Below are 56,869 nucleotides of genomic sequence, written 5' to 3'. Positions count from 1 at the left end.
AAACCCTCTAATCCCGGCAACGGGACTGAAACCCGCTATGGAGACATTGAGCATTCGCGTCATCGCTCTCCGGTCAATTGCTTTGTCAATATTCTTGGCGGATTGATTGCTTATTGCCATCAACCCAAGAAGCCGTCCATTGCCATCGACCACAATCTCCTGCTTCCGGCTTAACCCGAACTGACGTTAATTGAGTTGAACCAACTTTCAGGAAAGCAGTCTTGACCTGTTGAAGCTTTATTCGCTCTCTTCACGGTGTATTGCGATGAGCAAGAACACTCCTCCCGACCCAAACTTCGATTTCTCAGCATTCAACACCCAGCCTTACTTATCCAGTAAGCGCACGATCTCAATCCCATCTTCAGCCGGACAGCCTCCTCTAGAGCAACTGCCTTCAGGATTTGATCCAATGGGTGAAGTCAGGCTAGAAGGACGAGCCTATCGGGGACTCAGCCGGGGTAAAACGCCCTGGTGGATTCTTGTGACCAGTTGGGTCGCGATCGCTCTCCCAGTTCTGCTCCTGAGCGGATATATTATCTACGCATCCCTCCAGCCGCTCTTAACTGGAGCAACCCCGCTCAATTTCTTGAATCTTTGTTCAGCCCTCTTGGTCTTGGGGCTACACCTCATGGTTCCAAGTCTGATCCTCGTCATCATTGGTAGAGGCACGATCCGCGAAGTTTCGCCACGCCCGTCGTTAGAACAGTACTCATCACTCCAGTCAGTAGATGTACCCCTGTTAATTCACTCATCATGCTCATCGTCGAGCGTTGGGTCTGGTGCTAATCCAAACGAGGGCACATTCACGGGTCGGATCGTCCCCAAATAGTGCCGCTCAATCACCGCAACCGATGTGCCGCACCACTCTGCAACCTGCTGAGGCGAAATGCCATCTTCCAAGCAAAGCGTGATGAACGTATGACGACAGTTATACTGTGGCAGATACCGCTTCACCTTGCCTGCTTCAACCAACTTCTGAACGATCGGAACCCAAATTCGAGTCAGAAAATTAGCGGCATCCAACTCTTTGCCATTGCGCCCTGAAAAAACGAGACGCTCTGAAGGACAATCTTCCGGTCGAATTGCAGCCAAAATTTTGCCCAGTTCCTCGTTGATCGGAAAATAGCGATCGACATGCGTTTTTGTCCCTTTGCGTGTCCGCACATCCGTGGCGAAGGCTTCACAAAAATGAATGCGATCTCGCTCAACGTGTTTCCACTTCAGCGCAATTGCTTCCTCCGGTCTACACCCCGTATGCAGCAGAAACTTCACGTAGGGCGCGTAGTAGAAATGGGACAGAGGCGAAAATTTAGAGCAGTACGTGTCGTTCTCAAACGCCGAAATAATTGCAGCAACACAGTTCCGAGTGAACGGTTTGCGAGACACCTTGCTTCTCTTCTGGGTTTTGATTTCTTGAGCCAGTTCCTTAAACGGATTCTCTGTTGCCAACCGTTTGCGAATTGCCCAATTCAAGCAAGCGCTGAGTTGTTTCAGTGTCCGTTTTGAAATTTCTGCTGAGTAATTTTTCAGAAGCCATGATTGGATATCGATCGCATCTTCCAAGAACAGTTTCGGGAATTTTTGAATCCGCTTCTCGATTTTGCCGTAATCCCGAATGATTGTCGTTTGCTCCAAATGCGCCTGCTGGAATTCCGTATATTTCTCCCAGAGTTCAATCAACGAAGTTTTGGGCAACTCCGCTTTGGGAGCAATTTTGGGGGTAACGGCTTCTAGCGAGGGTTGTGGCTTGTACTTCTCTAACGTTGGATCGAATCGCTCCTTGAAAATGTCGTCTTCGATAAGTGAGGCTTTGCGTTCTGCCAGTTGCCGATTCAGGGGCGTGTCTGCCAATCCGGTAGAGAGATAATACCGTTTGCCTGCTACTCGAAACACAAGTTGGAGCCGTTCATGAGAAATCTTGAGCTTGACACGAACCTTTAAACGCCTTGCGGGGCAGAGATTTGTCATACATCAGTCTCACCTCCAATGTGAAAACATTTGTACGATAGTTTTACCCCCAATTTACCCCCAAAACCAGCCCAACCCTGACCAATATGACCCAACAACAAGAAGCAGTGAACCTCTCGATCCACTGCTAAAAGCCTTTCTGGGCTTGCTTTTCCTTATGGCTCAGGCGAGATTTGAACTTGCGACCTTGGGCTTATGAGTCCCCTGCTCTAACCACTGAGCTACTGAGCCTTACAACATTCCAACAATATCACAACTGTGAGTACAAATAAAGCCCTATTTTGGAAGAAGCCTTCAAGGGAAGGTTGACCCTCCCCTTGAAGATCAATCTAACTTCGAGACTGAGGCAACAACGCGATCGGGTTTACAGCCCCCCGACCGGGTACATGAACTTCAAAATGTGAGTGAGGACCCGTACTGAAACCTGTACTTCCCATCTCAGCAATTTGCTGCCCTTGTCGGACTTGTTGACCCACACGAACCAGAATCCGGTTGTTGTGAGCATAGAGCGTCACACTACCATCTGCATGCTCAACTTCCACAAGCTTCCCGTAACCGCCATCATTCCAGCCAGCCGTCACAACTTTACCGGAAGCGGCTGCAACAATCGGAGTCCCAACCGGAGCTGCGATATCGATCCCTTTGTGCATCCGTCCCCAACGCCAGCCATAAGGAGAAGACAATACCCCTTTCGCAGGCCACATATAGCCCTTGAAGCGATCTCCTGGCATATAAGCATCGGAGCGCCCCAGAGGCGGCAAGTTCGGCGAAACCGTCTTGCCAACCGGAGAACGCAGAATAGGCGCGTAAGACTCAGATCCAGCTGGCGCAGTCGCAACCACTTGACGCTGTGGCTTCGGTGCGTCTGCTAACATTCGCTCTAAACGCGTTTGACCGGAGTTGTTTACATCAGAACTATTGGCACTACGGCTCGTCGTGCGAAGGGAAGAGACCGTACGATTCGGGTTGAACTGAGGATTACGACGAGAAGAAACTGCTTCGGCTGCCTTCGGCGCTTCACGATTTACAGAGCGAGATTGATAGCGTTCTCTCAGTCGCGAGATTTCGCCCAGCAAGGTATTCACGTACTGATCGTCAGATCGGCGCACATCCACCTGTTGAACTTCAGGCGCGCGATTACGAGCAGGGCGGAATGCAAACTGGCGTGCATCACCGCCAATCGCTAATGGCACACTCGGATTTTGAGTCGATGCCAAACTGGGGACGGTCGGAACCTGGATATCAGCAGGAGCCTGTACTGATGCAACAGGAGCTTGCGGGGCTGGCTCAGGGAGAGCTTGAGCAACCAGAGATTGACCTGATTTTTGAGGAACTTGAATGAATTGGTTTGCCTGCACCAAATTGGGGTTATTCAGGCGATTCAGTGCTGCTAGGTCGCGAGCTGTCATGCCATGCGCTTGTGCGATCGAGGAAAGCGTTTCACCTGGATTCACTCGATATGTGACAAGCTGCTGTGATTCTGCCTGAGGCATGATCGCAACGGTTTGAGATTGTGCTGGCTCCTCAGACTTCAACTCCGCCAAACTTTGCTTCAAGCGATCACGGTTTTGCTTCAATTCAGCGAGTGCCGTTTGCTTAGGTTTTGCGACAACCGATGCTACACGTTCCGATGTGGACTGGACTTGCGGTTGCGCGGGAATCACCGGAATAGATTTGAGATTCGGTAACGACTTGATGGGAGCGCCACTGATAGTAGCTGCCATACGATCGCCCATCGGTACCTGTAAAACTTGTCCTACCGAGAGGACTGCATTGGCTTGCAAGCTATTTAGATTCGCTAGCTTTGCAGCGTCGATGCCGTAGAGTTCGGCAATCTTCCAGAGTGTTTGACCCTCTTGAACAGTATGGGTCGTCGTGGAAGCAGCAACTGCAGTCGGTGCAGTGGCGGTGGGCGCATCTACCGAAGCAGGCGTGCCAGGTGTCAGGTCAGACGCTGTCGAATCAGTGGGGACAGCCGCTTGTGCCTGTTGGGGCGCAGCGAGTCCGTAAGCACCGACTGAGAAAGCGAGTCCAAACATGGCAGCAGAGGTCCGAACGGTTCGGGATGTCTCTTGGGGCAACTGCCGGGGCTGTTCTTCAGCGCTTTCGGGTTCGATCGCGCTAAACAGAACTGAGTTTGCGTCTTGCGGAACTGCTCGTTTCAAAAAAACGACCTCCTAAAGTGTGCAGCATTTAACTGTCATCGAGTGCGAAACCTTTTGCCAGTCACTCGATTTGGTTTTTCAAATCGTTCGGAGCCAATCCGGAGCCATTACTCAAACCAGGGAACCCGCTTCTCCCAAATTGGGAAAATCCGGAATGCTCGATGCATCTTTTCGTGTCCGAAAGAATCGATAGCAGATATTCCAACTGGCTGTCAACTCGTCTGAGTTGAATAAACTGGCTGAATCCCAGATGCTGTAAGGCTGCAAAGAATTTAGAAAAATCCTTTGGCAACGAGGCAAAAATTAGGGGAGCCAGTGTGTTCATCAGGGTCAAGTGAGACAGAAAGTTTAGCTGATTTGGTGAACTCGGAGTGAATCATCCCGACTGAGATGTTTTAGAACAAATTCGAGATTTTAGTCAAGCCATTTGTCGTCCGTATTTGATGACAAGAAGTTAATGTAAAGAATATCATCGCTCAACCGTGAAATCATGCAGGCGACAGAGCGCGTCTATTTGGTTTCTCTATGGTTTAGATTTCTGAAATCCAGTGTGGCTGGAGGTTTGAATATGATATTTACTCACAATTCAGTTGAATGAAGCTGATAGAAAATCCGCGAGATTACGGACGCGAAGAATGAATTTTCAGATATGGATTTCTTATCTAAAAAGCGGCATTCGGTGATCTAAATAACTAATTAACAGTGAGAACGTTGCAGGTTGTGGGAGGAGCGATCGCGCTTGGGAAGAAATTGCGCGATCGCTCCTGCTCCTATCTATCTCATATCTATATATATATGTGGGAAAACAACTAACTCAGGTACCCGAGTTGACGACGCGCTTCAAACAGCCCAAGTGCAGCGCTGACCGAGAGGTTAAAGCCACGCACTGCAGGTTGAGTAATGGGAATATAGGCAAGAATTGGGCAAGTTTGCATCACGTCGTCAGGTAGTCCTGCCGTTTCGCAACCGAACAGGAGCCAGTCATCGTCTCGATACTGAATTTGGGTGAAGTTCTGGGCCGCTTTGGCACTGAAGCCAATCCAGCGCCCACCTTGGTTTTGAGAGTAGGTTTGAAAGTCATCGATCGAATCGTGAACCGTGAGGTTGACGTATCCCCAGTAGTCGAGACCCGCACGCTTGAGATAGCGATCGCTAATTTCAAAACCTAGCGGGGCAACGAGGTGAAGTTCAGTTTGAGTTGCGGCACAAGTGCGGGCGATATTACCTGTATTGGGCGGAATTTGGGGATGAACAAGAACAACTTTAGGCATGAGTTAATCGATACTTTGGATGAGAATGAACGAGATCCTGCTTAAAAAGTAGAAAATCATGCTCATATACGATTTTTTAATGATTGAGCACAAAGAAGAATTGATTAAATATTCTAATTACATCGGCATATCCACCGAAAGTGAGATAAACCTCCTTGATTTGTTATCAATTTCCAACTTTTTAGTAGAAAAACTTGTGGTTTCTCTCAGATAAGCTCAGGCAGATCGCTTAGAAGATCCAGACATATCGCTGAGCAAGAAAATTAGCTAGAATTCCGATAGGATAAGGGTTTTCGTAATCTAGATTACAATTTATCGACAAACAAAAAAGCCAGGTTGGAAAATTTTTTCTCCAATTTCTGGCTTTTTTAGGAATGAGATAGACGCTCTAATTGCTTTGAGCAGGATTTGTGGGAGCTGCTCCTGGATTTGGCGTAGCGGGAGCAGAATTGGTTGGGCTAGTAGTTGGGCTAGTGGTTCCCGACTCTGAAGCTGAAGGTTGAGTTGTACTTAACCGAGTGATTTGATCTTTAAATTGAGCAGGTGCGAGAGAGGTCGCTTTATCAAAGAGCGGTTTTGCCTCATCGTTTTTACCCTGTTCCTTCAGCACTAGGGCTTTGTAGAGAACTGGCTGAAAATCGTTGGCATTGGTTTTAGACGCGTCATCAAACGTGGTTAAAGCTTCGTCATAGCGTTTTTGAGACGCAAAAACTTTGCCGAGTAAGACTTGAACTGCAGTGGTATCTACACTATTCGGCTGAGTTTTATTGGCGGTTGGAGCTTGTTTGAGGGTGTCTTGTAACAGCCCGATCGCGGCTTCAGGACGTTTTTGCTTGATTAATAAGTCTGAAATTCCAGCGAGCGCATTCAGATCACCGGGTTTGGATTGCAAAATATTGCGGTAAGCTTGTGCGGCTCCTTCTGGATCGTTCAACTGCTGTTTTGCCTGAGCGAGCAGAACGGCATATTCAGTCTGATTCGGATTGAGTTTGACGAGTTTTTCGAGCGGGTCAATCACCCCTTTAACATCGTTGAGCTTGAGCCGCGCTTCTAAAAGTCCGCGCAGAGCGGTCGAGTTTTCGGGTTCACGCTTGAGGACTTCTTCGTAGCCTCTCGCTTGTGCTTCGATATCCGCTTTTTGATCTTGAGGATTGGCGGCTTGAGAAGGGCTAGGGTTTGGCTTATTGGCTTGTGAGTTACTGCTAATCGCAGAGGTAACCAGGGGTAACATCGTCACACCCAATAAGCCGACCGTTGCCACGATTAAGACAAGGTTCAGGAGCCAACGATTTTTGCGCGTTTCGGTCACGGGATTACCTCACAGTTCTTTGCAGAAGTCAACAGGCTAAATGGGATTAGCAGATTCAACGATAGCGCAAAGTTGTGAAATGGAGGCGGAAATGTGGGGAGTGGGGAGATAGGGGGTGAGGAAAGCAGTAGAGATCTCACATCATTTGCTTTTACCCTACTCCCTACTCTCTACTTAAACTAGGCTTGAGCAGGTCGCTGAGTTGCCACTGGCGTAGACGACGATCGCGGTTCTGCTGCGGGGTCAACTTCTTTCAGTTCGATGTGATTTAACAGCGTCGTGACGAATGCAAACAGGAGAAAGGGGAGCGATAAAACGAGAATTAAACCGACCGTTGCAAGTGCGTAGATAGGGCGACTTGCGCCCATCATTGCCATTGCAGATGCCAAACTGAGAAAAATGACGATCAACCAAACAATAATCTGACCGTAGATGTCGCCAAACGAGAGCGTACAGACCATTCGGTAACGGTGCATGTTATTCATAATGCTCCAAACATCAGCAAGATTTGAGAGATTATCTAAACGTAACGCTGATCAACAGATGGAGTCGATTTCTCAAGAATATTGAAAGGATCTGTAATTTTCCCTCAAGGCAATGATCCGCAGTGGGGTAGAAAAGTTAATCAAATTGCGGCAGGCGGATCAGTTTGACGTGGCTGAGCGAGACAGTAAATAATCGATCGCACTTAACATCTCAGCAGGTGGACAGGGTTTGATCATGTACGCATCTGCACCTTGTTTCATACCCCAGTAGCGATCGAAATCTTCACCTTTAATCGAACAGATCATGACTGGAATGTTCTGGCTGCGTGGATCACTTTTGATCCAACGGCAAAGCTCATAGCCATTCATGCGCGGCATCACGACATCTGTAATGACCAGATCGGGTGGATGTTTTTGAATGACGGATATGGCATCAACACCATCATTCGCAACGGCAACATCAAATCCTTGATGCCGCAATTCGGTAGAAATGAGTTCTCGCACAACCGCGCTATCGTCCACGACTAAAACCCAACTCATAGCGATTCCTTCCACTCAATCTGGTATCTAGCCTTATATTTGAATTATTCATCCAACTGTAGACCGCTTCCGAGAAAAATCTGTGAAGAGAGTGTGAAGGGGTTAAATAACCTGAGTCTCCAACGAAGGCGTAGCAGCAGGAAACGGATTGTGAAACCGACGATGGAATTTCTAATCCCTCAATACCGCAAGAAGAACGTTGAGAGATTGACGCGTTTGTCGGCTAAAAATCTTTGCAGCAGAATCAACTATCCCAAGGAGAGAGGTGCAGAAACACTCTAATCTTATTTGATAGACGCTGTAATCTTAATTTACTATCTGGCGTTTTACCTGTTAAGTTTTTGATAGAGCATATGAATGTTTTTACCTTCATGAACCTTCATGAAAACCTCTGAATCTCATCTGGCTGCTGTAAGTGCTTTAGTTTTGGATCTCTACGGACTCACTCAAAAGTAATACTCTGCAAACTAGGCGTAACGGTGGCTTTGTTCAATCGGCAGGAGAATGATTGAACAAAGCCAACATCACTGGAAATTCGGCAACTACGAATCTTGCTGATTGAGATTAGTCAGTTTGAAATTGTGGCAGATCAAGAGATGGCTGACCGTCTACTTACCCAGTACTTTCCAGGTAACCCTCAATGGCTTCTAACGTTCCCTCTTCTGATGATGATTCAACCTCGTCAACTTCAGCTTCTAGCGCGGCTCCAGTTGAATCTTTTGCGATCGCTGGCATTGCCGCCTCTGCTGGAGGGCTAGAAGCATTTACCAGCCTGCTCGAACATTTACCCACTGATACGGGCATGGCGTTTGTACTCATTCAACATTTATCTCCTGACTACGAAAGTTTGCTCTCTGAGATTCTGGGTCGAGTCACGGAAATGCCTGTAAGTCAGGCGCAAGACGGAATGAGCATTGAGCCAAACCGAGTCTACGTCATTCCGCCCAACACCCAGATGACCGTTGTAAATGGGCTGTTGCGGCTGGCTCCCCGTCAAAAGATCGCTGGAAAATATATGCCAGCAGATGTCTTTTTCGAGTCTTTAGCCGCCGATCGTGGAGATCGATCGATCGGCATTGTTTTGTCGGGCACGGATGGAGATGGCGCGTTAGGGCTGAAAGCCATTAAAGTGGCGGGTGGGATCACCTTCGCTCAATGCGAATCAACCGCAAAGTTTGACAGTATGCCGAGTACCGCCATCGCCACCGGCAACGTCGATCTTGTTCTGCCGCCGGAAGAGATTGCTGAAGAACTTGTCAGGCTTAGTTGTAGCCCCTTTTTGGTTCATCCAGAGCCGCTTCAGATAGTGAAAGCAGTACTCAAGCCGGGGGATGCGCTCAGCATCATTTTTGCCCTCCTGCGAACCGCGACCGACGTTGACTTTACCCTTTATAAGCCAACGACCCTCGATCGCCGGATTCGCCGCCGGATGCTGTTGCATAAGCTAGAAACGCTGGAAGACTACGCTCAGTATCTGCAAGCGCATCCGAGTGAAGTGCAGGCGCTCTATGAAGAAATTTTGATTCACGTCACTGAGTTTTTTCGTGATCCCGAAGCCTTTGAACAATTAAAAACTCAGGTTTTCCCGACCATCAGTGAACACAAGTCAGACAGCACCCCGATTCGGATTTGGGTAGCGGGCTGTTCTACGGGCGAAGAAGTGTATTCGATCGCGATGTGTTTGTTGGAGTATTTTAGCGATCGCGCCACCGTGCCGCCGATTCAAATCTTTGCCACCGATATTAGCAACGCGGCAATTAACAAAGCCCGATCGGGCTTTTATGAAGAAGCTCAGATGGAAGCCGTGTCCCCAGAGCGCCGCAGCCGATTTTTTGTCCCCTTAGCGAGTGGGGGCTATCAAATTAGCAGCGCCATCCGCGAACTGTGTGTCTTTGCTCGACATAATTTAGGCGGCGACCCGCCGTTTTCCAACCTCGATCTGATTAGCTGTCGCAACGTGCTGATTTATCTATCCGATCCGTTGCAGGAACACATCATGGCTCTGTTCCACTACAGCCTCAATCTAACTGGTTTCTTGATGCTGGGGACTTCAGAGAGCGTCAAAACTGCTTCAGACCTGTTTCGCCCAGTCCATGAACCTACCAAAATTTATGCCAAAAAGTTTAGCCTGGCCCGTCCTTTATTTTCATTTACCTCGAATGCTCGTTCTGTCATGAGTACCGAGCAGCCGTCACTGGTTGAATCGATCACCAGTAACTTTGACCTTGCTAGAGATGTTGACCAACTGATCGCCAATCGCTATGCGCCCGTGTCAGTTGTGGTGGATGAACAGATGCACATCCTGCACGTGCGAGGAGACACTGACCCTTACCTGAGGCTACCGCCCGGTACAACAGATTTAAATCTGTTGCTAATGGCGAGAGAAGGATTGGCAATTCCGCTCCGCTCCGCAATGTATCAAGCGCAAACGCAAAGACTTTCTGTTCGACAAGAGCAAGTTCAGATTGATGAAGGCGATCGCTCTGACCTGCTCAATCTGGAAGTGATTCCGTTTCAGCCTGCGATCGCCACAAGTCCAGTTTATTTTCTGCTGATTTTTGAAGCGGTTTTGCCTGTACCGGATCAATTGAGTTGCGCGATCGCTCCCAACTCAGAAACCGGAATCGAAAATCTAGAGCGGGAAGTCATACAGCTCCGGCAGGCGCTTGCTGCCGCCACGCAACGCGAACTTTCGGCGCAAGCTCATCTGCAAGCGGCGATTCAGGAACACAACTATCTCAACCAAAACCTACGGGTAGCAAACGAAGAGATTGTGTCGAGCAACGAAGAACTCCGCAGCACCAATGAGGAACTCCAAACGGCAAAAGAGGAGATCCAAGCGACCAACGAAGAACTCTCTACCACAAACGATGAACTTCGCAGCCGCAACTTGCGGCAAAACCGGGACAATAGTGACCTGAACAATTTTGTGGAAAGCATCAGTGTGCCGGTCGTCATGCTGACCAATGAATTGAGGATTCGCCGCTTCACCCCCGCTGCCCAGAGACTTTTTAATGTCATTCCCACAGATATTGGACGACCATTTAGTGACCTCCGCACCGACTTTGACGCAGCGAATCTAGAGTCGATGACGCTGGAGGTGTTAGAAACGCTCAACACACAAGAACAAGAGCTTCAAACGCGATCGGGCTACTGGTATACCGTCCGAATTCGTCCTTATCGCACCACGGAGAACCAAATCGATGGTGTCACGATAGTGTTCATGGATATTGACTCGCTCAAACGTCATGCCACCACCCTGGAACTGGCTCGCAATTATGCCGAATCGATCGTTGAAACTGTGCAAATTCCATTAATAGTGCTGGATGCTGATCTACGGGTAAATACGGCGAATCGGTCTTTCTACGAACTGTTTCAGACTTCTGCGGCTGAAACCGTGCAACATTCTCTGCTTGAGCTAGGCCACGGGCAATGGAATCTCCCTCAACTGAGATCGCTGCTCGAAGATGTGCTGGTCAATGACATCCAGATTCAGAACTTTGAGCTTGAGCAGCAGTTTGAGCCAGTTGGACAGAAAACATTATTGCTCAATGCTTGCCGACTGCTCAATGAAGCCGATACGCTCATGATTTTGCTAGCGATCGAAGACATTACCGAGCGGCAGCAGTTTGAAATTGAACGCACTCGGCTGCTCGCTCAAGAACGAGCGGCTCGTGAGGACGCAGAAGCCGCCAACCGCGCCAAAGATGAGTTTCTTTCCAACCTCTCGCACGAACTGCGTAACCCTCTCACTGCCCTACTGGGCTGGGCACAAATGCTGCTGACCCGCAGCCTCGATCAAGCAACCGTAACCCGCGCCTTAGAAGTGATTGAGCGCAGTGCCAAAGCGCAATCTCAACTTGTTGAAGATATTTTAGATACTTCTCGAATCGTTAGCGGGAAGCTCAAGCTCAACACTAAATCGATCGATCTGCGCTTCATCGTACAAGCTGCGATCGAAACGGTTCAGCTATCAGCCGAGGCAAAAACGATTCAAATTGTTGCAGACTTAAGTTCTGTGAGAATTATCGGTGATGGCGATCGCTTACGGCAAGTTGTCTGGAATCTGCTCTCAAATGCGATCAAATTCACCCCTGAGTCGGGACGCGTCGAAGTCACACTCACTTCGGTCGGCAATCATGCTCAAATTCAGGTGAAAGATACCGGACAAGGAATTTCGGCAGACCTCTTACCGCACATTTTCGAGCGATTTCGTCAAGCAGATTCCAGCATGACAAAAGCCAGTTCTGGTCTGGGGCTAGGGTTAGCTATCGTCAAACATTTGGTAGAACTGCATGGTGGAACAGTTGAAGCAGAGAGTTCAGGTGAAGGGCAAGGAACCACGATCACGATTGTGCTACCGATGCAAAACGTTCCCCAGGAGTCTACACCGTCGAGCAGTTTAGAGCCGACTGTCTTAGAAGTTAGCGCACATCATTTGAGTGAACCTGTCTGCTCGTTAGAGGGGTTAAAGATTTTAGCGGTTGATGATCAAGCTGATACGCTTGAAATCCTTAAATTTATGCTAGAACCTTATGGAGCCGAAATGCAGACGGTAGACTCTGCTAGAGCGGCTTTAGCGGCTCTCAGCGAAAATCCCAGCCGATATGGTGTGCTGATTTGTGATATTGGAATGCCGGAGGAAGATGGTTACTGGTTGATTCAACACGTGCGATCGTTTAGCCCAGAAGCCGGAGGACAAATTCCAGCGATCGCGCTGACTGCCTATGCTGGCGAAGAAGAACGCCAACGGGCGATCAATGCTGGGTTTCAAATGCACATTGCAAAACCGATCGAACCCGCTCAATTAGCAGGGCTGATTGCAGAGTTGGTAAGACGAATTTAGGATTTTGGCAGCAAAGTTGTGATTTCTTCTACTTCAGGTTAAATCGGTTTTTTGCCGTTCAGGGCTGGAGTCCGGTTGATGGCGAGGGGTCGATCGAGATGTTTCGCCTGATATTGTCCTACGACATATTGATCGACGTGTTGGAAAATGACGATCGGGGCAGTGACGCGACACGTAAAAAACTCGATCGCAGCTCGACCTTCTGAAACTCGGACTTTGGGTGAAAAATCTTTCGGGGGTTCAGTTCGCCACTGCCAATTTGCAGAATCTGGGAGCGCATCGATCAAACGATGATGAACCCAATCTGCAACCTTTCCCATTTTCCCCAGTTCTCGCAGTTCGCGGCGTAAGAGTGAGGCAATGACAAACGATCGTGGGGAATGATCGCCGTCGATCGCTTCCATGAGATCTGTCAATGCGCCTTCAGGTTGAGGGGGATTGTCACGTCCGCTAGCTGTGAGTAATGCTTTTTCCAGATGAGAAGTGGTACTACAGGACTCAGGTAGTGCCCAAGTTACGCCTGTCCCGTCTTCCCCTAGACGAAAGAGATAAGTCACTAAACGAAAATCGGGCTTGAGTTTGATGCTTGGAAGTGTCACGAGGACGGCACCAGGGTTTGTGGCGCTAATAAACCATCGCCCTTGATTATTCGGCATTTGCAGCGTTTCATCGAGTGAACTGCCGAAGTGAAATAAGCTGCCTAACTCCTCTAAGGAATCGGGTTTTGGAGGTTCATCCATGTTGTTGTAGAGATTGGGATGATTCTCAGATTCGGGTACAACCAAAGCAGATCTCAAATGTTGTCGAATTTTTTGGAGGACTTCGAGTGGAACTCTTTGGGTAGACATGGGTGAAAAGGGGCAGGAGAAGACTTCTATCGTTTCTATAAAGTGCCCCGAAGTCAGCTAGAAGTTTGTACGAGGAAATCGAGGAATCAGGGTGAGGAGATCGAGAAATCAGTAGTCAAGAAATCAGCGATCGTTCACGCATTGCGGTACGAGGGAGTACAGTCTCATTTCTCCCCCGTTCTTCATAACCCTTCATAATAGAAGGAGCTTTTTCACGATGTCGAAACTATGCCGAGAGACTTGCGAGGATTTATCAAACAGATCGAAGAGCGCGGACAATTGCGTCGAATTAAGACGCTGGTTGATCCGAATCTAGAAATCGCTGAGATTGCAAATCGGATGTTGCAACACGGCGGACCGGGATTGCTGTTTGAGAATGTGAAAGGGTCAAACTATCCGGTTGCTGTCAATTTGATGGGAACTGTCGAGCGGGTTTGCTGGGCGATGAATATGGAGTCGCCGCTTGAATTGGAAACGTTGGGGAAAAAGTTAGCGCTGTTGTATCAGCCGCGCCCACCGAAGAAATTTTCTCAGGCGATCGAGCTTGGGAAAGTTCTATATGATGTTGTTCAAGCCAAACCTGCACGCGACTTTTTCCCTCCTTGTCAGCAGATTGTGCTGAAAGAAGGTGAGTTTGATTTTAATCAAATGCCGTTTTTGCGCGTGTATCCAGGTGATGCAGGCAAAGTTGTCACGCTGGGGTTGATGATTACGAAAGATCCTGAAACGAAAATTCCGAATGTTGGAGTTTATCGCTTACAGGTGCAATCGCAGAATACGATGACGGTGCAATGGCTTTCGGTGCGTGGCGCGACTCGACATTTAAGAAAAGCAGCAGAGCGCGGTGAGAAATTAGAAGTTGCGATCGCGCTCGGGGTTGATCCTCTAATTATTCTGGCGGCGGCAACTCCTTTACCTATCGATCTTTCCGAATGGCTGTTTGCCGGAATTTATGGGGGAACGGGCGTACATTTAGCAAAATGCAAAACCGTTGATCTAGAAGTGCCAGCAGATTCAGAATTTGTGTTTGAAGGAACGATTACACCCGGAGAGACCGGTGTAGACGGGCCTGCGGGTGATCACATGGGGTATTACGGCGGGGTGAATGAGAAAGCGCCCTTGCTCAGATTCAACTGCGTGACGCATCGGAAAGATCCAATTTATTTGACAACCTTTAGTGGTCGTCCACCGAAGGAAGATGCCATGATGGCGCTCGCGTTGAACCGTATCTATACTCCGATTCTGCGTCAGCAAGTCCCAGAGATCATTGATTTCTTCTTGCCGATGGAAGCGTTGAGCTATAAAGCGGCGGTTTTATCGATCGATAAAGCTTATCCAGGTCAAGCGAGACGTGCAGCCTTGGCATTTTGGAGTGCGTTGCCGCAGTTTACTTATACTAAGTTTGTGATTGTGGTCGATAAGGACATCAACATTCGCGATCCGAGAGCCGTAGTCTGGGCGATTACGTCTAAAGTCGATCCGGCGCGGGATGTGTTTATCTTGCCTGAGAATCCATTTGATTCATTGGACTTTGCGACGGAGAAACCAGGTTTGGGCAGTCGGATGGGAATTGATGCGACGACGAAGATTTTCCCAGAAACAGATCGACCCTGGGCAGACCCGCTGAAGTCTGATCCGGATGTCGCTGCAATGGTCGATCGACGTTGGGCGGAATATGGGCTTGCCGATTTGGAATTGGGTGAGGTTGATCCGAATCTGTTTGGCTACCAAATCGAGCAGTAAGCAGAACAGCAGATCAGATTCGATTTCAGTTCGTTCATGACATTGAACCTTCTATGCCAAATGGCAGGGAGGAGTATCAGAACTGCGATCGCGCTCTTGATTACGAAATTAGAGAGATGTGTGGATTAAGGCATAGCCTAAACAGAGCATTCTGCCGTAATTATGCACTCAGGCAGAGGTAATTGATCTCTAGCTAAAGAGATAGGTGATTGCACCAGTTGCTGCCTAGACTGAGAAACTAAGCGAGCGAATGACTTGCTAAATTTGTTGAGATATGGAGGTTTAGCGATGACTTTGACATTCAAGCGGGCGATTACTCCTGGAGTTCTTGCTGCGAGTTTAGTCAGTGCAACTCTGCTGCCGATCAAACCTGCTGCCGCCGATCAAAACATCTGGCGGGACATTGGAATTGGGGCAGGAGTTGGAGCGGCATCTAGCGCAATCACGCGACATAAGGTCGTTCCGAATATTATCAACGGAGCTGCAGCCGGAGCAGCGGTCAATCAATCGCGAGATTTAACCACGAAGAAAGGTCAGCGTCCTGACTTTCTCAGAGATGCTGCTGTGGGTGCAGGAACGGGTGCAGCAGTTGGCTCCGTGACAAATCGCCGTCATGCAGTGCGGAATACTGCGAATGGAGCTGCAGTAGGAGCGGTGATTAATATTCTGACTCCGAAGCCCCGCCGTTAGGAATGGGAGGGGGGATATAGCACTCTTTAGAGAAATGCTATATCCCCCATTCCCCTATTAATTCAGAGAACATTTTCGGTGCGATCGACAACCTGAGTTTTACTCTGCCTTAACCTCAATCTGGTAGATTCCTCCTGATGCGAGTCATGATTGGAGTTCTACCTGATGAAACGCCGGAATTTGTTGCTTTTTCTGAGTGCAGCGGCGGGAACTGCTGCGATCGCGAGTCTTGCAAAGAATCATCAGAAGTTTTCAATCCCTTTTCAGTCTTCTGGCTCGGCAACTATCAGCTTCAAATCGGTTCAAGGTCCAATGCCGCTTTTGACAGATGCAATTGCCTCAGATCAGAGCATTTCGGCATTGGCTCAGTACGAAATTCAAGACGATCTGGTCTTACCTGAAGGCTTTACCTATGATGTGATTGGAGCCTGGGGCGATAAGATTGGAGACTCACGGTTTGGGTATAACAATGACTATCTTTCATTTGTTGAAACGGCTGCAAATGAAGGCTATCTCACCATTAATTTTGAATATATTAGTGCAATTCCTTGGTTGCAGAGCTACTCGAAAGTCCTGGGTAAAAAGCTGCCTGTCGAAGCGGCTCAGACAGAATTGAAAAAGAACGGCGATCGCGGATTGAATGCGTTTGCCTTGGTTGAGAAGAATCCGCTCAAGACTCAGATCGCAACCATCTGCAAAGAAGCCTTGATTGATCAAGGAATGGGTGTGATTTCGATTCGCAAAAATGCAGAAGGCAAGTGGGAACGGACTTTTTCGCCCAACGATCGACGAATTACCGGAATTTCTGGTCTAGAAGATGGACGCTATCTCAAATGCACAGGAGCCGCAAAAGCCGTCTTTGAGAAGAAATCGGGTAAAGGGTATTTGGACAAATTAGGCGATCGTATAATTGGAACGTTTGCAAACTGTGCAGGAGGGACAACGCCTTGGGGAACTGTCCTCAGCGCAGAAGAGAATATTCAAACCCAAGTTCCTGATCCAGTATATGCAGATGGCACTTCTTTTCCGCCCGATCGCGTGACGTTCAGAATCGACGATGAAGAAGTGTCTGGGCAGGGAAACGTCTTTGGGCTAGCAGGTAATAAGTACGGCTGGATTGTTGAAGTAGATCCTGCGAATCCCAAAGATTTCGGCACAAAGCACACTTGGTTAGGGCGTTATCGACATGAAGCAGTTGGAGTCAGAGCGGAAGCTGGTAAGCCGCTAGCATTTTATTCAGGCTGCGATCGACGAGGTGGACATATTTATAAATTTGTCAGCCGTGAGCAGGTTACTGATCCGAAAGATAAAGCAAATTCTCGGTTACTAGCTGACGGAATGCTTTATGCTGCAAAGTTCAATGAGAATGGCACAGGAGAATGGATTGCGCTCAAAGCAGATACCCCTGTGAATCCTGACGATCCAAGTACGATCGTGGGTGGAATGATCAATCTCCCCAATCGTCCGGCAGGCGGCTTCGCGCCATTTCGCAAGCAAGCAGAGATTGTGAAATACAAACAAAAATTCAAAACCTTGGGCGATCTCTATGAAGGCAATCCCACCGAAAAACAAGGTGCGATTTTGATTGATGCTCACTATGCTGCGAATGCTTGTGGTGCAACCTGTACAGCCCGCCCTGAAGATACAGAAATTGCACCCGATGGTTCACTCTACATTGCGTTTACTTCTGGCTCACCCGATAGTCGCGATGGTGGTCCTGATCAGCGCATTTTCAAAGGGTCGAATGGCGAAGTGCCTTATGAGCATGGATTTGTGATGCACTTAACTGAGGAAGGTAATGATCCGGCTGCAATGACATTTCAGTGGAAAATGCTAGCCCTCGGAGGTGAACCAACCGCAGGTGGTGCGGGCTTCTCGAATCCGGATAATTTAATGATTGACCCTGATGGGCATGTTTGGATTGTGACGGATATGTCGTCTGACAAGCTCAATAAAGCAGTGCCAAAACGGGTTGGTAAAAACGGAGTTCCAATCAGCCAGTCGAATTTGCGCGGATTGTTTGGCAATAATAGTCTGTGGTTTGTTCCAACTTCGGGCGAGAATGCTGGCGAGGCGTATTTGTTTGCGATGGCTCCGATGGAGGCAGAACTTACAGGACCATTTATGAGTCGCGATCGCCAATCTCTCTTTTTGGCAGTTCAGCATCCTGGCGAATTTAAAGGGATTCGCCAGGGGATGAAATCTGAGGCTCGGCAATTTGCGATGAAAACACCGGATGGGAAAGATTTTACCCAAATCCGTCAAGTGCCGCTTGGATCTAATTTTCCGAGTAAAAAAGCGGATGCGCCACCTCGTCCTTGTGTCGTGGTGGTGTCGAGAGATGCAGGAAAAGCGATCGCAGGTTACGCTACAGATACAACGATCGTCTAAGACACGCGATACGGTTCGACTTCGCTTCACTTATGGCAACAGAGCCAAAGCAGAGTGAGCAAAGTCGAACCTTGAGTTTTAGAATCGCAGACCGACTCCACCTTGCAGGGTTGCGGCTGCGCCCCCATTCTTATAGCCATCAAACGCGATCACCGCATTGCCAAATACGACAACGTTGCTATTCGGCAGTGCATAATCAATCCCTGGCTGAATCGCAAAACTGGTGCGATTTCCCAACACCGTCTCTCCGCCGAGCGGAATCGAAGCCCCTGCTCCGATATAAATATCAGTCTGCCAATTCAGTGGGTAATCGTAAGAAACGGTGGGTACGATCGCGGTTCCACTGCCAATAAACGCTTGGGTTCGCAATGATACGGGTGCTCTCAGAAACTTGTAGCGTCCAGCTATCACTGCCGAAACGCGGCTCCCATCTCCATCTCCGCTCGACAATCCGACCGCTGGTCCAACACCGATATAGCTGCCGTATGCGGCTTGAGCGGAAGCAGGCGCTTGAATCGCACAAATTCCGATGAGCGCTGCTCCGCAAACAGTGAGCTTTTTATCGAATCGTCCAAACAAACCTGTTAAAAATTCCATTGCTCGACTCCTCATGACCAGGAACAGCGACGCACCAAAATGCGATCGAATTATTTTTCATCATACCGAAGAATGCCCGATTCTCAAGCCCTACGCACTTAGTTTTGATCGGAACTTTGATCAGAAATAAAAGACTTTGGCGGAAACTTTTAGAATAGGGAAAGCTCCATTTATTCTGATTCGTTATGTCTGATTCTGCACTGGGCGATCGCTATTCTAATTTGATTGAACAAATTATTCAGCAAACGCTGAAGGGGAATATTCGATCCAAAGAACAGGTTTATCAAATGCTGGTGCAAGAGATTGAACCGGATAGCGGTGAAGTGTTTGATGCCAAATTTCGCGATCGCATGGTGCAGACTCAAACCACAGCGAATGATAAAAGTGATGAGTTAACACAGGCGAAAGCGATGCGAGCGATGCGGGCATTGCAGACGATTGAAGGAGAATGGAAACGCTGGCAATCGGATAATCAAAATAGAAGTGCGATCGCAACTTCTGTGCGGCAACTTAATCAGGCAGATAAACGCGATCGCATTCTGATTTTTCTGACGTTAAGCGATCCAAATCATCCTGAAAGCCTCAATTCTGATCAACTCAAGCAAGTTGCGCTGACTCTCAAGCAGCAACCGATTTCTGATGCAGAAACTCAGCAAGAACTCTCGCAACTTAGTGATGGAATTCTGCGAGGATTCAAATCTTGGGAGGTTTTGCAGCCTCATTTAATTAGCTGGATTTATAACCCGGAGCAATTAGGATTTGGAGGAACATCGAGAGGAGTCAGACCCTGGGAATTGTGGGCAGGGCAAGCGATCGGGAATTTGCCAAAGTCGTTTTTTGCGGCTCTTGATCAAGAACAATCCGCAGGAGAATGGGCAGAATCGCAGACTGAAGTTGCATTATCAGATTGGATTGAATTTCTGATCGTTGTGCAAACGTTACAACGAGGATTAGTCAGTTGGGCGGAAAATCAAAGCTATAGTTCCAAAGCAGGAACGTCAATGTCGGTTTCGATTTTTCTCACATTTGCGTTGATTTGGTCGGAGCTAGCAGGAGGATTTTCTCGATCGACGGGTTTGAATTCGATCAATCGCGAACGTTTTTCAGAAGCCTCGTTTCGAGTCACGTTGCAGATTCTCCGAGTTTTTGCCCAACGGAAATACTTCCCCTTATATGGAACGATTTATACGTCTTTTACTGGAACTTACTTCCGCGAGGCAATGAACTATCTGAGTGAGCCTTTGAAGCGAGTGAAAGGAACCCAGGAAAAGGCGCGAATTCTGACGCTGATTGGATCGACACAGCGCATCATTGGCGCATTAGAGGTTGCAAAAGAGCTACATACACAGGCAAAGGAGATTGCTCAAGACGCGGGTGACAGGCGTTGTGAGATTGCGAATTTCAATCATTTAAGCCGCATTAGTATCATCGAGAAGAACTATGCAGAAGCAATTAGTACCAGTCAAAGAGCTTTAATTCTCAGTCGGCAATCGGGCGATCGTATGGGGGAAGCAAATGCGCTTGCTAACTTGGGCTATGCTGAGGTCTTTCAAGCTCAATTACTCGAATCTGATCCGGATGCGTATGAATTAGCGATCGGCTATTTAGAACAAGGCTTAGCTTTGTCTGAAAAACTCGGAGATTTGCAGAGCCAAGCTTTATGTGCCATTAGCTTAGGCAGTGCTTACGTGACGTTGAATGACGCTGAACAAGCTTTGAAGTACCTCGAACAAGGCAGCTATGCGGCAGGAGAGTCAGGAGATCGCTATTTACATGCGCTCTGTTTAGCATATGTGGGCGAGGTGTTTTATCAGCGTCAAGATGCAGAAAAAGCAATTTTGGCTTCGGCAATGGCGATGTACAAACTTGAACAGATGGGTTCAACGGATTGGCGCACCTCGGCTGGATTGCTCACGATTCTGCAAGGACAATTAGGCGATCGCTTCGAGCAGATTTTGCAAAGTCAGCGATCGAGTTTGATCGCAGAAATTGGAGTCGATGGATTTGACTATTTGAGAGAATTACTCGATCGATATCGCCAAGCTTAAGAGTTCACCGTGAACTCAAGGTTTTTCATCATCAATGCTTTTCTATCGGCGTAGATTCAATCTTGCGCTCATCAGAGTTGCTTAAAATCAAATGAACTAATTGATCTACGACTCGATCGCGGGAGAGTTGCATCAATTCTTCTCCATAAAGCATTTTTTGCAAGATCACCCAAGAGACCATTGAGCCGAAGAAGATCTGAGCGATCGCTTCTGGGTCATGCAACTTGAGTTCTTTGCGCGATCGCAAATATTCACACAGCATTGATTTTCCACGCTGCACAACTGCTTGTGTATAGAGTCGTGCTAATTCTGGAAATCGCTCTGATTCGCCAATCACAATTCTCAGGAGCGGAATATAGTTGCCGCGATCGACCACATCATTGAAGAAAATTTCTGCCAATCGTCGGAGTAATTGTTCAGGCTCAACCTTTTGATGATCTAGCTCAAATAGAGTGGTAAAGCGAATAATCGTCGCTTGCTCGATCAGTGAGCGAAACAATCCCTCTTTGTCTTGGAAGTAACTATAAATTGTTTGTTTAGAAACGCCTGCCTCTGCTGCAACACGATCCATACTCGTTCCAGCATAGCCGGATGTGAGAAAGACGGTCATTGCACCTTTGAGAATTTGCTCTCGTTTAACCACTTGACGCTCCGGGGAAAGTTTCGGCATTTGGTGAACTTTTCCAAAGAAAACATTGTTTAATCATACTAGACCGTCTAGTATGATTTGTATTCTGCAACCAGACTTCACAATATGGCTCACACTCTTCCACAGCCTGCAGATCATGTTCCAGATGCGCCGTCTCAGAAGCCATCTCAGAAATCGAAGCGAGTCTTGATCATTCCTGCGGTTTTCGCGATCGTCGGAATTGGATTTGCCACTTGGCACTTTTTGCCAAAGCCAGAAGCCGCGACCTTACCGCTTAGCGGACGCATCGAAGCCGATGAAACCGATATCGGTGCGAAAACAGCCGGGCGAATTAGTGCAATCAATTTCCGCGAAGGAGATGAGGTGCAGAAAGGTCAAGTCGTCGCGCAATTGATCGATGAGGAAGTGAATGAGCAATTGCGGGCAGCAGAAGCACAGGTCGCAGCAGCACGGCAAGAAGAACAGCAGGCGCGATTAGAGATTACAGTCGCAGAGAGTCGGATTCAAGAAGCACAGTTGAATGTGCAACAATCGCAAGGGGATTCGCGGGGACGAATTGATCAAGCGACTTCTAATGTCTCGGCAGCAAAGGCACAGTTAGCACAGTCAGAAGCTCAAGTAAAGCAGGCAGAAGCTCAAGTCAAAGAAGCACGATCGCGAGCCAAGCTAGCAGCATCCGATCGCGATCGCTATGCGCGGTTAGTGACTCAAGGCGCTGTGAATCGTCAGCAGTTTGATCAAGCTCAAATGAATTTTGAGACGGCTCAGGCAGGCGTAGAAACGGCGATCGCCACTTTACAAGCGCGAGAAGAAGCGGTGAATGCAGCGCGAGATCAGTTGAATGCGGCGCAGGGTGGATTAACCCAGACTGAAACGACCGAATTGAATCCGGAGATTCGCGGCGCACAACTGGCTGGATTACAACAGCAACGACAGCAAGCCCAAGCAAAACTCGCTGCCGCACAGGCAAAAGTGAAAAATGCGTTAGCCAATCAGCAACAGATTCAGAAACGCTTAGATTCTTTCGTTGTGAAAAGTCCGATTCGTGGTGTGGTTACGGCTCGACCTGTTGAACCTGGAGCAGTGGTGGCAACGGGCAAGACATTGTTGACGGTGGTTGATTTGAACACAGTGTACTTACGAGGATATATCCCTGGAAGTAGCATTGGCAAAATTCGCGTAGGTCAGCGCGCTCAGGTGTTTTTAGATTCTGCTCCGAAAAAGCCGCTGAGTGCGAGAGTCGCTGCGATCGATCCAAAAGCTTCGTTTACGCCAGAAAATATCTACTTTCGCGACGATCGAGTTAAACAAGTTTTTGGAGTAAAAATTGCGATCGACGATCCAGCCGGATTTGCCAAGCCTGGAATGCCTGCGGACGGGGAAATTTTACTCAAGGAGTAGAGCTATGACTGCGATCGTATCTGCTCCTCTTTCTCAGCGCGTTGCTGATCCGATTGTTCAAGTGCAGCACTTGCAGAAACAATATGGTCAGGTGACGGCAGTTCGCGGGATTGATTTTAGTGTTGCTGCGGGTGAATTGTTTGGCTTGATTGGTCCGGATGGAGCCGGGAAAACGACGACCTTTCACATCCTAGGAGGGGTGATGGAAGCAACTGGTGGCAATGTTCAAGTTTTGGGACGATTGCCGAGAGATGCGCGATTGCAGATCGGCTATCTCACTCAGCAGTTTTCGCTGTATTTAGATCTCAGCATTGATGAAAATCTGCGCTACATGGCTGGATTGCGAGAAGTTCCAGATCATCTTTTTCAACAGCGGCGAGAGAAGTATCTGCGATTGATGAGCTTAGATCAATTTAGCGATCGCTTAGCTGGACAACTCTCAGGCGGAATGAAGCAAAAACTCGCGCTCTGTTCTGCTTTAATTTCTCAGCCTCAAGTACTTTTGCTCGATGAACCGACAACGGGTGTCGATCCCGTATCGCGTCGTGAATTCTGGGATGTGCTTGCTACTTTAGCAGCCGAAGGAGTGACGATCATCGTCGCAACACCTTATTTAGATGAAGCAGAACGCTGCAATCGAGTTGCATTGATGTATGACGGAATGATTCAGCACATTGGCACTCCGGCTGAATTGAGACAAAGTTTAGGCTTGCATCGACTGGAAGTGCATACCCCGCAGCTTGCAGTCGCCGAACAGATGTTGAGCGATCATCGCGAGATTGCAGATGTGCAAACTTTTGGCGATCGCTTAGATGTGTTAGTCGTCGATGAAAAAGTGGGAGAGCAAGCCATTCGAGAGCAATTTCGCGATCGACAGCTAGAACTCTCCTCACTCCAGATTACAGAACCCACGTTAGAAAATGTTTTCGTCACTCAACTGCGGCAGCAAGGTTTAGCTCCGAAGATTTTAGAATTTCCGCGTGCTCGATCGGGTCGGAAATCTCCAGAAGAGATTGCAATCTATGCGCACAATCTCAATCGAGTCTTCGGCACATTCCAAGCCGTTAAGAATGCGAATGTTGAAGTTCGCTACGGTGAGATTTTCGGATTACTTGGTGCGAATGGAGCTGGAAAAACCACCACGATCAAGATGCTGTGTGGATTGCTGCCGTCTAGCTCAGGTGAGATTGCCCTTGGTGGAGAACGGGGAAATCTTCGCAGTCGCGATTTGAGAAAGCGTATTGGCTATATGAGCCAGAAATTTACGCTATATGATGATTTGTCGATCGTTCAAAATCTAGAGTTTTACAGTGGTGTGTATGGCGTGCCTCGTCAACACAGACGCGAGAAGATCGACTGGGTACTTGCAACCTGCGGACTCGAAGGACAGGAAGATATGGTCACGGGACAATTGCCGGGGGGATGGAAGCAACGGGTTGCTTTTGGCGCATCTGTGATGCATGAGCCTGATATTTTATTCTTGGATGAGCCGACATCTGGTGTTGATCCGCTCGCAAGACGGCAATTCTGGCGATTGATCAATGATTTTGCCCGAAATGGTGCTGCGATCTTGGTTACTACTCACTATCTGGAAGAAGCAGAACAATGCAATCGAATGAGCTTTATGGTGGCAGGTGAAACGGTACTAGAAGGCTCACCGAGTCAGATTAAAGCAGCGCAGCCTGGACAACTGATCGAAGTCGTTGTTCCTCACGCTCAAATTGCTTCCAACTTACTCAAGCAACAGATGGAAAGTTGGCGTGTTTCAATTTTTGCCGATCGCTTACATGTGGTGATTGATCATCCCGAAGAGATTGAAGAGCTGCGATCGCGGCTCATCGCTGCAAATTTATCTCCTATTTCCCTACTTCCCATTCCCTACTCCCTCGAAGATGCCTTTATCGGGGTTGTCCAGCGCGCTCAGGCAAAGCTATGAAACGTATTCTCACTCAAGCTCAAAAAGAACTGGCTCAATTTAGACGCGATCGCTTAACTCTAGCACTGGCGTTTATTTTGCCATTGATGACCTTATTCATTTTTGGATTTGCAATTCGATTGGAGGCAAAGAATATTGCGTTGATTGTGCAGGACTTCGATCGCACTCATCTCAGTCAAACTTATACAGAAAGGCTGTATGTGACGAATCAATTTGTTCCGGTGCAATGGAGCGGGCTTGATCCATTACGAGATGGCATCGAACGCGGGATTGCTCAAGCTGCTGTGATCATTCCGCCTAAGTTTAGTGCAGATGTGGAAGCAGGTCGATCAACAAATGTGCAAGTGCTGATTGATGGAACTGATGTGAACAATGCGCGGGTGATCAAGAATAGTCTTCAAGCCTTCACAAATGCGTTTATTCAGGATGAAGGTTTACTACGATCGTCTCCTAAATTAGTCGCAAAAATTCGATTGTGGTTTAATCCTGGGCGGCAAGAATCTCTGTATATTGTTCCTGGAGTGTTTGGGGTGATTTTGGCAGTTTATCCGAGTTTACTTGCAGCGCTAGCAATGGCGAGAGAGAAAGAGCAAGGGACGATTCTACAAACTTACGCCTCTAATATTAGTGCGGCTGAATTACTTTTAGGAAAATGTTTGGCTTATTTTCTAATTGCGATCGGACAAGCGATCGTGGTGATAGGAATTGGAGCAGCGATTTGGCAGTTGAGGTTTGTCGGCGATCCGACTCCGTTTCTGTTTGGAGGAGCATTGTTTCTGCTAGCAAGCGTGATGTTTGGATTGTTGATTGGAGTGAGAACTGGAAATCGATCGGTTGCTGTGCAAGCGGTCGCAACGGCTGGATTTTTACTTGCGCTGTTGTTATCCGGCTTTATCTATCCACTCAGCAACATTCCATTTCCGTTATCGCTAGTTTCGAGTGTCGTTCCAGCGCGATATTTTATTGAACTATCGCGAGATGCGTTTGTTCGAGGAGCAGGATGGCCGGGAGTTTGGACGGCTCCGCTGTGTTTAGCCGCGATCGCGTTTGTCTTGTTCAATATTGCTCGTCGAATCCTAGGTCGAATGCAGCTACCCGGATAGCCTGCAGTTGAAGAACAAAAGAATGCTCCTATTCCCCCACTCCCCCATTCCAATTTATTGGAGATCAACCCATGCCTATCCTTCGTCATTTCCTAGCCAGTCGATTTTTTGTCCTAGCACTCAAGGAAATTCGGCAGATTCTCCGCAACAAACAATTGATCTTTTTGCTCGTCTTTCCGCCAACAGTCCAGCTTTTGATTTTCGGATTTGCTCTGAGTCCGAATGTGCAGCATCTGAAGCTTGGAGTCGTAGACTATGCGAACACGACGCTGAGTCGAGAATTGACGGCAACAATGACGGTCAATCGGGTCTTTGACGTTAAATCGAGTCCGATCGATGAGCGCACATTAGGTCAGCAAGTTCAAAAAGGCGAGATTACAGCGGGATTAGTCATTCCAAGCGATTTTAATCGATCGCTCAAAGGCGATCGACCTGCGGAAGTGCAAGTTCTCATTGATGCAGTAGATGCGAATACAGCAGGGATTGCTAGTGGCTATGCGTCTCAGATTATTCGACAATTTGGGCGGCAATTTTCTCCTGATACGGTTCCTCCAATTCAAACCGAAGCTGCAATCCTCTACAATCCGGGATTAGTTTCAAGCTGGTTTATCGTTCCAGGTGTGATTGGGCTGGTGCTTAATCTGGGTAGCTCTTTAGTCTCAACATCAGCGGTCGTGCGAGAGAAAGATACGGGGACTTTAGAGCAGCTACTTATGACTCCTGCGGCAGATTGGGAGATTATCTTAGCGAAAGTTGTACCTTTGTTCTTTTTACTATTAGGTGAAGTGATGTTGGCACTTTCGGTAGCTTACTTTATCTTTCATGTACCGTTTCGCGGGAATTTGTTGTTGTTTCTATTTTTTTCTGGGCTGTATGCTTGTGTTGGAATTGGAATAGGCTTTTTACTAGCAACGATTTCGCGATCGCAACAGCAAGCAATTTTGACTTCGTTTTTTATCAATCTTCCGTTGATTCAGCTTTCAGGAGCGATTGCCCCAGTAGAAAGTATGCCAAAGTTTTTTCAAATCCTGTCGCTTGCGAATCCACTGCGACATTACATTAAAATCGCGCGAGGCGTTTTACTAAAAGGCAATGGATTAGATGTGCTGTATCCAGAGGCGATCGTGCTGTTTGTATTTGCGATCGCGTTTCTGTTGATTAGTACAAATCGATTTCGCAGTCAGTTGAATTAGACTCCTGAATAAGGCGTTGATGCGAAAGTTTTCGTCTGATCGGTTAGTAAAACGCGATCGCATAAATGAAACAATTCCGTCTCAGTTTGAGTCTGGCGCATCGACTTCAAAAAATTCCCTTCAGCATCAATACTCAGCGCAACATAGTTCAAAAACATCTTGAGATAGCCAAGTCTTGCACGCTCTGGAACATTTGCTGCTGTTGGAGTTTTCCATAATCGATCGATATACTGACGCACTTCAGCTAAAGGGACAGGAGTAATCTTCTCACCTTGTAACCCTTGTCGAATTTGCTCAAAAATCCAAGGATTACCAATCGCCCAACGCCCAACCATTACGCCTGCTGCACCTGTTTTAGCCAGAACGTCGATCGCAGATTGTGCCGAGTGAACATTGCCATTTGCTAGCACAGGACAATTCACCCATCGAACCGCTTCAGCAATCAAATCGTATTTCACAGTCCCGTGATACATATCTTTAACAGTTCGACCATGCAAGCTGAGGAGATCAACGTTGTGGCGATTGATCAAGTCTAAAATTTTGTAGAAATTATCTGTATTGTCAAACCCGACGCGCATCTTGACGGTAAACGGTCGATCGGTCACGGTTTGTCGGAGTGCGCCTAAAATTTGATCGACTTTTTCAGGTTCTCGCAGCAATCCGCCACCCACATTCTTTTTGTAGATTCTGGGTGCTGGACAGCCCATATTCAAATCGATTCCAGCACATTCATAGCGACACAGTTCTTTTGCAGTTCTGACTAAATCTGGAATGCTTTCCCCAATCATCTGAGCAAAAACAGGGCGACCTGTATCATTCTCAGTAATCGCTTCGAGAATGGTGCGATCGAGTCTCGATGTATCATTCACCCGAAAATACTCAGTGAAGAAATAATCCGGGCTACCGTACTGAGCGATAACTTTCATAAACCAGAGATTCGTCACATCCTGCATCGGTGCAAGAGCAGTGAGCGGTAAATCTGGATGCGACGATTGAGGGAGCATAGAGAAAAGCGCGATCACGCTCGTTATATTTGCGACCATTTGGTCATCACTGTAACAAAGAACGCTACTTCTTCGAGAGAACAAGAACAAACTTTCTATATCAGAATTTTACATCCTGAATAATACATATGAACTATAATATTGGTATAGTTAGCGGTACAGCTTTGCTGTGCCAAGGCAAATATCTTATGTACAAGCGATTGTTGATCGATTCACTAATCCAGCACTTTACTCAGATAGAAATTTCAACGGAGACACAATTGAGCGAGCTTTTAGAGAGGTTAGAAAGTCAGAAAGTCAGACTTCCGAAAGGGGATCATTCAATTGTCGATTGGGGAATTAGCTTCGTACGAAATAAAATTCAGGAAGAGATGAAAATAATGGAGGAACTTTTGACCGAACTTGACTTCAAGTACAAGAACTACAATACGTTTGTACAAGGGAAAGAATTTCCATACATATCAGGGACAAATTTTTGTCCTGAAGTAGATTGGACATCATGGTCTTCTAGTTTATCTACCCAACCTACTCAAACCAAGCTGTATCATTCATTTATAGACCGCTTAAATGTACTTATCGTAGATGCAGTAAGGGTTGAAGTTGGCGGACGGAATGGGATGCTTGTTCTTGAAGAATATGTACCTTATCTAAAGCAGTACTTAAGTACGTTTTCTGCTTCAGTACCCGGTTTAAACAAACACATTTTCAAATATTGTGCAGATCACTTTCAAAAACTTAGCGCCGAACCTAAAGTAGAGCACTCCAGTTATTATCGCAAATTAGCTAGTGCGCTAATTTCTGATTGAACAATGATCTGTGCTTCCAGTGCTAAGGATTCAGTTTCTTCCTGGCTATGCAGCTCACTCTTGCAATGTGTCATTCCTTCATGGGAGGTAGTTCTCCAGGAGTAATGCGAGTCTGCTCAGTCCGAGTTTCGTACGCACTTCTTTCCATCTCCTCTAATAGGTTTCTGGATAAAAATTTTCCCAAATCTCTAATTAAAGAATCAATTTTATGCTGCTCGGATTTTTCCAGACCCTCTTTAGCTTTGGTCAGGGTGGTAGCTAGTAAGTTTATCTGGGCTTGAAAAAGATTTAATGTATATTGTGTTTCGTTTTCTAGATCTTGCTCTCCATCTCGCTCTAGTTTTACTAAATCTCCACCAAGCCCCCTGACTTTAAGTTCTAGAATTTTGTGATTAGCAACTCTCAGAATTGCTAGGCCTTCTTCAGAAATAGTCCTGATATTAAGTAGTGCCTTATTTGATCGATTAGATAATTCCCCGACAACTCGCAATGTCTCTATTGTTGGTGCTCCTTCAGCATCTTCAAGCTCAGCAACTAAATGATTTAATTTAATATTAATTAGCTCGTATTCTAGTAGATGTATATGCGATGTGATTTCTACCAAACGATGGGACAAATCTCTTTGATTCGCCCTGATTGATCTTGGTACTATGTAGTCTGTTAACTCTTTCTCAAGATCTTGCCTGATTCTGTCTCGTTCCTGTTGCTTTAATACCTCTGTAAGAATGTCTTTGACTGCGAAAGCTGCGAATATGGATGCTATTGCAAATATTACAGGAAAAGCAACTTGCCCAAACAAATCTCCTTTTGCTTGATTAATTTCATCTTTTGCCACTTTCTCTGACTGCTCTCTTGCTTGTTTACTAATCTCTTCGCTAATGTAAGTTCGCCCTAGAGGAGAGGTTTTATCAAGTTGGAGAATTGCTTTTTGATCAGCTAATATCTTGGTTCGCGCCTGTGTGACTTGCTTTCTAGCTTCTTCTCGTATTTGCTGTTTAACTTCTTCACTCAATTTAGTCTTCATGTCCTCCTCTACGGGTTTTCCCCTCAAATTCATTAATGTATTGATGAGAGTAGGATTGAAAAGAAACCAACTGGTTACCATAAGAATAAAAAAGACAAGAGTTGAGACAATCACAGGCATGGAAACTTTGATTGCCTTTTTCCTGGCTGCTGCTTTGGAATTGTGCTCTGATGACATCTCCGATACACCTCAACTTAACTTTTTGATGATATGAACTGAACAATTTTTCCCAAAATCTCTGATTGCTCTGGAGAGACATTCAGAACTCGATCGACAATAAGCGATGCAGTTGCTCGATTGACTTGAATTTCTTTGGCAAGTTTGCGAATACTGATATCGCGGTTTAGCTTATAAAGTAATAAAATCGCGCTAAACCATTTGCGTAAATCTAGATGAGTTTTGTGAAATAGAGTTCCAACTGTCACACTATACGAAGTAAAACAGCTATTGCAACGGTAGCGATGTTCTTTCTTATACTTTGTCGCCTTAGTTGAACCGCAATATGGGCAAATTGGCGTTCCATTCCAGCGGATTTCTTCTAGATAAGCAAGACAGTCTTCATGAGTTTCAAACATGAGGACGATACTCCTGCGATGGGGGCAATGGGGACAGTTGCCCAAACCACACGAAGAAGTGCAATCAGGAGATCGTCTACAAACTACATGAAGCCCTCAGATCTCTCGTAAACCAGCTTTGAAGTGTGTACTACTCTTCTCGAAATATGCTAAACAGCAGCACGATTAATACTAGATTTCTTCATGCCTAGTACCTGATGATTAGACTGAATTCTCAGTAGTACATTGTGTAAAGCTGTGAATATAACTTCAGTTTTTAGCGTATGGACTCAGCCAAAATCCCTCTAAGCTATCAGCGACGTGTACACATCAATCTATAGCTACTTCGTTTCAGTTGGCTTTAGGATCTGAAGCTTTTAATGAAACACGAAGAGATTTACACATAATGATAGTGGCTTAAATAGTACTGAAGAACTTTGATAGTGTCCTCTTGGCTTACTTCAGCCAGTCTGAGAGATGATCCCGCACGTCAAAGAAGTCCTCCCAAATGAGAAAGGATTTCCCTTTCTCTTCCAAATACTGGGTCAGCGGCGGACGTGCAAACACAAGAGAAGCTGCCATTGCGAGATTCCAATCTGTCACCGAATCTCCGATCGCAATCGTCTCATCTGCCCCATAAGTTGCCATAATTTCAGCTTTTGCAACAATTTCAGTGCCACTCTCATAAAGCGAATTCAATTGCAAGTAAGCATCTGTCGTATCAATATCCATCGCATGAATTGCCACAATGCGATCGAGAAACGGTTCGAGTACAGCCTCCACCATGCCTCGAAATCCACCCGAAATCACGATAAATGGAATCGATTCTTGCTCTAGGAAATCTAGTAACTCAACAAAACCAGGTCGAATCGCTTTTGGGCGCGTGAACTCAATAATATCCGAGTAACTCGAAGAAGGAATCGCTTCCACCATCTGCCGCACACCCTGCCGAAGCGTGACTCGCTTTGAGTAGATTTCAGGCAGCACTTGAGCCGCAGCTTCAGGTGCAAATCGTTTCAACATTGCTACAAATGTTTCTTCGACTGTAATCGTGCCATCGAAATCACAAAAAACCATTCGCTTCACAGACAACCCTCAACCCATCGCAGTTTGCCTTGTCAATTGTAACTGCTGAATGAGAGCGACAGTTTGCTGATACGCGATCGTATGTCCGTGTTGCTCAAACAGAGAAGCTGCATTCTTCAAGTCTGAAAGTGCGCTTGCTGCTCGACCCTTCTGAGCGTGAGCAATTCCTCGCTCTAAATATGCGCTTGCATGATCCGGTTGAAGTGCGATCGCAGTTGTAAAATCGGCGATCGCCGCTACAAAATTCCCTTGCCAGCGATACAGACAGCCGCGATTGTAGTAAGCTCGCTCATCCTGTGTGTTCAAATCAATCGCTTGACTAAAATCTGAGATTGCCTTTGGCATCTGCTGCAATGCAAAATAAGCTAAACCGCGATCGGTATAAATTTCAGCGATCGTGGATTGATCTTCTGGCTGTTGAGCGAGTGCTCGATCGTAATCAATTAAAGCCTGCCAGTACTGTTGCATTGCGACTTTTGCCAATCCGCGATTAAAGTAAGCGCGAACATCAGCATGAGTGCGTAACAGAGTTGTATTATCCGCGATCGCAGCTTGATAATTGCCCATGCGATAGTAAGCCAGTCCACGATTGAGCAGAACTTCGGATTGATTAGGCTGCTGATTCAACGAAGCTGTACAATCCGCGATCGCCTCTGAATAATGGGCTAATTCAAGCTGAGCAAGACAGCGATTCGCATATGCTAACGATTGATTTTGATCAGCATCAATAGCAATGCTAAAGGCACGGACTGCATCTTCAAACTGCCCAGTCTGTAATGCTTCAACGCCTTGATGAAACGAGATCGAGCAAGATAACGCAGGTTGGGGCGTAATCAGCCATATCAAAAATGCCATCAAACCAGCGAACACTTGCAGATAATTCGGTCGGCTCATCAGGCTAGCTCCAGTGATGCGATCGCTTTCATTGTGAAAAGGCTTTTTGATCCCGTCAAACGACACTCCGTAGAATATAAAGTTAGTTAAACAAGAATTGATATCTGTTGAGTAAAATGATCAACTGTGTCGCAAATCTCTCAAATTCAGCCGCGATCGTGTCTAAAATTGCGTTACACCAACTCTGATTAAGATATGTAAACGTTATCAGACTAAATCGAATAATGGCTCGCCTTCACCCTTATGATTATGAATAACTCACGTAAAAATTCGTAAGAATTAAGGGAGATTATTAGGCGTGGCAATTCCTCTTTTAGAATATTCCCCGATTTCACAAAACCAACGGGTCGCTGGATATGAAGTGGGAAGTGATGAGCAGCCCCGGATTTACTCCACTGAAAACTTGCTGTCCCCATCCGATATGGACACGCTGATCGAAGTGGCATATCGTCAAATCTTTTTCCATGCGTTTGCAGCAGACAGAGAGCGTTTCTTAGAATCGCAACTTCGCAGTGGACAAATCACCGTGCGCGACTTCATTCGCGGACTCGTACTTTCTGATACCTACAAGCGTAGCTTCTACGATCTCAACAGCAACTATCGCTTTGTGGAACAGACCGTTCAACGGGTGCTAGGACGTGATGTCTATGGCGAACGTGAAAAAATCTCATGGTCGATCGTGGTTGCAACCCGAGGAATTGTTGGGTTTATCGATGATCTGCTCAACAGTGCAGAGTATCTAGAAGCGTTCGGATACGACACGGTTCCCTACCAACGCCGTCGCATCTTGCCGAGCCAAACTGCTGGAGAACTTCCGTTCAACATCAAATCACCCCGCTACGATGATTACTATCGTGGCAAGCTTGGCTTCCCGCAAATCATGTGGCAGTCTACGGTTCGCAGTTTTGTGCCTCAAGACAAGCAAGCCAAAGCAGGCAGCCCAGCAGCCTTCTTGGATATGGCACGCAGTATCAGCCCAAGAGTTAATCCGCCGCAACTGATCTCTGCACTCAACATTGATATTGAGAAGTCAGTTCCTTATCGTCGATAAGTGCTGAAAGTTTGATCGATCAGTTCCGAATTAAGTCGATCGTTGAAAACCTGAAAGTAAGAGATTTTAGATTCTCTTGCCTTCAGGTTTTTCTATTGGCAAAAACGCTCAAGCTCGATCAGCGTTCTCTTCTAAAAACCCTAGCTCTAGTAACGCTTTTCGGATCTTCGCTTTAGAGGGCAACACCTTTGGTGCAGTCAACTCTAGTTCACGAGCCGTGTCAAATAGCTCCCGAATTAAGCGATCGAGCGAATCTTCCTCAGCCGTTTCAGGAAGCTGTTCGATTCGCCCTTCGTAAGCCAACGTGTAAAGCTCTAAATGGTTCTTGCCAATCACTCTTGCAAGCTTTCTCAACGTTTCAGGGGTCGGACAAGTCCCTTTAAAGCAAGCACCCCTCAAACGAGGTTGAGGCACACCGGATAGCTCTGCCAAGCGATTCATACTGATTTGATTTTCTTCCAGATATCGGAGAATAAACTGCCCCAACGGAGAGCAATCTTCAGCTTTAATCTGCAACCGGGCTGGCATGACTCAAGATTCAGAAAGAGTAAGTATCTCCAGAATAATTGGCAAGGTGCAGCTTAAACAGAGATGATCAAAATTGTCATATCACCACTCCTGCCCTTCGCCTCTCCAAAACGCTAAGGGGTCTGGGATTAAAGGACAAGGCGGATAAAATCGCAAACAGTCTTCCTGCCCAGGCTGCACGATCGGTGGTGTAATCTCCAACCCTAGACAAAGATGCGTCAGCGATCGCGCAAACTGCAAATGATGACCCGGTGAGCCTGCATGAGCATGAGCATATTCGTGCAGAACCAGGAGCAACCAATCTTCCGGCAAGACTCGCCCCACATCGACCAAAATCGTGATTGGCTCAGTTTCAAGATTACAAATGGCATCGATGCCAAACGATCGAGCGAACGGTGCTGCAAAAATTTGGAGATTCGGCTGCTCCCAGGTATGAAAGCAGTTGTGGCAGTCTTGCAGAATTTGATGGAGTCGTTGATTGACCGCATCAATTTTCCGCCCGATCCAAGTGCAGATCACCTCACGATTCTTGGAATCATGAATCAGATCGATCATCTCTGGATCAGGCGCGAGACTGCGAATTCCGTAGAGGTAATCGAGTCCGCGCGCAAAAGCGTCTGCACTGGTTGTAACAATCAAACGATCGCTCACCCTCTACCAACCAAAATAAGAGAAATACTTTGTAGATTCAGCCGCAGGAGCCTCAGCATCTGATGTTTCAGCGATTCGAGTCTCTGTACAAAATGTCGCGGTGCTAAATCCACCAAACCGCTTAACGGTGCTGGTTCGCATACGCAGGTCAGGATTTGCAAACCAGAACCGTTCGGTCGAACTCATCGTTTCATATTCAGTCGTTAGCACTAAGCCATCTTCGTCGTCGATATGATATTGTCCGGCGACCGGAACGATTTCGGCATAGCCACGTTCGCGTAACAGTGTGCCTCGCCGAGGTGTTTCTGCATCCGGAATTAATGCAAAGACGGTCGAACCTTGGTGATTTTCATCATCTTTATCCCAAGCCATCGAACCGTGCCATGCCACATACGCGCCGCCGATCGCTAAACTCGGATCGACCTCATGTAACTGGCAAATCTCAATCACTTTCGGATGGTCAGCCGCGAGTGCCTCAACTTCAATCTGAGACTCGCCCGGTTCAGCGCGTTTAAATGCGAGGTGATGGGTGGTGCGCTGCGATCGCCAACGCCCTGTACTTTGCTGAAAAAACTCCATCGCATCCTTCATCTCAATCTCGCTCCCTATAAATTCAACTCAAACGACCCTTGAAAAGCTGGTTGATTAAGCGTTGTGAACTAACTTTCTCATCGTATCGCAGTTCTGATAGATTCGTAGCCTGCCGAAACCGCATGTTCGTCAAGCAACCGCAACCTCCCAAAGCATAACTTTATTCAACTCAACAAAGGCTAGACATTTTTTAATATTAAGGATTATTACTTTGTTTCTCATTCTTGAGACAGCAGCTCCCTTGATCTCTTATCGTCATGAGAAGCTGGTTCACGAATTCACCATTTTTATATAGATTATTCAGTTTTAATTTAAGGAGCACAAAATGTCTAGTTCTTTGACATTCACCTTTTAAGCCTGGGACTGTAATTAGAAAATTTCAGCGATTCGAGTGACTCAGCATTCTTTCTGAATCCGTGCCAGCAGATGCTGGAGATGATCAATAAAAATACGGAGCAATTAGTGTGATGGGTCAATCATGTTTTGGAGTTGCAACACCTTAGGGCAGAGGTAAGGTCACGATGGAAAAGCAATCCTGTAATCCCGCAGACTTGATGGACCAAGCAACCGAAACAAGGCAGCCGAATGCCTGCGGGCATGAAACTCGCCCCAGAACGATTTTGATCATTGATGACGAAGAAGCAATCCAGATGGTGATTCGCTTTGGGCTGCAGATGACTGCCAGTTGGACGGTTTTAACAGCAGACTCTGGTTTAACCGGGGTTCAAATTGCTCAAGCCGAACAACCAGACGCAATTTTGCTCGATTATATGATGCCAAAGATGGATGGTATGGCAACCTTAAAAGCGCTTCAATCCTGTTCCGAAACAAATCGAATTCCTGTGATCTTTTTAACGGCAAAAGTGCAGTCTTTAGAAGAGCAACTTCAGACTTTAGGAATTAGCGGAGTCATTACCAAACCGTTTAACGCTCTGGATTTGTCCAAACAGATCGCCAAGATTTTGGAGTGGATTGAATGAAAATATTACTGGTTGAAGATGATGAGGCATTGTCTGCGATCTTAGTTCAGAACTTAGCTGCACATCATTATGTGGTGGATGCGGTTCATGATGGAGAATCAGGCTGGACGTATGCCTCGACGTTTGACTACGATTTGATCATTCTGGACTTGATGTTGCCAAAGTTAGACGGCATTTGTCTGTGTCAACGATTACGATCGGAAAACGACACTACTCCGATTTTGTTGCTTACTTCTGAAAGTGCGAGTACTGCTAAGGTCAGTGCTTTAGACGCAGGTGCAGATGATTATGTTGTTAAGCCTGTTGACACTCAAGAACTTGTTGCCCGCATTCGTGCTTTACTTCGCCGGAGTAGCAATTGCCCTTTGCCTATCATGACTTGGGGGGCGTTGTTTCTCAATCCGAGTACGTGTGAAGTCACCTATGACGGGTTACCACTGACGTTAACAACTAAAGAATATGAGCTACTAGAACTGCTCTTACGCACCAGTCCAAATTTATTAAGCGTAGAAGAAATTCTGGATCGCTTATGGTCTTCTGATGATTTTCCTTCAGAGGCAACGGTGCGATCGCACATTCGACGATTGCGTCAGAAATTAGTCGAAATTGGCGCACCTCAAAATTTCATTACAACGGTACATGGACGCGGCTACTATCTCGGTACGCTTCAATCTGAGCCAAGACCTGCGCCGACTCCCGAACAAGACAAGCAGCCCAATTATTTAGAATTTTTGAACCACCTTTGGAGTAAAACTCAGCCGAAAGCACTTGAGCAATTAGAAGTGATCAATCAAGCGATCGCGGCACTACAGGCGGGAACATGCAGCCAGGAATTACAAGCTGAGGCGCGCCAAATTGCTCATAAGCATGTGGGCACGCTCGGAACATTTGGACTGAATCAAGCGATGGAGCTTGCTCGCTTACTTGAGCAAGAATTTTCCAGCCAGACGATGCTGTCATCGCAGCAGGCAGAACGACTTGAGCCATTGTCGATCGCGCTTCAGCAAACTGTGCAACTCACGGCAAAGATTCAATCGGTTCCAGGAACACCAAGCCAGCCGAATTCTGCAATTGTATCGATTCCACTTCAATCAGAACCAATCTCTAGGGAAAATCCTCGCGTCATGATCGTGGATGATGACCATGCTTTTCTGCGGATGCTGCCGACATTACTCCAGCCCTGGCACTTCAACATTACAACACTGGGAGAGCCGCAGCAGTTTTGGGCGGTTCTAGAAGCCGTTCAGCCTGATGCGCTGGTGTTAGACATCCATATGCCAGAAATCAATGGATTACAACTCTGCCAGGCACTTCGGCAGCAGCCGGCTTGGCGACGGCTGCCGATTTTAGTCTTGAGTTCTGTGACTGACCTCAGTACTCAAAATCTCGCGTTTACTTTGGGAATTGATGATTATCTCTGTAAACCAATTGTTGCGATCGATCTCGCTAATCGAATTTTGAATCGCCTTCAGCGCGTTCAAGCTTGGAGTCAAAGCTAAAGAGAACTGACCCAAAATTCTGCTCAAAAATAAGAACGCGATCGCGAAAGATTGCGACAAGCTGCAATGCTTAAATTAAATGTTAAGAACAGTATCTAAATGTAAACGGAATGCAAGGTTTCAGAAATCTTGTAAAAGCCTCAAACTTCTTGTCCAGTAAGGGTTTGAGGCTTTCGTATTATTTCTTAACTTCTTCTTTGAGCCTGATCCTAGGATTTGCACAAAATCTGCACAATTAAGTTGCTTTAATCATAACTATCGGAGAGCCGCTGAGCAGTTGACCTGGTTTCAATCGTTCAGTTCGCTCAAGTTCAACTCAACGAACTTGAGATTAGGTGCGGAATAAGCAGCTTTATATAGCTACTCATTTCCACCAAAGTTAAGGCTTAAAACTCCTTAGTAAACTTATCTCATTAACAGGAGATGTTTGAATGCTAGACGCTTTTACCAAAGTGGTTGCTCAGGCAGATACTCGTGGCGACTACATCAGCGATAGTCAAATCGATGCTTTGAAAGCAATGGTTGCAGACGGCTCGAAGCGGATGGACGTAGTTAACCGCATCACCGGAAACGCTTCCGCTATCGTTGCTAACGCAGCACGGGCATTGTTCGCAGAACAGCCTGCATTGATCGCTCCTGGTGGAAACGCATACACCAACCGTCGCATGGCAGCTTGCTTGCGCGACATGGAAATCATCTTGCGTTATGTTACCTACTCTATCTTCACAGGTGACTCCAGCGTTCTCGATGATCGTTGCCTCAACGGACTTCGCGAAACCTACCTCGCATTAGGCGTTCCTGGTAGCTCTGTCGCTGCTGGCGTTGGCAAAATGAAAGAAGCTGCAATTGCAATCGCAAACGATCCCAACGGTGTAACCCGTGGTGACTGTAGCTCCTTGATGGCGGAAGTGGGCGGCTACTTCGACAAAGCAGCAGCAGCAGTTGGTTAGTCTCTAAGACCAACCCGCATCCAAACGATTGAATCAATTTGAACATTCTTTGTACACCATCTTGAGAGGTTGATTAGGTATGAAAACGCCTTTAACAGAAGCGGTCGCAACCGCAGATTCGCAAGGTCGCTTCCTCAGCTCGACCGAAATGCAAGTTGCATTTGGACGCTTCCGTCAGGCTGCTGCTAGCTTAGATGCTGCAAAAGGCTTGAGTTCCAAAGCATCCAGCTTGGCTGATGGTGCAGCTAACGCTGTTTACCAAAAGTTCCCCTACACAACTCAAATGCAAGGGAACAACTTTGCTTCTACCCCTGCTGGTAAAGCAAAATGCGTTCGTGACATCGGCTACTACATCCGCATGATCACGTACTGCTTGGTTGCAGGCAGCACCGGACCGATGGATGACTATCTGATCGGTGGATTGGCTGAAATCAACCGCACCTTTGATCTGTCTCCGAGCTGGTATGTAGAAGCTCTGAAGCACATCAAAGCAAACCATGGTTTGAGCGGCGACGCTGCTGTCGAAGCAAACTCCTACATTGACTATGCAATCAATGCCCTAAGCTAGGGAATTTTGAATGCCCAGAGCGACTATTTCCTGCGGGATGCCCGATACGACGCATCTACAGGAGGTTGGAGGTCTGGGCATCTTGCTGTCAATTTCACCCCGTTGAATTGAAACAATTAGAGGAGAAAATCCTGTGGCGATTACAACTGCTGCTTCCCGTTTGGGAACTGATGCATTTAGCGAAGCCCGCCCGCTTGAACTACGATCGAATTGGACTCCAGAGGATGCCAAGATCGTAATTCAGGCGGTTTACCGTCATGTATTGGGCAACGATCACTTGATGGCATCAGAGCGATTGCTGGGTCTAGAGTCGTTGCTGAGCAATGGCAAGATCACCGTGCGCGAATTCGTCCGCGCAGTCGCAAAATCTGAACTCTACAAGACGAAGTTTTTATATCCTAATTTTCATACTCGTGTGATCGAGCTGAACTTCAAGCATCTCTTGGGTCGTGCGCCCTACGATGAAGCAGAAGTGATTGAGCATTTGGATCGCTATCAGACGCAGGGATATGAGGCGGATATTGATTCTTATATCGATTCTGCTGAGTATGATGCAAATTTTGGGGACAATATTGTTCCTTACTACCGCGGTTTTTCAACCCAAGTTAGTCAAAAGACCGTTGGATTTACTCGCATGTTCCGGCTGTATCGGGGCTATGCAAGTAGCGATCGTTCTCAATTAGAGGGCGCAAGTTCTCGCTTGGCATCGGAACTGGCTCGAAACAGTGCTTCTGCTGTCATTGGAACTTCTGGCGGTTCGAGCGGGTTTGCTTATCGTCCTTCTTTGCAAGGCGTAACTCCAACTCGGACATTTGGACGGTCTTCCACTGGATCTTCGGATCGGCTCTACCGGATTGAGGTGGCTGGCATTTCGTTGCCTCGCTATCCTTGGGTACGTCGCAGCAATAAAGCGATCGTAGTTCCTTACGAGCAGTTGTCTAGCACGCTTCAGCAAATCAATAAGCTGGGCGGTAAAGTAGCTAGCGTAACTTTGGCGCAATAGATAAAAGGAGCGTGTCATTATGTTGGTTGGATCAAATCGGTCTGCAACAGCAGATAATCGTGTTTTCCTTTATGAAGTCGAAGGTCTACGTCAAAACGATCAGACGGAGAACAACAGCTATCCGGTTCGGAATAGCAGCACGGTGACCTATGCTGTGCCTTATCGTCAGATGAATGCTCAGATGCAAAAGATTACCCGCATGGGTGGAAGAATTGTGAACATTCGTCCGGCTGGGCAAGCAGCACCTGCACCTGCTTCTGAAGAGCACGGCGAATAATCGTTTCACAGTTCTATTAATTAAGTGGGAGATCTAAAACGATGAGTTTGGATGCTCCCTCTTTTTTGTGAGGTTCCTAGTCGTTGCATTCATTTTGCGGAGTGGGGAGAACCCAAACTCAGATTGCTCCCTATCTCCTCATCAGAGATTCTCATCATTTTGAGAAAGTGATAAAGCAAGTCCACGGTAGCGGCGAGGATCACCTTCGGCGAGGACAAGCCGTTCTTGCCCTTTGCGATCGTACAATTTATCTAAAATCATTTGCCAATCGGATGCAGATAGTGGAGAGGGTTGATCTTCAACTTTAGGAGCAGGGACTGCGTTTTGCACTTGCTGTTGTGCCCAACATGCACGAGCACGAACGGCATCACTCTCATCTTGCTCTGCAATTTGTTCAAACTGAGCGAGAATCTGCGATCGCCAATCGGGATAGGTCTGTGCGATCGCTTGCGCCAGAGCTTGCAACCCTACGATCGCTGAATAGCGCACCACCCATTCTTCGTCCTGGCGTGCGACAAAGATCAATGCTTCTAGGGCCTCTTCTTGAGCAATCTCTAACAAATTTTCTGGGAACCAATGCCACTTCATGGTTCCGAGTCCTTTGGCTGCGGCTCGCCGCACGCTGAGCGAAAAATCAGCAGTTGCGACGCCTAACAATGTCACTAATCCTCTTGGATCACCAATGCCTGCCAGTGCCCGAATCGCCCAAGCTCGTGCTGTATAGTTATGTCCATCGAGTTGTTCGAGCAGGGGTGCAACCGCAGGTTCTCCTAACTCAATTAATCCTTCCACGGCTGCAACGGCGGCTCCTGGATTGTTATAGCTCAGTGAGGCGACCAACGTTGGAATCGCACCTTCTAGCTTTGCTGCGGCAAGATTTTGAACCGCCTTGAGCAAAGCATAAGCAGAATCTGCGGCATCGACCGCCTGAATCAACGATGAAAGAGAGTCAGACATGAGGAGAAGAATTTAAGTGCTAAGTGTATTGTCGCTCGATCGCGTCTAAAGGAGTTCATCCATCAAGTGCATCACTTGGATGGCACCCTCAGATAAATTGGGGAGCGGAGTTTCGACCAATTGCGTCTCGAGTACTCCCTTTAAAGAGATCAGTTTCAGACTGTTTTCTGCTAACGTTTCCGCAATCGGTTTTGCTGCGGCTAAATATCCGATCGCGCCTAAATCTGCTAAGACAGTGCGCCGAAGTTGCAAATCTTGGCTTGATAGCGCTTGCACTAAGCGATCGCCATATTCAGCCGCAATTTCAGGATTTGGGCTGAGTTGGTACATTGCTCTTAATGCAGCAAATTGGGTTCGAGGGACAAAATGGTTTAAAAATGGCTGAATGTGAGGAATCGCTTCGGTTGCACCCAAGGTTCCCAACGCTTCTAAAATGGCATCAAAAGGTTGTTCTAGCTGAGGGGGTTCAGGTGCGGGTAACGTGCCGGGAACTTGATTATTCAACAATTCGATCAGTCGAGGCACACAGGCTGAATCTTGTAACATCTCTAAAGATTGGGCTGCGGCTTCACGCACATAGAAATCCGAACATTCCAGCGCATGAATTAATGCCGGGACTGCACGTCGATCGCCTAATTTTCCCAAAGCTCTAGCTGCATTGCGTCGCAGCGGATATCCTCCCGCATCGGTGCGATCGTCTTCATCATCTAACGCTGCGATCAAAATCTCGATCGCTTGAGGGGCATTGACGCGAAATCGCCCTAACCACCAAGCAGCATAAACACGCAATCCCAAATCCTCACCTTGAAGATTAACGATCGCTTGTTCTACCGTCAAACTCTCACCTTGAAGACCCGCTTGCAGCTCTGCTTCATTTGCCATAACAGTTTCGTTAAAAGTGATTCACCACTCTTATCTTAAATAAGAAACTGCCCGGAAGAGCGCACAATCACGAATTCGCGATCGTGCGCTCTTCCGGGCAGGAGTCAACCTAAACTTTAGCTCAAAGCATTGATTGCGTAATCGAGGTAGGAATTTGCTTCAACAGCAGCATCGCCACTCAAGCCATGATTCGCTTTGATATATTTCAGCGCTTCTACATACCAACTCGGAGCCAAGTCGAACGTCCGGTTGATTTCAGCCAATCCGCTGATCAAATAGTCATCCATCGGGCCAGTTCCACCGACGACTAGGCAGTAGGTAACCATGCGCAGATAGTAACCAATATCCCGCACGCACTTGTCTTTGCCGGTCTGCGTCGAAGCATAGTTCGGGCCAGACATGGTCGTGGTGTAGGGAAACTTTTGGTACACTGCATTTGCAGCACCACTTGCCAAGCTATTTGCATTCGCAGTTAATGCTTTTGCTGCTTCTAAACCTGCTGATGCTTGGCGGAAACGTCCGAATGCAACCTGCATTTCGGTTGAACTGAGGAAACGTCCTTGAGAATCAGCAGTTGAAACTGCTTCGGTTAAAGGGGTCTTCATGATCGGAACTCTCCAATAAATTCTGGTCAGGTCTGTTGGAACGGCATGGATCGATGTAGAGTTCTCGACCCATGCAGATGAGAAATTAAGCAACAGATGCTGCTGCTTTATCGAAGTAGCCCCCGATTTCCGACATTAAGCTAGAGCAATCGCCAAGCGTGATCCCATTGGTATCACCCACGATCGACAAAGCTGCGTCTTTCATTTTGCTAACGCCTGCTGCAACTGATGCACCTGGGGTGCCCAATGCCAAGTAGGTTTCTCTCAAACCATTCAAGCAACGATCTTCTAAAACACTTGCATCGCCTGTGAAGATCGCATAGGTGACGTAGCGCAAAATGATTTCCATGTCGCGCAAGCACGCTGCCATACGGCGGTTGGTGTATGCGTTTCCACCAGGAGCAATCAATTGAGGCTGCTCAGCAAACAATGCCCGAGCTGCATCTGCAACAATTTTCGACGAGTTGCTGGTAATCCGGTTAACAGCATCCATGCGCTTGTTGCCATCTGCAACCATAGCGATCAAGGCATCGATTTGGTTTGCGCTCAGGTATTCGCCGCGTGTATCAGCTTGTGCAACTACTTTTGCAAATGCGTCCAACATAATCTTTCTCTCTTAATAGCGTCTAGCGTGTAGGTTCAAAAAGAATCCGACCAAAGAATGCTTCCTTTAGTCCAGTTGAGAATCTGTGGGTTGAATTTTCCCGTCGCGATGCTGCGAGAGTCGTTCATTTCCTGCGATCGCTGATTGACGGTTCACTGCAAGATGACGAACCAATCGGCATCTCCAGGCAGTAGTCTGTCTTTCAGCTTGCTTGTTTATACTATGTCGTTCAATCCCGATTTGTTACAAAGTATTTTTACAAATCGTTACAATCTAAATGATGTCTAAAACTTCTGAATAGCGTGCCTGCTCAAGTTTTGCGGCGGATTGGGCTACTACACGCTTAATTTCTTTTCTCAAAAATGAGAAGGCGATCGTAGGAAGGTACGATCGCCGTTCGCGACAGATTTAAGCAACGGTCGCTGTCCAGTCTTTTTTGCGTAGGGCGATGAAGGTTGCGAGTCCTTTAGAAAATCCTAGCGGGTCAGGAAGAAAATACTGGGGAAACTCTTCGTAATGTCGCCAGGGTTCTGCGTCGGTGTGTCGTAAATGTAAAACGCGATTGTTTCCTTCTAGTTTCCAAAGCATTTGCCCGCCCATAGGTATTTCACTCATACGGAAGTCCTCGTTCGTTAAATGATCAGCAAATGGCTGATGCTCTACATTGTGCCAGCCTAAATCATTAAGTTCTGTCAACTTAACGACATTGAGGCTAGACATTTATACCGAATTACGATACAGCAGGACTTTACTATACACCTCTATCTTTTGCACAAGATTTGCACAAAGATTTATGAACCTTAAGACTCAGAACTGCGGGCTTATAAGAGAATTCGATCATAAGAAATCGTATAAATAAAACGTTCAGCCTTTGCCGACGGAGTTTGAATAAAAAGGCATCGCCTCCTGACCTTTGAATAGCGCTATTCGCAATGAAAACGCACTCTTCGCCTGATCTCTATCGAAGTTCTGCTGAGGATGAGAAGCTTTCTCCCTCTCTCGCGCAAAAGAAAATGCAAGCTTGGATTCGCAGTCGTCATTTGATTTGTGCGGGTCATTTCTTTGTGTTTGAATCGGTTGATCTCAGCGCGATCGAGCGCTTTTCTGAGTGTGTGGCGGCGCTAGGAGGTTCGGTGATTTCTATTGATCCGGCGGATAAGCTTTGGATGGGGGAGCATCGGCAGGTTGTGCTGTATCAAGCGAAAGCGAGTTTGCATACGCCTTGTCATTCTTTGAAGCAGTATTGGCTGAAGTATGGGGGAGTGCGTTCTCGGTTTGATTCGACAAATTAAAAGAGAGATCGCATACTTGATGCGATCTCTCTTTTATTAGCTTAGAAGCAGATTATTGGTTCGCAGGCAAAGAACCAATCCCTTTTTCTGCAAAGTACTTGTTCAAGAAAGTTGTTGCAAAAGACAGAACAACGGGTCCCAAAATGAAAGCTAGAAATCCGTGAACTGCGAACCCAGGCACAAAGACTGAAGCGAGCCAGAAGCAGAGTCCATTGACAACGAGCGAGAACAATCCGAGGGTTAGAAAGGTGATCGGCAGAGAGAGCACAGAAAGTACAGGCTTCACGAAACCGTTGACTAATCCAACAGAAACTGCGGCAACTAAAGCAGCAGGGAAAGTTGCGATCGTCACACCCGGAATCACAAGGTCAACAACCAAAAGACCGAGTGCTGTGGTCAGCGTGGTGAGCAAAAAGCTAAGCATATTTGTTTCTCCTTCATTTGAGAGTGTAGAAAGTGTAGGTGGAAGCTAGATCGTGGACTGTTTGATCTTTTCGTCATGCTTCGAGATTGCCCAGAGTGCATGAATGATGCCAGGCACCCAACCAAGCAACGTCAGCCCAATACTCACGATGAGCGTGAAGCTAAAGCCATATGTCATGAAAACAGCCACAGGAGGCAGAAGGATTGCTAGAAGTAACCGAACGAGTTGCATAAAATTAACCTCAATGGAGTGAATTTTGGACGTTGGAGCGGTGATGAAGCGGTGCTCGTAGAGGTTGAGCTGTAAAAGCTTGGCGCACCTCTGAAAGTTCTAGGATTTAGAGATTACGGTATTCAGGTATTCTTTGACTTGCTGCCGAATTTGCTGCTCTTTTCGGGCAACAAATGCACCCTGGTTAGCAATCTTGAGTTCGATCTCTGCTTGCTTTTGCTGCACTGGATCAATCCCATTTGCTTCTGCATTCGCCTTCGTTTTGTCGTACCAAAGTTGGAACAATCCGATGCGTTGCTTCACCGTTTCATACCGATTTCCATATTGAGTTGCCAACTTTGCATCTAGGTTAACAAGCTGACTTCTCAATTGATTCACAAGCCGTTTCCCCAACCCTTTGAAAATGGTTGAAAAGGAAGGTGCTTCAGAACTTTCAGGCGTTTCTGCATCATTCAATGTTTGAGCAACTGTTGAAATGCTTTGATTGGCAGTCGCACGAATTTCACCCATACCTTCTTTCAGTTCTGTCATCGATTGGGTCGCGGCAGTCTGAATGATTTCGCGAATTCGAGATGTTCGGTTTCCGCCTTCTGTTTTGATGGCTTGCAGATCCGTCTTAAGGCGATCTTTAAGAGAGTCAGACATAGTTAACCTTCCGCATGAAGTGATAGAGTGGCGATCGACTTAAGTGGTTACGACTGAATCAGCCTTGTTCGCTTTGGTTTTACGATTCTTCAGTTGTTCACCTAGAATCTGAGTAACTTCGGCTGCGAGTACAGTAATCACAACACCATCATCAATCCAACCTAGAACTGGAACAACATCAGTTGCGAAATCAAGTGGACTAATCAAATAGAGCAAACTACCTGCAACCACAATCCAACGATATTTAGAATTCCGCAGAAGGGCGCGATACCAGTTGTAGAGGGGCTGAACTAGGAACTTCTTCATGATGGCGCTCTTTCAATCGACAACATCATCTTCGCAAACCTAGAAGCGACTGTCGGGTGTGGAAAACCCCTGGTTTTGGTGTAGTTCTACGACCTCGCAACCCTGGGGAGCGATCAGGTGATGCAATCCTGATGAATGGGCAGTTGCTAGGGTCATTTTTAGTGACGATCGCTGCGGATAAATGTCCAAATTAAGGTGTTTTTTGCAGTTTCTGCAAGCGCAGGTTTGCTTCTTCAATCTGTTTCTGAAGCAGGGTTAAATTTGATTCCATGTTCTTCTTCTGAACTTCTAACACTTCCGTCTCTTTGCGGAGTCGTGCCATTCGGGCTTGATGATCTGCGCTTCGTCCTGGTTGATAAATCAAGCCTAAATAAACGGTGACATTCGAGGCATCTAATGTATTGACACCGACTGACAAATTCATCCCAAAATCATTCTCCGTATTGACATAGGCATTCGGGAGGTTTTGCAGCGGGTAGATATTAGGAACGCGAATGTTGGTGGTGTTAACGCTATTGATTGGAACTTGTGGATTGTTTTGCAGCACTTGGTTGAAGTTTGAGTTTGCTCCAACGGTGCTGTTTTGATTACTTGTGGCAGTTTGGGCAAGACAGACCGGATTGTGAATGAATTGGACAGTGGCGATTCCAGACGCAATAGAAACAAAAGTTGTTAGAAGTCGTTTCATCGTGATTAGAAAAGTTTTATTTCTATTTTTAAGATCAAGAAATGAGAAATTCGTCAAAAATCAACGATCGTTTAACGATTGAGTCTATCGATCGTTGATTTTTGTATCTAACGGACGCTGACAATCAAACTGTGATTAAACGTGCCTGTGCCACTTGCTTGCTGTGAAACTTGAGTTCCTGCCCCTGAAAATTCAATGCGTAGCGCTCCACGCGCGGGCTGATATTTGCCGGAAATGTCGATCGTCTTGGTTCCGCGGGAGAGATAAGGAGCCAGATTAACAACAGTTCGCGAGCCTTTCAACGATTGAATCACTTTGTCTCCAATTTTGATTTGTCCACCGAGTTGTCCTTTTGCGATCGACACAGTTAACCAACACGGTTGCTTTAGCGCTGTTGATCTGAGCGTGACCGAAGTTCGCTGCCGATTGCTTTGCAAGGAAGAATTCAAAAGGGTTGTTTGCCCATTAGACTGAATCACCATACTGTTATTGCGGATTTGAAGCGAAGTTTGAGCAAAACTGCTCTGGCAAGCCAACAGCGAGAACACACAGAACGTTCCAAAGCTCGATCTGAGTAATAATTGCGAATTCATAAAGAGTCCTCCAAAGTACAATCACCGTCACAGAAATTCAGGAGATCGGATGGAGTCGCTCCTGAATTGTGGGGCATATTTTTAGGCAAGGCATGAGTCGCACTTAACCCATGTTTGTTTGTGGAATTCCACTAAAGCGATGCATAAAGGTCGGATCGAGCGCAGGACTATAAACATCAACTTGAGTATTGACTGGAATCTGAATCGTCGGACCTCCAATGCCTGGAACATTTGGAACTCCCTGCATTCCATCTGTAATTGTCGATTGACTATTGCGAATTTGCGTAGCGGTACCCGGTGTGACTGCTGTTTGAGAATTGGTCGTGACTGCTGCACCACCAACACATCCACCATTTGCAGTCATGCCCACATTATTTTGCTGAGTGGAGGGGGTTTGCGATCCATGAATAGCTAACTGATTCGAGACATCAAGCATGACGCATTGAGCAGAAGCAGACGACGTAAATGCAGGTGCGAAAGGCAAGAAAGCTGCTGTAGAGAGAAGACCAATTGATAGTGACTTAAGCATGAGTGTGACTCCAGAATTGGGAGAGAGGAAAGGAACCTGCCGATTTTTTGCATCAGGAATCGGCAAACCTGGGTGAATCTTGAGCGGTAAATCTTGAGCTTAGTGCTGACCTACAACGGCGGTAGCTGCATTGCCTTGAGCACTGGTATTGCCATAGCCATACTGACCTGCATTTTGCACATTGCCTTGATAGACCATTGCACCATTGATGTTCGTAGGATTAGAGGGATAGTAAGGATAGTAGGGAGCGCTACCTTGGAAGACATTGGCAGTAGCAGAGTTGCCTTGAATCGAAGTGTTGCCATGACCAATTTGAGTGGCATTTTGATCATTCGATTGAATCACGCTTGCGCCATTGATTCCAGCAGTTGGGCAGGGTGCAGCAAAGCACTGAATTCCGTAGTAAGGCGAACCATTTTGAGTGACAACTCCAGTTTGGACGTTTCCTTGAACAGATACATTACCGCTACCGACTTGAGTGGTGCTCTGATCCGAAGTTTGAACGACCGAAGCTGCATTTTGAGCGAAAGCGGGAGCCGTTGCGAAGCCACAAACAGAAGTTAACAATGCGATCGCGCCAAGTTTGATTGATTTAACAGACATGATGAGTTTTTCCTTTTGTTGAATAGAGTGTGAAGTGAGTCTGCCGATTTTTAGCGAGTGGGGAATCGGCGAAACCCGGTTGTGAAATTTAGTGTTGGGTTACGGTTGCATCCGTTGCACTGCCTTGAACAGAGCTGTTGAATCCACCGAATTGAAATGCACCTTGTTGGCTGCCTTGAACGACATTTGCACCATTCACACCCGGAGTCGGATAGCCAGGGAACCAAGGAGAAGTCGGTGTTCCTTGCGTTACCGTTGCGCTGGTTGCGTTGCCTTGAATGTTGGTGTTGCCGTAGCCAATTTGACCTGCTTGTTGAGAGTTGCCTTGAATCACGTTTGCGCCGTTGATGCTGGCGCCGTAAGGATACACGGGTGAACTCAATTGAGTCACATCAGCCGTTTGTAAGTTGCCTTGCACCGAAACGTTTCCGACTCCAGCTTGTTCTGTTCCTTGGCTGGATTGTTGAACGACCGAAGCTGCGTTTTGAGCGAAAGCAGGAGCGGTCATCAATACAGCAGACATTAAACCGAAGAAGGAAGTTTTGATTGCTTTTGCAGTAGTCATTGTTCGTTGTCCCTTGTTGAATAAAGTGTGTGTTTGAGTTGAGCCTGAGAGATTTGTTTTAGCGGTTCACTCTTTTCTACGACTCGTTTTTCGATTTATGCAGCTCTGAATCTTTTGGTCTATTTTTTGTGACACATTCAGTGTTGTTCTGCGTTGTCGAATCTATTGTTGAACTTGTTGGTTCGAGTGAGTCAGAGTTGAGTGATTTGCTTCGTTTCCTCTCACACTCTGCACTACGACCTGTTCCAATGGCTTATGCAGACTGACTCGAAAATTTCTTGAATTAAAAGCCTTGAAACTATTGCTATATCTGAATCACACAATTTCAGGAAAAAGTTTTACGCTTGCTTTCAATAAGGTGAACTGCATAAAAACTGTTCGTCATTCGCATGAAACAGAAGAAGCCAGTCAATCATCTCAACTGGACTTCTCAATTTATCCAGTCGTTGGATTACAAGATTATCCACACAGGAGGTTTTTATGGTTGAGCATCAAGCAGGAGATGCCTTTGTCAGAATTGTCTACGCCAAAGTGCAGTCCAACGGCAGAACTGAGATGGTTCCACTCAAACTCTATGTCGATGGCTCACTCGAACACATTACCGGATCGCTGTTTGCCTCTTCTGAATCAGAAGTCTCTGCTCAATCTTTACTCAGCAATCGCTATCAGATTCAGCGAGTCCTTGGTCAGGGAGGATTTGGCAGAACTTATCTCGCTGTCGATCGACATCGGTTTAATGAGCTTTGCGTCGTCAAAGAGTTTCATCCGCACAGTACAGAAGAATATGAGCTTGAAAAATCTCGTGATCTATTTGAGCGAGAAGCTAAAATTTTGCATGATATTGATCATCCTCAGATTCCAAAGTTTCTGGCTTGTTTTGAAGAAATGGATCGTCTGTTCCTGGTGCAAGAGTATGTGAAAGGACGCACCTATTCTGCATTGCTGCGAGAACGGCAGGGAGAAGGATTTGCTGAAGGAGAAGTTCTGCACTGGCTGAAAGATTTACTGCCAGTGCTAGCGTATATTCACGATCGTAATATTATTCACCGTGATATTTCACCGGACAATATCATGTTGCATCAAGATCTCAATGTTCCGATGCTGATTGATTTCGGGGTCGGAAAATGGACGATCGAGCAGCTTTCTAATGAAGTTCCTGCTTATTCGAGAAAGCATTCGATCGTTGGAAAAGTAGGGTATGCACCTCATGAGCAGCTTTGGATGGGGCAGTGTTTTCCTAGTAGCGATTTATATGCTTTGGCAGTAACCGCTATCGTACTTTTAACCGGAAAAGAACCAAAGAATTTAGTCGATTCTCGGACACTTTCCTGGCAGTGGCAAAAGCATGTGCAAGTCAGCGATCGCTTTGCCAACGTGCTTAATACTATGCTGAATGACAAGCCGAGTGAACGGTATGCTTCCGCTCAAGATGTGTTAGCAGCATTAGAGAACTCAGATACTACCTTAGTGAGCCAGGTTCCTGTGGTTACAGTGGTGAGTCAATCCGCGATCGCACCACAGCAGGCAACAATTAGTGCGGTATTGATTGATCAATGCGAGCGAGAGTTAGTCAATTACATCGGGCCAGTTGCTCGATTTTTAGTTCAAGAAGTTCTCAGTGGTGTCACTTCGTCAGAGGGATTGCTCACAGCATTGGCCGCTAAAATTCCGAATGCTCAACATGCGATCGAATTTCAACGTAAGTTATCTCGAATCGTTGCATAAGCTCGTTTTTCAAGTCGTAGTGATTCATAGAAGTAACAGATTTATCATTTTGTAAAAGAGGTCAACTCATGTCTAAGCCCCTTCATGCTTTCGTTCAAGTAAGTGGAATGCTAGCGATTTTACTCAGTGCAACTTATAGTAGTCCGTCAAAAGCTTCTGCCCAGTCTCTTCTCCCGGATATTAGCCTGATCGAAGGAGGACAAGTTTGTCTAGCACTGTGTACTTCAACACCGACTCAAGGTGCTCCGAATCAAGGGTTAGGTGCATTACCTGCTCAATTGATGCAGCTTCCCGGTCAAGTCCTTCAACTTCCAGGTCAAATTCTATCTTCTCAAAGCTCTCAAGTGATGCGCTCTAATCTTCCAATACTGCCACCTGGAGGTGCGCCGATGATACCACCGGGAGCACCACAAGGATTGCCGCCCGGAGCACCACCTCAAGGACTCCCACTTGGAGCACCTCAAGGACTACCACCTGGAGCACTGCCGCCTGGAGCACCGCCTCAAGGATTAGTATCACAAGCTCCACAGTCTCAACGCACTAGTTTTCTGAAGAAGATTGCACCTGTGTTGCCAGTGGTGATTCAGCAGTTGGCGAAGTAATCTAAATTCACAGCAGAGAAGTAGATGGGCAGAATTAAACATCAGTTTGGCGAGTTCTCTCGCTTCTCTGCTGGCTCGCCCTGGAATGGAATTCCGGGGCGAGTTGAACGAAGACCTGTCATGGGATTTGTCAAGTAGCTGTAAGACATCATTTGCCTGCATTTCTAGCAACCATTCATTGAAATGTGATCGCTCAACTCGCTCCCCAATTTCCCGACGAATCCGGTAAATTGCCACTAAGTTATCGAGGTTGAAATCACGATTCAGGCGATCGTATACTTCCAGCGCAACAGGCTTAAAGTCCTCATAAGATGCGATCGCGCTTTTCTTCCCGTTACCATTTATCACACTGGCTGCACAATTTATCCGAATCCATTTCAACAAAGCATTTGCTGTCTTCGCCCCAATACTGGCATCAAATTCAAACGACTCTGCTCTTAGACCCTCTCTAAGAGTTGTTGCCCTTTCGGATTGAGTTGAACCATTTTGTTTTTTAACGCGATCGCGCCATTTTTATCTAATGTCGAAAAAATTGGCTGGTAATCTGCGGCTTTTTCACCTTTGCGCTGCAACCGCCTCGTTAAATCACTCTTCTTGATTTCGGTCTCAATACTGCTCATCTCCCACAATGTCAGCAAAAGGCAAGTTTTTGCCTGGGATTCAGTTCCTCGTAACGTCATCAACTCTCTCCTGGGGACTAAGTTTGTTTACGTACACATCGTCCACTCAGTATTTACTCAAGAAACATCGGTTTCTCCCAAAATACCCGGACATAAAAAACGATTAACGTAAAGAATTAAACAGCATACTTAGGTTTTATAAAAAACACTCAAAGGGGTGAAAAACACTTGTATTGCAAACAATTGAGCAACCTGCTAAGTATGCGAAAGAAGTCCGTCTACTACCATACAAGCTACAAATGCTGAGTGTCGATGGTGATCAGGCGAAATTCGAGCGCAATCGGTAAAGTTCTGATGAAGAATGCGTAGGATCGATACATTATTCGATAATGAATCCGAAATATTACTGAAGCATTTAATCTCGATTCTTCTACATCAAATAAAGTCTCGTCTAGTCAAAAACAAGAAATCATCTTCCTTTCCCTGTGCCGATTAGCGTATGTCTTTCTGAGGCACTCACAGTCTTATAATTGAGAAATGCAAAAGCTCACGATTACCCGACCTGACGACTGGCATCTCCATCTACGCGACGGCGCGGCATTGAAAGCAGTTCTGCCGCATACGGTGCGTCAGTTTGCCCGCGCGATCGTCATGCCAAATTTGAAGCCTCCAGTTCGCTCGGTCGCTGATGCCGCAGCCTATCGCGATCGCATTCTTGCAGCCGTTCCAGAGGGGCAACAGTTCGAGCCACTGATGACGCTCTACCTCACTGACAATACCAGCCCCGAAGAAATTATCGCGGCAAAAGCCTCTCAGTTTGTCAAAGCAGTCAAGTACTATCCAGCCGGAGCAACGACCAATTCAGACCTTGGGGTAACGGATATTCGCAAGTGCGATCGCGTTTTTGAAGCGATGCAGCAGGTCGATCTGCCTTTACTGTTGCATGGAGAAGTGACTGATCACACGGTTGATATGTTTGATCGCGAGAAGGTGTTTATCGATCGACATTTAATCCCACTCAAGCAACAGTTTCCCAAGCTGCGCGTCGTTCTTGAACACATTACGACCTCAGATGCAGTGCAGTATGTTCTATCGGCAAGCAACATTGCTGCAACTATCACGCCACAGCATTTGTTGTTTAATCGCAATAGCCTATTTCAAGGTGGGATTCGCCCCCATTTTTATTGCCTGCCCATTTTGAAACGAGAGGAACATCGATCGGCGCTTTTGCAAGCAGCAACCTCTGGTAATCCTAAATTCTTTCTAGGCACCGATAGCGCTCCTCATCCTCGCAATAGCAAAGAAAGTTCCTGTGGCTGTGCGGGTTGCTATTCGGCTCTGCACGCGATGGAGTTGTATGCAGAAGCATTTGAGAGCGTTGATGCTCTGGATAAACTTGAAGCTTTCGCCAGCTTCTATGGAGCAGATTTTTATCAACTTCCACGCAATACCGAACATATTATTTTGACCAAAACGACTTGGCGTGTTCCCGATGAAGTTCCATTTCCGGAATCTGAGCTTGTGCCTTTATGGGCAGGTCAAGAAATGACTTGGCAAATGGCGTGATCTTAGTACAAGAGCCGTGGATTGATGTCAGCGATCGTATGTTATCGATATGCTGTTCCTTGATCATTGAAAGCTAGAAATTCTTACGCTCCTTCGAGTGCTTCGAGATACAGAAACCTTACAAGGCTTTACCCGTTAAAATGCTTTTTCCAGCAATGTGTAGGGGCTGTTAACCACGCATCACCTGAATAGACATTAGGATGCCAAACCATAGACCTATACATGCGCCAAGTGCTCCCCCATAGAAGAGGGCATTCATACCTGGAGAAAAAATGAGTCCATCCCAATCTCTGTCTATGTAGGCTGAAATCGGTATTGCGATGACTAATGCAAGAACCCAACCAACAATGGGGCTAAACAATTGTGTAGTAATAATGGAAACTCTTTTCCTTAAAGGAATCAGTTGACCTTCTCTTATTCTCAGCCGAATCAAAAGAAAAATGATTGAGAGATTGATTAGCGCTCCGATTGATAATAAAGCAATAGTACCACCTAGACTATTTAATCCTGGAAACCATTGCAACAAAAGCAACAGAACTGCTCCTGGCAAAGTTATGCCAAGTAAGAACGAACTCAGGAAAAACAAGCCAGCCTGTTGAAATAAAAGCATGACGACAATCGTCAGCACTACCAAGCTAACATAGGTGCAGAGTATGGTTGCTGTTATCTTCTGAAGTCTATGCATAGTCGGTTCAATGTCTTGGAGATGAGTGTACTCTAAATCTGATAGCAGAGTCTAGACTGTATGATCGATAACCTAGAGTAGTGGAGCGAGCATCTCAGTGATTTGGTGAAGTAGCACTTTTAGTAAGGAAACCCACATTATTCAGGTTTGGAGTGCCGTATGAAAGTCAAACAAGGAAACCCACATTATTCAGGTTTGGAGTGCCGTATGAAAGTCAAACTTAGAGAGATCTTATTTGCTTCTCCAACGTCTTCTAACTCTCGATTTGTTTTACTAAGCTCTTTACGATCTAAAGAAGAACCGTTTTAGGGAAGGCTAACAGTTCGCCTCATACCAACTTGATTCGGCATCACCCACTGTTAGCAGCAGTTCCTTGAGCAAGGAGAAAATAGCAGTTTGACTGCTTAGCCCGGAATAAAAGACTTAAAATACATTCCCAGCAAGGGTTTCAACTGAGGCGATCGCGATTTAGCTCAAAGTCGATCCAGTCTTTTGAGCAATGATATAAACATGATTCTCAGGATATTGATCGTATTCAAGGTGAAGACACGTACATTGATGCTCAGCCAGAATCTTTAGGAAAGCATTTACGCCCAGCGTGCTGTACTCAAAGTCCTGGCCTTGAAACGTTCCAGAAACTTCACTTTGTCGATATCCGCCTCCACAGGTGAACATCAGCACGCCATCCGGTTCAAGAGCATCGCATAGCTTTTGTGTAACAGGTTTTTGCATCTCTAACGGCAGATGAAATGTGCTATCCCAAGCAACAATCAAGCTATAGCGTTTGGGAGGGTTCCAACGGCAGATGTCTGCTCGATAGAAGGTGATGTCTGGATGCAGTTGTTTAGCTAAATCAATCATTTCCTCAGACATATCAAGCCCTTCTACCTGAAATCCATGTTCTTTTAGGACTTGAATAAAACGTCCGCTGCTGCCACATCCTATATCGATCGCCAATTGCTTGTTGGGAACAAATTTGATAGCCCGCTCCAACTGTGCAATTCCATAAAACGAGCTTTGATGCTGAGTCTGCCACCAAGAGGCAATGCGATCGTATCGAGTAGCGGTATCCTTTGGATGCATATTGATTCTCAACTGACAACTCTCTAAATTCTATTGCTCACACTTCAAACTAAGCTCAGTTGTAACTAACAATTCCAGCAGTCTAGCGTTCTCAAGCAGCAGCTCCAAGCCGCGTACCGCCATTATCAATCTTGTGAGTCCGTCTGTCTTGAGCTTGTTAGACGACAAAACTGAACAACCGGCCCAAGCCTAAAAGCTATCGCCTACGGTTACGATATTTGGTTTTCGCTTCTTCCGACGCAAGACTATCTACAAAACTTTCTAAAACTCCTCGTACATTGTCATCCATAAAGTGAACATTCAGGGTGGAAAATGCCAAGTTTACATATTCACTACTTGAATCATTCAATAAATCAATCAGGGCAGCTACATGACGATTAGAATCCTGCTTCATAATTTCAATCACGACCTCATCTAGTCCGAACGATATGTAATGCTCAACTCTAAGCAATAACTTGCAGTAAAGACTTTCTAGAGGCTTCCAGTATGAGCCAGATAGCCGTGCATAGATAACAGATAAGCGCCCTAGTATAAATGCCAGAATAAGATATGGAATACCAACAAGAAGCTGAAGCATGAAATAAAATTACTAATTTCTATCGAATACCATGAACATCAATAGACATTCAGCAATTCAGTCTAACTATTGTTTAGACTGAATCTTTCCACCTAATTCTCCAAATTTGGACATTAGACCGAAAGCTCCCTCTAGAGGGATTTAGACTGCTCAAAGCCAGCATAATATCCCAAATTAGAGAATTAGACCGATTTTTTCTGCATAATTCCGGCTTCTGGAACATTAGATCGACAGATCGACTGATATTCCGCATAATACCCCTCGACAGCATGTTAGACGGAAAATTTAAGTATTGCTTCTTCAAGAAAGCTAGTTCTCGTCTGCCTACGATTCCAGTTCACCCGGTTAGCTTGAACGGTAACAGTTCTGCTGTGTAGTTGCGGGAGCACTATCAACGAAGCAAGGAGACTCTATTCGCTGCTCCAACAGAACTGATAG

General features: G+C 46.6%; 57 protein-coding genes, 1 tRNA gene, 1 pseudogene and 1 CRISPR repeat array (1 of these 60 cut by a window edge). Of the genes and pseudogenes, 23 read left to right on the top strand and 36 right to left on the bottom strand.

Translation table 11 applies throughout. The features are described 5' to 3' along the window. Positions 1-32: direct repeats of the CRISPR family, unit length 37 nt (it extends 3,449 nt beyond the left edge of the window). A gap of 13 nt (positions 33-45) precedes the next feature. Continuing rightward, a pseudogene (locus tag OU814_RS30135) lies at positions 46-174 on the top strand (IS982 family transposase); the annotation flags it as partial. A 91-nt stretch (positions 175-265) separates the two neighbouring features. After that, the gene (locus tag OU814_RS30130) at positions 266-829 is read left to right on the top strand and encodes a hypothetical protein (protein WP_268243142.1); all 564 of its coding nucleotides are present in this window, start codon (positions 266-268) and stop codon (positions 827-829) included. On the opposite strand, the gene OU814_RS30125 is transcribed toward OU814_RS30130, so the two are convergent. The 7 genes from OU814_RS30125 to OU814_RS30095 form a co-directional block, all read right to left on the bottom strand. Beyond that, a complete protein-coding gene (locus OU814_RS30125; protein WP_268243141.1) occupies positions 745-1,968 on the bottom strand; it encodes an Arm DNA-binding domain-containing protein in 1,224 nt (407 codons plus the stop codon). The genes OU814_RS30130 and OU814_RS30125 overlap by 85 nt on opposite strands. 158 nt (positions 1,969-2,126) lie before the next feature. Then, positions 2,127-2,199, bottom strand: a tRNA-Met gene (locus OU814_RS30120). 98 nt (positions 2,200-2,297) lie between these two features. Next, positions 2,298-4,133 (bottom strand): peptidoglycan DD-metalloendopeptidase family protein, encoded by a 1,836-nt coding sequence (locus OU814_RS30115; RefSeq protein WP_017288629.1) that lies wholly within the window; start codon positions 4,131-4,133, stop codon positions 2,298-2,300. 809 nt (positions 4,134-4,942) lie between these two features. Next, positions 4,943-5,404, bottom strand: a complete 462-nt coding sequence (locus OU814_RS30110; protein WP_268243140.1) for a tRNA (cytidine(34)-2'-O)-methyltransferase — start codon at positions 5,402-5,404, stop codon at positions 4,943-4,945. A gap of 388 nt (positions 5,405-5,792) precedes the next feature. Further along, the gene (locus tag OU814_RS30105; RefSeq protein ID WP_268243139.1) at positions 5,793-6,713 is read right to left on the bottom strand and encodes a tetratricopeptide repeat protein; all 921 of its coding nucleotides are present in this window, start codon (positions 6,711-6,713) and stop codon (positions 5,793-5,795) included. A 179-nt stretch (positions 6,714-6,892) separates the two neighbouring features. Then, entirely contained in the window at positions 6,893-7,198 is a 306-nt protein-coding gene (locus OU814_RS30100) for a hypothetical protein (protein WP_026148689.1), read from the bottom strand. 159 nt (positions 7,199-7,357) lie between these two features. Next, positions 7,358-7,738, bottom strand: a complete 381-nt coding sequence (locus OU814_RS30095) for a response regulator (protein ID WP_017288634.1) — start codon at positions 7,736-7,738, stop codon at positions 7,358-7,360. A 640-nt stretch (positions 7,739-8,378) separates the two neighbouring features. Between OU814_RS30095 and OU814_RS30090 the strand changes: the two genes are divergently transcribed. Then, a complete protein-coding gene (locus tag OU814_RS30090) occupies positions 8,379-12,584 on the top strand; it encodes a CheR family methyltransferase (protein WP_268243138.1) in 4,206 nt (1,401 codons plus the stop codon). Between the two features lie 38 nt (positions 12,585-12,622). On the opposite strand, the gene OU814_RS30085 is transcribed toward OU814_RS30090, so the two are convergent. Next, complete coding sequence (locus OU814_RS30085) at positions 12,623-13,432, bottom strand: hypothetical protein (RefSeq protein WP_268243137.1); 810 nt, start codon at positions 13,430-13,432, stop codon at positions 12,623-12,625. A 228-nt stretch (positions 13,433-13,660) separates the two neighbouring features. Here OU814_RS30085 and OU814_RS30080 point away from each other — a divergent pair, with 228 nt between their 5' ends. The 3 genes from OU814_RS30080 to OU814_RS30070 all read left to right on the top strand — a co-directional run bounded on the left by OU814_RS30080 (position 13,661) and on the right by OU814_RS30070 (position 18,256). Next, positions 13,661-15,175 (top strand): UbiD family decarboxylase, encoded by a 1,515-nt coding sequence (locus tag OU814_RS30080; protein WP_268243136.1) that lies wholly within the window; start codon positions 13,661-13,663, stop codon positions 15,173-15,175. Between the two features lie 288 nt (positions 15,176-15,463). Further along, positions 15,464-15,865, top strand: coding sequence for a YMGG-like glycine zipper-containing protein (locus OU814_RS30075; RefSeq protein ID WP_017288637.1), 402 nt, complete (start codon positions 15,464-15,466; stop codon positions 15,863-15,865). 165 nt (positions 15,866-16,030) lie between these two features. Beyond that, complete coding sequence (locus tag OU814_RS30070) at positions 16,031-18,256, top strand: PhoX family protein (protein ID WP_268243135.1); 2,226 nt, start codon at positions 16,031-16,033, stop codon at positions 18,254-18,256. 78 nt (positions 18,257-18,334) lie between these two features. Here the strand turns inward: OU814_RS30070 and OU814_RS30065 are convergent, their stop codons facing one another. Continuing rightward, a complete protein-coding gene (locus OU814_RS30065) occupies positions 18,335-18,853 on the bottom strand; it encodes a hypothetical protein (protein WP_268243134.1) in 519 nt (172 codons plus the stop codon). 185 nt (positions 18,854-19,038) lie between these two features. Between OU814_RS30065 and OU814_RS30060 the strand changes: the two genes are divergently transcribed. Beyond that, positions 19,039-20,901: a tetratricopeptide repeat protein gene (locus OU814_RS30060; RefSeq protein WP_268243133.1), complete on the top strand. Its 1,863-nt coding sequence runs from the start codon at positions 19,039-19,041 to the stop codon at positions 20,899-20,901. A 31-nt stretch (positions 20,902-20,932) separates the two neighbouring features. On the opposite strand, the gene OU814_RS30055 is transcribed toward OU814_RS30060, so the two are convergent. Further along, positions 20,933-21,571 carry a TetR/AcrR family transcriptional regulator gene (locus OU814_RS30055; RefSeq protein ID WP_268243132.1) on the bottom strand — a complete coding sequence of 213 codons (639 nt, stop codon included), beginning with the start codon at positions 21,569-21,571 and terminating at the stop codon, positions 20,933-20,935. A gap of 84 nt (positions 21,572-21,655) precedes the next feature. On the opposite strand from OU814_RS30055, the gene OU814_RS30050 reads away from it, so the two are divergent. From OU814_RS30050 to OU814_RS30035, 4 genes are all read left to right on the top strand, one after another. Further along, complete coding sequence (locus tag OU814_RS30050; protein WP_268243131.1) at positions 21,656-22,951, top strand: HlyD family secretion protein; 1,296 nt, start codon at positions 21,656-21,658, stop codon at positions 22,949-22,951. A gap of 4 nt (positions 22,952-22,955) precedes the next feature. Beyond that, positions 22,956-24,887 carry an ATP-binding cassette domain-containing protein gene (locus OU814_RS30045; protein WP_268243130.1) on the top strand — a complete coding sequence of 644 codons (1,932 nt, stop codon included), beginning with the start codon at positions 22,956-22,958 and terminating at the stop codon, positions 24,885-24,887. Beyond that, positions 24,884-25,990, top strand: a complete 1,107-nt coding sequence (locus OU814_RS30040; protein WP_268243129.1) for an ABC transporter permease — start codon at positions 24,884-24,886, stop codon at positions 25,988-25,990. Before OU814_RS30045 ends, OU814_RS30040 begins: the two co-directional genes overlap by 4 nt. Positions 25,991-26,061: 71 nt before the next feature. After that, positions 26,062-27,183 (top strand): ABC transporter permease, encoded by a 1,122-nt coding sequence (locus tag OU814_RS30035; protein ID WP_190651934.1) that lies wholly within the window; start codon positions 26,062-26,064, stop codon positions 27,181-27,183. Here OU814_RS30035 and OU814_RS30030 read toward each other — a convergent pair. Next, entirely contained in the window at positions 27,180-28,187 is a 1,008-nt protein-coding gene (locus OU814_RS30030) for a tRNA-dihydrouridine synthase family protein (protein WP_268243128.1), read from the bottom strand. The two genes, OU814_RS30035 and OU814_RS30030, sit on opposite strands and share 4 nt — an antisense overlap. A 128-nt stretch (positions 28,188-28,315) precedes the next feature. Between OU814_RS30030 and OU814_RS30025 the strand changes: the two genes are divergently transcribed. Further along, positions 28,316-28,993 (top strand): hypothetical protein, encoded by a 678-nt coding sequence (locus OU814_RS30025; RefSeq protein ID WP_268243127.1) that lies wholly within the window; start codon positions 28,316-28,318, stop codon positions 28,991-28,993. A gap of 70 nt (positions 28,994-29,063) precedes the next feature. On the opposite strand, the gene OU814_RS30020 is transcribed toward OU814_RS30025, so the two are convergent. The 4 genes from OU814_RS30020 to OU814_RS30005 all read right to left on the bottom strand — a co-directional run bounded on the left by OU814_RS30020 (position 29,064) and on the right by OU814_RS30005 (position 32,551). Further along, on the bottom strand, positions 29,064-30,194 hold the full coding sequence (locus OU814_RS30020; protein WP_268243126.1) for a hypothetical protein: 1,131 nt from the start codon (positions 30,192-30,194) through the stop codon (positions 29,064-29,066). Positions 30,195-30,211: 17 nt separating this feature from the next. Beyond that, complete coding sequence (locus OU814_RS30015; RefSeq protein WP_268243125.1) at positions 30,212-30,592, bottom strand: IS1595 family transposase; 381 nt, start codon at positions 30,590-30,592, stop codon at positions 30,212-30,214. 435 nt (positions 30,593-31,027) lie between these two features. After that, positions 31,028-31,648, bottom strand: a complete 621-nt coding sequence (locus tag OU814_RS30010) for an HAD-IB family phosphatase (RefSeq protein WP_268243180.1) — start codon at positions 31,646-31,648, stop codon at positions 31,028-31,030. Between the two features lie 18 nt (positions 31,649-31,666). After that, positions 31,667-32,551, bottom strand: coding sequence for a tetratricopeptide repeat protein (locus OU814_RS30005; protein ID WP_268243124.1), 885 nt, complete (start codon positions 32,549-32,551; stop codon positions 31,667-31,669). A 298-nt stretch (positions 32,552-32,849) separates the two neighbouring features. Between OU814_RS30005 and OU814_RS30000 the strand changes: the two genes are divergently transcribed. Next, entirely contained in the window at positions 32,850-33,602 is a 753-nt protein-coding gene (locus tag OU814_RS30000) for a phycobilisome rod-core linker polypeptide (protein WP_017288649.1), read from the top strand. A gap of 108 nt (positions 33,603-33,710) precedes the next feature. Here the strand turns inward: OU814_RS30000 and OU814_RS29995 are convergent, their stop codons facing one another. From OU814_RS29995 to OU814_RS29985, 3 genes are all read right to left on the bottom strand, one after another. Continuing rightward, on the bottom strand, positions 33,711-34,130 hold the full coding sequence (locus OU814_RS29995) for a helix-turn-helix domain-containing protein (RefSeq protein WP_017288650.1): 420 nt from the start codon (positions 34,128-34,130) through the stop codon (positions 33,711-33,713). A gap of 81 nt (positions 34,131-34,211) precedes the next feature. Continuing rightward, on the bottom strand, positions 34,212-34,781 hold the full coding sequence (locus tag OU814_RS29990) for a hypothetical protein (protein WP_017288651.1): 570 nt from the start codon (positions 34,779-34,781) through the stop codon (positions 34,212-34,214). Between the two features lie 3 nt (positions 34,782-34,784). After that, the gene (locus OU814_RS29985) at positions 34,785-35,372 is read right to left on the bottom strand and encodes a phycobiliprotein lyase (RefSeq protein ID WP_017288652.1); all 588 of its coding nucleotides are present in this window, start codon (positions 35,370-35,372) and stop codon (positions 34,785-34,787) included. 521 nt (positions 35,373-35,893) lie between these two features. Here OU814_RS29985 and OU814_RS29980 point away from each other — a divergent pair. From OU814_RS29980 to OU814_RS29955, 6 genes are all read left to right on the top strand, one after another. Further along, entirely contained in the window at positions 35,894-36,352 is a 459-nt protein-coding gene (locus tag OU814_RS29980) for a response regulator (RefSeq protein WP_017288653.1), read from the top strand. Continuing rightward, positions 36,349-37,851 (top strand): response regulator, encoded by a 1,503-nt coding sequence (locus tag OU814_RS29975; RefSeq protein ID WP_268243123.1) that lies wholly within the window; start codon positions 36,349-36,351, stop codon positions 37,849-37,851. Before OU814_RS29980 ends, OU814_RS29975 begins: the two co-directional genes overlap by 4 nt. Positions 37,852-38,282: 431 nt before the next feature. Continuing rightward, positions 38,283-38,801 (top strand): phycocyanin subunit beta, encoded by a 519-nt coding sequence (locus OU814_RS29970; RefSeq protein ID WP_017288655.1) that lies wholly within the window; start codon positions 38,283-38,285, stop codon positions 38,799-38,801. A 79-nt stretch (positions 38,802-38,880) separates the two neighbouring features. Continuing rightward, entirely contained in the window at positions 38,881-39,369 is a 489-nt protein-coding gene (gene cpcA / locus OU814_RS29965) for a phycocyanin subunit alpha (RefSeq protein WP_017288656.1), read from the top strand. 133 nt (positions 39,370-39,502) lie between these two features. Next, complete coding sequence (locus OU814_RS29960) at positions 39,503-40,372, top strand: phycobilisome linker polypeptide (RefSeq protein ID WP_017288657.1); 870 nt, start codon at positions 39,503-39,505, stop codon at positions 40,370-40,372. A 19-nt stretch (positions 40,373-40,391) separates the two neighbouring features. Next, a complete protein-coding gene (locus tag OU814_RS29955; RefSeq protein ID WP_017288658.1) occupies positions 40,392-40,649 on the top strand; it encodes a phycobilisome linker polypeptide in 258 nt (85 codons plus the stop codon). A 141-nt stretch (positions 40,650-40,790) separates the two neighbouring features. Here OU814_RS29955 and OU814_RS29950 read toward each other — a convergent pair whose 3' ends face one another. The 5 genes from OU814_RS29950 to OU814_RS29930 form a co-directional block, all read right to left on the bottom strand. Continuing rightward, positions 40,791-41,606: a HEAT repeat domain-containing protein gene (locus OU814_RS29950; protein ID WP_268243122.1), complete on the bottom strand. Its 816-nt coding sequence runs from the start codon at positions 41,604-41,606 to the stop codon at positions 40,791-40,793. A 45-nt stretch (positions 41,607-41,651) separates the two neighbouring features. Continuing rightward, on the bottom strand, positions 41,652-42,488 hold the full coding sequence (locus OU814_RS29945) for a HEAT repeat domain-containing protein (RefSeq protein WP_268243121.1): 837 nt from the start codon (positions 42,486-42,488) through the stop codon (positions 41,652-41,654). Positions 42,489-42,604: 116 nt separating this feature from the next. Further along, positions 42,605-43,093 (bottom strand): phycocyanin subunit alpha, encoded by a 489-nt coding sequence (gene cpcA / locus OU814_RS29940; RefSeq protein WP_017288661.1) that lies wholly within the window; start codon positions 43,091-43,093, stop codon positions 42,605-42,607. A gap of 85 nt (positions 43,094-43,178) precedes the next feature. After that, positions 43,179-43,697 carry a phycocyanin subunit beta gene (locus OU814_RS29935; RefSeq protein ID WP_190651941.1) on the bottom strand — a complete coding sequence of 173 codons (519 nt, stop codon included), beginning with the start codon at positions 43,695-43,697 and terminating at the stop codon, positions 43,179-43,181. Positions 43,698-44,105: 408 nt separating this feature from the next. Further along, positions 44,106-44,312 (bottom strand): hypothetical protein, encoded by a 207-nt coding sequence (locus OU814_RS29930; RefSeq protein ID WP_026148694.1) that lies wholly within the window; start codon positions 44,310-44,312, stop codon positions 44,106-44,108. 317 nt (positions 44,313-44,629) lie between these two features. Between OU814_RS29930 and OU814_RS29925 the strand changes: the two genes are divergently transcribed. Then, positions 44,630-44,989, top strand: a complete 360-nt coding sequence (locus OU814_RS29925) for a hypothetical protein (protein ID WP_017288664.1) — start codon at positions 44,630-44,632, stop codon at positions 44,987-44,989. Positions 44,990-45,041: 52 nt separating this feature from the next. Here OU814_RS29925 and OU814_RS29920 read toward each other — a convergent pair whose 3' ends face one another. The 9 genes from OU814_RS29920 to OU814_RS29880 form a co-directional block, all read right to left on the bottom strand. Continuing rightward, the gene (locus OU814_RS29920; protein ID WP_017288665.1) at positions 45,042-45,413 is read right to left on the bottom strand and encodes a phage holin family protein; all 372 of its coding nucleotides are present in this window, start codon (positions 45,411-45,413) and stop codon (positions 45,042-45,044) included. 45 nt (positions 45,414-45,458) lie between these two features. Then, complete coding sequence (locus tag OU814_RS29915) at positions 45,459-45,644, bottom strand: YqaE/Pmp3 family membrane protein (protein ID WP_017288666.1); 186 nt, start codon at positions 45,642-45,644, stop codon at positions 45,459-45,461. Between the two features lie 99 nt (positions 45,645-45,743). Continuing rightward, positions 45,744-46,289: a hypothetical protein gene (locus OU814_RS29910; RefSeq protein WP_268243120.1), complete on the bottom strand. Its 546-nt coding sequence runs from the start codon at positions 46,287-46,289 to the stop codon at positions 45,744-45,746. A gap of 39 nt (positions 46,290-46,328) precedes the next feature. Continuing rightward, positions 46,329-46,595: a YkvA family protein gene (locus OU814_RS29905; RefSeq protein ID WP_017288668.1), complete on the bottom strand. Its 267-nt coding sequence runs from the start codon at positions 46,593-46,595 to the stop codon at positions 46,329-46,331. Positions 46,596-46,785: 190 nt separating this feature from the next. After that, positions 46,786-47,283 carry a hypothetical protein gene (locus OU814_RS29900; protein WP_017288669.1) on the bottom strand — a complete coding sequence of 166 codons (498 nt, stop codon included), beginning with the start codon at positions 47,281-47,283 and terminating at the stop codon, positions 46,786-46,788. Between the two features lie 107 nt (positions 47,284-47,390). Continuing rightward, the gene (locus OU814_RS29895; protein WP_017288670.1) at positions 47,391-47,876 is read right to left on the bottom strand and encodes a hypothetical protein; all 486 of its coding nucleotides are present in this window, start codon (positions 47,874-47,876) and stop codon (positions 47,391-47,393) included. A gap of 103 nt (positions 47,877-47,979) precedes the next feature. Beyond that, complete coding sequence (locus tag OU814_RS29890) at positions 47,980-48,405, bottom strand: hypothetical protein (protein ID WP_036046024.1); 426 nt, start codon at positions 48,403-48,405, stop codon at positions 47,980-47,982. A gap of 99 nt (positions 48,406-48,504) precedes the next feature. Next, on the bottom strand, positions 48,505-49,008 hold the full coding sequence (locus OU814_RS29885; RefSeq protein WP_268243119.1) for a hypothetical protein: 504 nt from the start codon (positions 49,006-49,008) through the stop codon (positions 48,505-48,507). A gap of 88 nt (positions 49,009-49,096) precedes the next feature. Continuing rightward, positions 49,097-49,573, bottom strand: coding sequence for a hypothetical protein (locus OU814_RS29880; RefSeq protein WP_017288673.1), 477 nt, complete (start codon positions 49,571-49,573; stop codon positions 49,097-49,099). Between the two features lie 480 nt (positions 49,574-50,053). On the opposite strand from OU814_RS29880, the gene OU814_RS29875 reads away from it, so the two are divergent. Together OU814_RS29875 and OU814_RS29870 are read left to right on the top strand one after the other, a co-directional pair. Beyond that, entirely contained in the window at positions 50,054-51,298 is a 1,245-nt protein-coding gene (locus OU814_RS29875; RefSeq protein ID WP_268243118.1) for a serine/threonine-protein kinase, read from the top strand. A gap of 68 nt (positions 51,299-51,366) precedes the next feature. Beyond that, on the top strand, positions 51,367-51,900 hold the full coding sequence (locus OU814_RS29870; protein WP_268243117.1) for a hypothetical protein: 534 nt from the start codon (positions 51,367-51,369) through the stop codon (positions 51,898-51,900). 437 nt (positions 51,901-52,337) lie between these two features. Here OU814_RS29870 and OU814_RS29865 read toward each other — a convergent pair whose 3' ends face one another. Next, positions 52,338-52,580: a hypothetical protein gene (locus OU814_RS29865; RefSeq protein WP_268243116.1), complete on the bottom strand. Its 243-nt coding sequence runs from the start codon at positions 52,578-52,580 to the stop codon at positions 52,338-52,340. A 477-nt stretch (positions 52,581-53,057) separates the two neighbouring features. Here OU814_RS29865 and pyrC point away from each other — a divergent pair, with 477 nt between their 5' ends. Beyond that, positions 53,058-54,086 carry a dihydroorotase gene (pyrC, locus tag OU814_RS29860; protein WP_017288678.1) on the top strand — a complete coding sequence of 343 codons (1,029 nt, stop codon included), beginning with the start codon at positions 53,058-53,060 and terminating at the stop codon, positions 54,084-54,086. Positions 54,087-54,255: 169 nt separating this feature from the next. Here pyrC and OU814_RS29855 read toward each other — a convergent pair whose 3' ends face one another. From OU814_RS29855 to OU814_RS29845, 3 genes are all read right to left on the bottom strand, one after another. After that, positions 54,256-54,771 carry a hypothetical protein gene (locus OU814_RS29855; protein ID WP_017288679.1) on the bottom strand — a complete coding sequence of 172 codons (516 nt, stop codon included), beginning with the start codon at positions 54,769-54,771 and terminating at the stop codon, positions 54,256-54,258. A gap of 468 nt (positions 54,772-55,239) precedes the next feature. After that, positions 55,240-55,854, bottom strand: a complete 615-nt coding sequence (locus OU814_RS29850; protein WP_268243115.1) for a class I SAM-dependent methyltransferase — start codon at positions 55,852-55,854, stop codon at positions 55,240-55,242. A 196-nt stretch (positions 55,855-56,050) separates the two neighbouring features. Further along, on the bottom strand, positions 56,051-56,431 hold the full coding sequence (locus OU814_RS29845; protein ID WP_017288680.1) for a hypothetical protein: 381 nt from the start codon (positions 56,429-56,431) through the stop codon (positions 56,051-56,053). Positions 56,432-56,869: the final 438 nt, after the last annotated feature.

It is taken from the genome of Leptolyngbya sp. GGD, from assembly GCF_026735145.1.
Taxonomy (GTDB): domain Bacteria; phylum Cyanobacteriota; class Cyanobacteriia; order Leptolyngbyales; family Leptolyngbyaceae; genus Leptolyngbya; species Leptolyngbya boryana.
This window is presented reverse-complemented; position numbering and strand designations above follow the sequence as displayed.

Bases quoted from the DNA above. Each gene is read 5' to 3' on its own strand.
- OU814_RS30130 (WP_268243142.1), top strand. From the start codon at position 266: ATGAGCAAGAACACTCCTCCCGACCCAAACTTCGATTTCTCAGCATTC.
- OU814_RS30125 (WP_268243141.1), bottom strand. From the start codon at position 1,968: ATGACAAATCTCTGCCCCGCAAGGCGTTTAAAGGTTCGTGTCAAGCTC.
- OU814_RS30110 (WP_268243140.1), bottom strand. From the start codon at position 5,404: ATGCCTAAAGTTGTTCTTGTTCATCCCCAAATTCCGCCCAATACAGGT.
- OU814_RS30100 (WP_026148689.1), bottom strand. From the start codon at position 7,198: ATGAATAACATGCACCGTTACCGAATGGTCTGTACGCTCTCGTTTGGC.
- OU814_RS30095 (WP_017288634.1), bottom strand. From the start codon at position 7,738: ATGAGTTGGGTTTTAGTCGTGGACGATAGCGCGGTTGTGCGAGAACTC.
- OU814_RS30090 (WP_268243138.1), top strand. From the start codon at position 8,379: ATGGCTTCTAACGTTCCCTCTTCTGATGATGATTCAACCTCGTCAACT.
- OU814_RS30085 (WP_268243137.1), bottom strand. From the start codon at position 13,432: ATGTCTACCCAAAGAGTTCCACTCGAAGTCCTCCAAAAAATTCGACAA.
- OU814_RS30080 (WP_268243136.1), top strand. From the start codon at position 13,661: ATGCCGAGAGACTTGCGAGGATTTATCAAACAGATCGAAGAGCGCGGA.
- OU814_RS30075 (WP_017288637.1), top strand. From the start codon at position 15,464: ATGACTTTGACATTCAAGCGGGCGATTACTCCTGGAGTTCTTGCTGCG.
- OU814_RS30070 (WP_268243135.1), top strand. From the start codon at position 16,031: ATGAAACGCCGGAATTTGTTGCTTTTTCTGAGTGCAGCGGCGGGAACT.
- OU814_RS30065 (WP_268243134.1), bottom strand. From the start codon at position 18,853: ATGGAATTTTTAACAGGTTTGTTTGGACGATTCGATAAAAAGCTCACT.
- OU814_RS30060 (WP_268243133.1), top strand. From the start codon at position 19,039: ATGTCTGATTCTGCACTGGGCGATCGCTATTCTAATTTGATTGAACAA.
- OU814_RS30055 (WP_268243132.1), bottom strand. From the start codon at position 21,571: ATGCCGAAACTTTCCCCGGAGCGTCAAGTGGTTAAACGAGAGCAAATT.
- OU814_RS30050 (WP_268243131.1), top strand. From the start codon at position 21,656: ATGGCTCACACTCTTCCACAGCCTGCAGATCATGTTCCAGATGCGCCG.
- OU814_RS30045 (WP_268243130.1), top strand. From the start codon at position 22,956: ATGACTGCGATCGTATCTGCTCCTCTTTCTCAGCGCGTTGCTGATCCG.
- OU814_RS30040 (WP_268243129.1), top strand. From the start codon at position 24,884: ATGAAACGTATTCTCACTCAAGCTCAAAAAGAACTGGCTCAATTTAGA.
- OU814_RS30035 (WP_190651934.1), top strand. From the start codon at position 26,062: ATGCCTATCCTTCGTCATTTCCTAGCCAGTCGATTTTTTGTCCTAGCA.
- OU814_RS30030 (WP_268243128.1), bottom strand. From the start codon at position 28,187: ATGCTCCCTCAATCGTCGCATCCAGATTTACCGCTCACTGCTCTTGCA.
- OU814_RS30025 (WP_268243127.1), top strand. From the start codon at position 28,316: ATGAACTATAATATTGGTATAGTTAGCGGTACAGCTTTGCTGTGCCAA.
- OU814_RS30020 (WP_268243126.1), bottom strand. From the start codon at position 30,194: ATGTCATCAGAGCACAATTCCAAAGCAGCAGCCAGGAAAAAGGCAATC.
- OU814_RS30015 (WP_268243125.1), bottom strand. From the start codon at position 30,592: ATGTTTGAAACTCATGAAGACTGTCTTGCTTATCTAGAAGAAATCCGC.
- OU814_RS30010 (WP_268243180.1), bottom strand. From the start codon at position 31,648: ATGGTTTTTTGTGATTTCGATGGCACGATTACAGTCGAAGAAACATTT.
- OU814_RS30005 (WP_268243124.1), bottom strand. From the start codon at position 32,551: ATGAGCCGACCGAATTATCTGCAAGTGTTCGCTGGTTTGATGGCATTT.
- OU814_RS29995 (WP_017288650.1), bottom strand. From the start codon at position 34,130: ATGCCAGCCCGGTTGCAGATTAAAGCTGAAGATTGCTCTCCGTTGGGG.
- OU814_RS29985 (WP_017288652.1), bottom strand. From the start codon at position 35,372: ATGAAGGATGCGATGGAGTTTTTTCAGCAAAGTACAGGGCGTTGGCGA.
- OU814_RS29980 (WP_017288653.1), top strand. From the start codon at position 35,894: ATGGAAAAGCAATCCTGTAATCCCGCAGACTTGATGGACCAAGCAACC.
- OU814_RS29975 (WP_268243123.1), top strand. From the start codon at position 36,349: ATGAAAATATTACTGGTTGAAGATGATGAGGCATTGTCTGCGATCTTA.
- OU814_RS29970 (WP_017288655.1), top strand. From the start codon at position 38,283: ATGCTAGACGCTTTTACCAAAGTGGTTGCTCAGGCAGATACTCGTGGC.
- cpcA (WP_017288656.1), top strand. From the start codon at position 38,881: ATGAAAACGCCTTTAACAGAAGCGGTCGCAACCGCAGATTCGCAAGGT.
- OU814_RS29955 (WP_017288658.1), top strand. From the start codon at position 40,392: ATGTTGGTTGGATCAAATCGGTCTGCAACAGCAGATAATCGTGTTTTC.
- OU814_RS29950 (WP_268243122.1), bottom strand. From the start codon at position 41,606: ATGTCTGACTCTCTTTCATCGTTGATTCAGGCGGTCGATGCCGCAGAT.
- OU814_RS29945 (WP_268243121.1), bottom strand. From the start codon at position 42,488: ATGGCAAATGAAGCAGAGCTGCAAGCGGGTCTTCAAGGTGAGAGTTTG.
- cpcA (WP_017288661.1), bottom strand. From the start codon at position 43,093: ATGAAGACCCCTTTAACCGAAGCAGTTTCAACTGCTGATTCTCAAGGA.
- OU814_RS29935 (WP_190651941.1), bottom strand. From the start codon at position 43,697: ATGTTGGACGCATTTGCAAAAGTAGTTGCACAAGCTGATACACGCGGC.
- OU814_RS29930 (WP_026148694.1), bottom strand. From the start codon at position 44,312: ATGAGTGAAATACCTATGGGCGGGCAAATGCTTTGGAAACTAGAAGGA.
- OU814_RS29925 (WP_017288664.1), top strand. From the start codon at position 44,630: ATGAAAACGCACTCTTCGCCTGATCTCTATCGAAGTTCTGCTGAGGAT.
- OU814_RS29920 (WP_017288665.1), bottom strand. From the start codon at position 45,413: ATGCTTAGCTTTTTGCTCACCACGCTGACCACAGCACTCGGTCTTTTG.
- OU814_RS29915 (WP_017288666.1), bottom strand. From the start codon at position 45,644: ATGCAACTCGTTCGGTTACTTCTAGCAATCCTTCTGCCTCCTGTGGCT.
- OU814_RS29910 (WP_268243120.1), bottom strand. From the start codon at position 46,289: ATGTCTGACTCTCTTAAAGATCGCCTTAAGACGGATCTGCAAGCCATC.
- OU814_RS29905 (WP_017288668.1), bottom strand. From the start codon at position 46,595: ATGAAGAAGTTCCTAGTTCAGCCCCTCTACAACTGGTATCGCGCCCTT.
- OU814_RS29900 (WP_017288669.1), bottom strand. From the start codon at position 47,283: ATGAAACGACTTCTAACAACTTTTGTTTCTATTGCGTCTGGAATCGCC.
- OU814_RS29895 (WP_017288670.1), bottom strand. From the start codon at position 47,876: ATGAATTCGCAATTATTACTCAGATCGAGCTTTGGAACGTTCTGTGTG.
- OU814_RS29890 (WP_036046024.1), bottom strand. From the start codon at position 48,405: ATGCTTAAGTCACTATCAATTGGTCTTCTCTCTACAGCAGCTTTCTTG.
- OU814_RS29885 (WP_268243119.1), bottom strand. From the start codon at position 49,008: ATGTCTGTTAAATCAATCAAACTTGGCGCGATCGCATTGTTAACTTCT.
- OU814_RS29880 (WP_017288673.1), bottom strand. From the start codon at position 49,573: ATGACTACTGCAAAAGCAATCAAAACTTCCTTCTTCGGTTTAATGTCT.
- OU814_RS29875 (WP_268243118.1), top strand. From the start codon at position 50,054: ATGGTTGAGCATCAAGCAGGAGATGCCTTTGTCAGAATTGTCTACGCC.
- OU814_RS29870 (WP_268243117.1), top strand. From the start codon at position 51,367: ATGTCTAAGCCCCTTCATGCTTTCGTTCAAGTAAGTGGAATGCTAGCG.
- OU814_RS29865 (WP_268243116.1), bottom strand. From the start codon at position 52,580: ATGACGTTACGAGGAACTGAATCCCAGGCAAAAACTTGCCTTTTGCTG.
- pyrC (WP_017288678.1), top strand. From the start codon at position 53,058: ATGCAAAAGCTCACGATTACCCGACCTGACGACTGGCATCTCCATCTA.
- OU814_RS29855 (WP_017288679.1), bottom strand. From the start codon at position 54,771: ATGCATAGACTTCAGAAGATAACAGCAACCATACTCTGCACCTATGTT.
- OU814_RS29850 (WP_268243115.1), bottom strand. From the start codon at position 55,854: ATGCATCCAAAGGATACCGCTACTCGATACGATCGCATTGCCTCTTGG.
- OU814_RS29845 (WP_017288680.1), bottom strand. From the start codon at position 56,431: ATGCTTCAGCTTCTTGTTGGTATTCCATATCTTATTCTGGCATTTATA.